Below are 53,513 nucleotides of genomic sequence, written 5' to 3' on the forward strand. Positions count from 1 at the left end.
CGGTGCCGACAGGCTAGGAAACGTGGTCATGCCACAAGGGTCAGACGTCGCGCACTACCCCGTCACTGACCCGGGCCGGGGCCGGTGACGGGGCCAGTTTAGCAGAGCGCAGATACAGAAGGGTCAGGACCCATTGATTTCAGCAGGTCGACACGATCTGCAGTTGCACCGGTTCGGTTCCGGTCTTGCGATAGCGATGCTCGGCAAGGAGACTGGATATGGCAGCGATGAGTTCAAGCGGGCCGCGGTTCGCATCTGGCTCACCATCGGCCTGACATCGCGTCAGGTTGCGTCCGATCTTTGGGTTGGACTGTCGACGCCTGGCAAATGGATCCGGGCGACTTATGCGCGAGAACGAACGGCTGCGCAAAGAGAACCGGGTATTCCGGGATTTGAGCCGGATCAGAAAACAGTCCAGGGAACTGTTTTCCCGGCGAAAGAGGGAAGTATTAAAAAAGGTGACTCAGTTCTTCGCGGCTCAAAAGCCGCGAGGTTTGAGTTTATTGCCACATATCGTGGCAGCCTTCCGCGCAGTCTCTTGTGGCGGTTGATGGGCGTGACAGACCGTGGGTTATGCGCTTGGCGGCATCGGCGGTCATCGCAACGCCAGCGACGAGACGTGGTGATCCTTGCTCATGTCCGCGACCAGCAATGCCTGAGCCTGAGCAGCTATGGCAGATCGCGCATGAAGGAGGAACTGAACGAACTGGGCTTGCGGGTGGGGCAACGTCGCATGGGCCGCCGAATGCGCCAGAACGGTATCTGGATTGTCCGCAGCCGCAAGTTCCAGCGCACCGGTGAGCGGGCCAGACCAGAAATGGGTCGGTGACATCACCGTCGCCATTGTCGCTTGGACCAATGACGCAACAGCGGCAACTCTGGGCGCGCGAGGACTGGGTCTATCTGGCAGCCATCACCGACCTGTTTTCAAGGCGTGTTATCGGACGGGCAATCAGCAGCCGGATAAAGCAGGACGTGGCGATCAGGGTGCTGAACATGGCAATCGCACTGCACGTGTCCGCCACTAGGTTGCATTCATATCACCGATCGCGGCTCGCAATACTGCGCTCACGAATACCAGGAGCTTCCGTGCAGCCATGGTTTCAAAGTGTCGGTGAGCGGCAAGGGTAATTGTTTTGACAACTGCGGCAGTCCAAAGCTTCTTCAACCCCCTGAAGGCCGGGCTGGTCTGGCGACGCGACTGGTACGACGTGATTTCGAGATCGCCCTCTTCGAATACATCAACGACTTCTACAACCCGCGCCGCAAACACTTGGCCTCGGGTTGGAAATCACCCGCGGCTTTCGGAGAAAAGGGCCGCATAACATGAGAATTTGGCCGGAAACGAAACCGGGATAGCTCCAATTTGGCCATCATTCTCCCATCCCATTCTCCGATTTTTGCGCAGAGGCTTCAGATGGGGGACTGTGACATTCTTGAACTGCCTATGTGAGACATTTGAGCTTTGTCGACACGCTCAACGAAGGGGCGAGAGGTTCAGCGCAGGGGTAGGGGCTTTGATCGCCGTATTGCTGCGCGCACAGCGTGCGTGGCCGTGGGGTTTCCGCGACGAACTTGTCCCATATGGCCTCCTTCCATTCCTTGGAAAGGACTGCGCCATCAGACTATGGGATCAAACACCTAGCAACCGTTCGTGCCTCGGAGCCCCGCTGGCCAATGGCCAGCGGGACGGAGGTTGGCAGCGAAGCGATCAGAAATGGACCGAACGCGCCATGCCGGGATTTTCCAGCGGTGGGGCGAATTTGGTCAACTCGATCCCTTCGACGGCGGCCTTGTATTCATCCGCACTGGGGGTGCGGCCAAGGATTGCCGAGAGAACCACGACAGGAGTCGAGGCGAGCAGGGATTCACCCTTCTTCTCGGCGGTGTCCTCAACGACACGGCCCTGGAACAGGCGGGTCGAGGTGGCCAGAACCGTATCGCCTTTTGCCGCTTTCTCCTGGTTGCCCATGCAGAGGTTGCAGCCGGGACGCTCGAGATAGAGGATGTTTTCGTACTCGGTGCGGGCCGCGTTCTTGGGCAGCAGGTCATCGAACTCGAAGCCCGAATATTTCTGCAGGATTTCCCAGTCACCCTCGGCCTTCAACTCGTCGATGATGTTGTAGGTCGGCGCGGCGACGACCAGCGGCGCCTTGAACTCGACCTTGCCCTGCGCTTTCTCAATCCGTTTCAGCATCTGCGCGACGATCTTGATGTCGCCTTTGTGCACCATGCAGGAGCCGACAAAGCCCAGATCGACCTTTTTCGTGCCACCGTAGTAGGAAACCGGGCGGATCGTGTCATGGGTGTAGCGCTTGGAGACATCGGCGTTGTTCACGTCGGGGTCCGCGATCATCGGCTCGTCGATCAGGTCCAGATCCACGACGACCTCGGCGAAGTATTTCGCGTTGGCATCGGGGGCCAGAGCGGGCTTTTCGCCCGAACGGATTTCCGCGATGCGCGCATTCGCCTTGGCGATCAGACCGGCCAGCGTGCCGGCGGCATTGTCCATGCCCTTGTCGATCATGATCTGGATGCGCGACTTGGCGATCTCCAGCGAGTCGATCAGGGTGTCGTCCTGCGAGATGCAGATCGACGCCTTGGCCTTCATCTCGGCGGTCCAGTCAGTGAAGGTGAAGGCTTGGTCGGCCAGCAGCGTGCCGATATGAACCTCGATCACGCGGCCTTGGAAGACGTTGTCGCCGCATTGCTTCAGCATCTGCGCCTGTGTCGCATGGACCACGTCGCGGAAGTCCATATGCGGCTGCATCGCGCCCTTGAAGGTCACTTTCACCGATTGCGGGATCGGCATGGTGGCCTCGCCCGTGGCCAGTGCCAGCGCAACCGTGCCCGAATCCGCGCCGAAGGCCACGCCTTTGGACATCCGGGTGTGGCTGTCGCCGCCGACGATGATCGCCCAGTCATCCACGGTGATGTCGTTCAGCACCTTGTGGATCACGTCCGTCATCGAATGATAGACGCCCTTCGGGTCGCGCGCCGTGATCACGCCGAAATTGTTCATGAACTTCATGAGTTTCGGAATGTTCGCTTGCGCCTTCTTGTCCCAGACCGAGGCGGTGTGGCAGCCCGACTGATAGGCCCCGTCAACGATCGGCGAGATGACGGTGGCCGCCATCGCCTCAAGCTCTTGTGCGGTCATCAGACCGGTCGTGTCCTGCGAGCCGACGATGTTGACGCGCACGCGCACATCCGAACCGGCATGCAGCGTCTTGCCGCCCAGAACGCCCACGGCGTTGCGGTTGAAGATCTTCTCGACCGCGGTCAGGCCCTGACCTTCGACCGAAAGTTCCTTGTTCGGGGCAAAGACCGGGGTCGGCTCAATGCCAAGGGTCTGGGCGGCGAAGGTCTGCAGCTTCTTGCCAAAGACGATGGCGTAGGAGCCACCGGCCTTCATGAACTCGACCTTCTGGGGGGTGAAGGCGGCAGCGATATCGACCAGTTCCTTGCCGGATTCGTCGCAAAGCTTCTTGTTCTTGGCGTCGATGGTCAGGACGGTGCCGGTCTCGACCGAGTATTTCTGTTCGAGGATCGGGTTGCCGTCATTGTTCAGGATCGGCTTGCCGTCTTCGTCGGTCTTCTTGACCCAGTTTTTCAGGTTCAGGCCGATGCCGCCGGTCACGTCGACCGTGGTGGCGAAAATCGGCGAGATGCCGTTGGTGCCCGCAACCACCGGCGCGATATTGACGAAGGGCACATAGGGGCTGGCCTGCTTGCCGGTCCAAAGCGCCACGTTGTTCACACCCGACATGCGCGATGAGCCGACGCCCATCGTGCCCTTCTCGGCGATCAGCATGACGCGCTTGTCAGGGTGCTGGGCCTGAAGCGCTTGAATCTCGGCCTGCGCCTCGGGCGAGATCATGCATTTGCCATGCAGCTCGCGGTCCGAACGCGAATGCGCTTGGTTGCCCGGCGAGAGCAGGTCGGTCGAGATGTCGCCTTCTGCGGCGATATAGGTCACGACCTTGACTTCGTCGTCGACCGCCGGGAGCTTGGTGAAGAACTCGGCCTTGGCATAGCTTTCAAGGACGTCAGTGGCGACGGAATTGCCGGCGTTATAAGCGTCGCCCAGACGAGCCATGTCGGCATCATAAAGGAAGACTTGGGTTTTCAGCACGTCGCCCGCCTGCGCGGCAATCGCGGCATCGCCACCAAGTGCCAGATCCAGCAGAACCTCGACCGACGGCCCGCCCTTCATGTGCGACAGCAGTTCAAAGGCGAATGCCGGAGTGATCTCGGCGACAGTCGCATCGCCCAGAATGATCCGTTTCAAGAGCTGTGCCTTGACGCCTGCCGCGCTGGTCGTGCCGGGCAGGGTATTGTAGATGAAGAATTGCAGGGAATCTTTGCGGTGCTCTCTTCCGGTGTCCTCGATCTGGGCGATCAGCTCGGCCACCAGTGCACCATCATCGATGGGCTTGGGATGCAGACCCTCACCTTTACGGGTTTCGATTTCGGTTAGGTAGTCGGTGTACAAGCTCATGACGATCCCTACGTAAAAGTGCCGGAAGAACTGACGCACAGGACCGCGTGATGGTCCGGTTAGCGGCGGCAGCTCAATTGTATGCGGCAGTATACCAATTCCGTTTTGGTCGCAAGCGGGTGCCCTTGTAGAACTAATCGATGTGAGGATTTGTCACGCGAACCCTGTGGGTTAGGAGCCCGGAAGGATTTCTGTTTGTTGATGAGCGACTTAAAGGCGGTCTGCTGAGGGTTCCGGATCGTGCGGCCTTGAGCGGGACTATCCCTGACGCATTTTTGTCAGCGGAATCGGACTGTAGCTCGCGCGTGAGGGGTTGGCAGCTTTTGCGGGGGCTGGAAAAGACTGCAGCATGTACCCGCAGGCGGTAGCTCGTGCCTCCGATCTGGGCGCTTCCCGTTCAAGCATGGCCTCCGCCGACGATACCGCAGGTTAGCCACCACATCATTGCGGTGCGTGACCACCGAAAAGCTGGCCCGTTCGTCCAGCGCCGCCTCGGCGATGCGAACCTTCTCAGCCGTGCTCCATGGATATGCGCAAGTGTCCGATCAGAACGGGTGGCGTAGCCCCGGAAGCTCAGCCTTAGTTCTACCGGTTGAGGCGCTAAGGGGGCGCTTATTGTTCTCGCTACGAATGCCCGCCTGACACAATTGAACGAACAAAGCCCGCAGCAGGAATGTTGCAAAGGTCTCTTGCGCCCGCCACATGATGTGCGATAAAGCCAAGCGCAGCAATACTTTGCCCGAGTGGCGGAATGGTAGACGCAGCGGATTCAAAATCCGCCGTAGCAATACATGTCGGTTCGAGTCCGACCTCGGGTACCATATCGCAAGCAAACACGCAGATGGAAATCTGCATGGCGCGTCGCAAGTCGCGCCTTTTGCATTCCGACCGAACCCGCGACAATCCGACCGCAGGCACCCGTATCCAGACGGACCCAGTCGTATCAGACAGTGAGACCCGAATGCAGAACGGCGAAAATTCAGGGGCTTCCGGGGTGGTGACCGCAGCACGGCTCTCGGTCGCGCCCATGATGGATTGTGGCGACAAGTAAAAAAATGAGCCATTGCACTTGGTTAGCAATGGCTCAATTAGCGTAAGCAAATTGTAAGCAATATTCTCAGCGTGATAGTGCCTTTGCTTCCTTGCGTGCCGCCGACGCTTTTGCGTCGATGAACTGGGCAAGATCAGTCAGATGGACCATCCTGGCGCCTTTCTGGCTGCTCTCCATTCGGACTAAAGGCAGCGCGATTTCGCCGCTTGCTATCTTCCGCAGGAAGACGGGCAGGGTCAGGGGTGCAAAGAAGTCGCGGCAAACTACATCGGCGCCGATCATAGCGCGCCCCTCGTACTGGGCCATGAGCAGCCAGATCGTACTGATGCCCTGATTCCCCATCAAGCAGCCCTCCTAATCTCTTCCGCGCAGGCCTTTGCCAGAGCGTCGCGGCATTCTGCGCAGCAATCGATCATCTCCGACCCGAAGGAATCGGTTTCGCCCAGGATGCGAGCGATGGCCGGACGGTCGGGGTGATCGTCGCACATTGTGCCGGGCGGAACGGGAGGGCGCGCGCCGGGCAGGGTGCTGATGGGTCCGGTAACATCAGCCATGACGCACCTTCGGCATCTCGTCCCAGGTGCGACCGTCCAGCAGGCGGCCAGCGGCCTTCTTGCCCACCTTCCGCATTGACCAACCGGCGCCGCCTTTGTCGTTGGCGTTGCCGGATCCAAAGGTTCCGTCCGGCCAGTAAGTGATATCGCCCGCCTGGAGGGGCAAAAGTTTTTCGGCCCATGCCCACTCACCCCATTGCTTGAAATGGAACGTCGCTCCCGCTGCCTGACACTGGTCGCGGAGCGACCGCGCCCAACCCGGGTGCATCGGCCGGGCTTCGGGCCCGCTTTCGCCGCCGACGATCACAAGATGGATCATCCCGCAGAGATCGACATAGGTTCGGTCACGATCAGTGAAACCCGGTCCATCCCAACTGCCGGCAGGCATCCAAAGCTTTCCGCGCAACGCGTCCTGATAGGTTGGCGCATTGCCTATGACCTCACCATAGGGCAGCGACGTCAGGTCGACCGGCGCAAGCAGCGGCTCCATGCTGAGGAACCGCACCTTGGCCGCAACCGCCAGCAACTTGGGAATATCGCGGTCGGCTTCGGCCTGGTTGACCACGGTGCAGCCCAGCCAGACATTCGAATAGAGCCGGTCGAAGTCGAACGGCACCGGCAGCATGTCGGCGATGTTGCCCGGCCGCTTGGTCAGCAGCATCCAGTCCAGATTCGGCGTTGCCTCGATAAGCCGCCAGAGGTCGGCCCGCCATTCTGGCAGGATCGAGGGATGATTGTCGAAAACGTCCGCGAGGCTGGCGCAGAACACGCGGTGCCGTTCGCCAGCTTTGGCAGCGGCCCGGTTCCAAGACAGCGGTTTACGCCAGTTTGCCGCGCTAGTCCGCGTCCGGGCGGAGTGCGTTCCCCAGCGGGTTTCGCTCTGCTGGAGCCCACGTGCATCCCATGCCTCGGCATAGCAATGGTCGCAGCCCGGTCCGACCTTCTGGCATCCGATCCACGGATTGAAGGTGTGGTGGGTCCATTCGATGTTACTGTTCTCAGCCATGGTGCGCCCCGCGGCTAAGCTCGGCATCGCGCAGCGTAGTGGCCTGATCGATCACATTGTCCGGCCACCCAAACTGCGGGTTCTGCAGCACAAGTCGCCAATCCAATGAACCCGAGGCGGGCATCGGCGACACTCTGGCTGGCGATAACCAGCTGGGGCTATCGCATTCGAAACCCTGCCACGCGACATAGGGACTAATATGGTGTGTAATGGGGCGGTCATTCATACCTCGCGTCCCTCTCTGCGCATTAGCATCGAGAAGAACTCGCGCCGTGCCGTTGCCTTGGGCTTGCCTTCCTGTTCTGCCAGCCGATCTGCTGCTTCGATAACGAGCCATGGGCGCTTGGCCCGCAGCACGTCGAGATAGAAGCCCCGATCACGGGAGTTCTCTGCGCACGCGGCCAGCCAAGGTGTGAGAAGGGTGTCGGTGAAATTCGCAACTGCCTCGGGATCATATTCCATCAGGGCAGCTAGACCGTTCGTCACAGCCTCGTGGTGGCCCGACTGGATGAGGTTTCGGATCAACCCGACGGCAAAGACCTGGCCAGCCCGCTTGTCATTCTTGGAGACGTTGTTGCGCGTCATCAATTCGCAGCCCGCAGCCGAAAGGGCATCGCGGCAAGCGACGGCCCATTCTTCGCCCGCAGTAAGCGCTGCGCGATAGACGACATGACCACTGACGCGGATCTGGCGGGTGTTGATCTCGATGAAGGCCAGCGCCTGTTCGTCAGGCGCAACAAGGGCCACCATGGCGGGGATCGCCTCGATTCCGCACAGGGCGGCGGCATGGGCGCGGTGCTGTCCGTCAATCACGGCGTAGTGCCCGCCCTCCACCGGCGCAACCAACACGGGCGAAAACCGTGACCAGCGGAATTCCCGCGCGATGCGCTTGATCGAGGCCCAGTTGTTCGTGCTGAGCGGACGTTGATAGCGGTCATCGATGACCAAGTCGCCGATCTTGACCCACATCAGCTGGGGCGCAGGTTGCGGGGTAAGTTCAAGCATTTCCATGCCTGCGACATCTATAGCGCGCAGGTCGGGGCGGATTGTTACGTTCATGAGAAGCGAACCCCCGTGATCCGTTCTGCGCCGGGGGCGTCAGCATCGCAGAAAACCCAAGTTTCTTCGTCAGACCCGTTCTGTATCCACATGGCCTGCACGGTGAAGTTATCGAGGTCGAGTTCGGTCTCCACGAAACCCTCATAGTAGGCCGCAGCGTCCGTGATGCGTTCGCGGGTGATGGTCGCTGGCGGCACATCCCCCCAGGCAAAACAAGCCCAGGGCTGGCCGTTGTCGTCAGTGAAGAATTCAAAGCGATGCGCCGTGTTCATGCGACTTCTCCAAACTTTTGGAATTCATTGCCCCAATTCGACCAGCCGGGGCGGCGCTGGCGGCTGAACAGTTCCAGCCGGCGGGCGTCAGGCATCAGCTTTTCAGCAGCTGCGAATGCTTCATCGGGCTTGCGGGAATGCTCGCGCAGCGGCCCCTCGATCACCGATCGGACAGAGCGGGTGGTCTTTGGCGCACCACGGGTGCCGATCAGGAAGGGCTCGCCCGCGCAACGCAGGATGTAACCGGTCCCGAAAGCCAGCTTGCCGCGCTTGGTTCGCTTGGCCCAATGCCCCGCGGTCTTGAAAGCGAAGCCCCATGCCTCGAGGACGTGGATCCCTTCACGCAGCATCGGGTTGGTGGCCCAGAGCCACAGGACAGCGTGATCAGCTGCCAGAACGCTGACCGGCATGGCCGCGATGACGGCAAGATCCATGCCGCCGTACTGCGCCTTGGCGTTCTTCTCTTCGCCCCGATCTGAGTAGTTGTCGAACGACCACGGCGGATCCGCCATGATCAGGTCGAAGCCACCGGCGGGACGCAGGTCATAGAAGGCTTGGATCAGCCCGGCCGTATTAGGAAAAGGCCCCCGGTCCGAGCAGAGACCGGGGGCAGTCATGCCCGGCAGGACAAGCGACTGTCTGGCGGGCGAATGGGTCATGAGAAAAGGACCGCGAGCATCGATCCAGCGGCGGCGATCACCATCAGAGCCAGGCACATTCCGGCACCGATAAGGATGGTCACCAGCCGATTCAGGACGCGCTTCTGGCGTGTCGTAAGGACGAGCACGTCCATTCCTTCGTCTGGCGACATGTCGTCGGCCGAGAGGTGGAAATCAGCTGCGGCGCGGCCCGAGGCGAAAGGGTGACGGTCCTGGTGCTCGCTGTTCAGTCGCGTCATCGCTTGTTCCCCCGGCCGGTTGCCGGGCGACGGCGCTGGATCACGGTGAAACCAAACGCGCTGGCCGCGACCTTGAAGGCCAGCAGTCGGACGCTGGCCGGGACAGCTGCTGCTTGCTCGGGATTGGCGATGATGTCGCGCGCGGCCTTGATCGCGACCTGGTCGAGAGGAAGGGAAGGGGTTCGCATGACGCGCTCCATCCAGTGCGTTTCGGATGGAAACAAAAATGAATGTCAGGAATATTCCTGTCAATCCTTAAAATTCTTGTTAGGAATTTTCATACTGCGACATCAGTCGGTGTGGGCGCGGGTCTGCATTGCCGAGATGCTGGGATTTCGGGCTGAGTTTACTGCTTGCTTTGGAGATCGCATTGGAAAACGTTGATAGGTTTGCCAAACTGTTGGCATCAATGACCGACCAGGAATTTGATCGATTGATTACTCTTTTGCTGAGCTCGGACCAGCTATCATCGCAGCCATGTCAAGCCAGCCTTGCTGGCGATCCGGAGGAAGGCCGCGAAATGCTTCGATCAGCGCCCGCTCGGCTGTTGTCCGATCGTCGGAAAGCAGGTCAGTAATCTCCACCTCGAGGGCGGTGGAGAGCTTGCGAAGGATGCGCAGCGTCACCCCATCGAAGCCGTTCTCGATCTTTGAGATCATCGACTGCTCGACTTTAGCCATTTCGGCCAGCTCTGCTTGACTGAGGCCGCGGTCGCGGCGAATGCGCTGAAGGTTCATGGGCGCATGATCCTTCTGTCCGCAAGGATAATCAAACCAGCCTCAGGAATAAAATGCTTGACGGGAATATTCCTGACAATCATATAATTTGGTATGGTCACACTCGATATCCATCTCCTGCAGTCTGGCGAGAAGCAGGCAGACTTCGCCCAGCGGGTTCAGGTCCGCCAAGGGACGATTTCGAAGCTGTGTCGGCGCCAGATGACTCCAAGTCTCAGGCTCGCGCAAAGAATTGAGCGAGCGACGGGTGGAAAAGTCCCTGTGTCGGTCTGGGTGTCGAGTGAAGCCATTGTTGCCGAACGTCCGGATATTCCGGCCCCAACCATCGAGCATCCCCATGTCCCAACCTCTTAATACCCCTGACTCGCGTCAGGCTGCCTCGGCACGAATTCAAATGTCCCGTGACAGGATTTTTGACGGTCGTGCCCGCACGGCTGCGGCAGCGCGCCGTGCCCATACCAGCCATGGCCCGGATCGCGACGCGTTCATGCGTCGTTGGTCGCTGCTGATGATCGCCAGCTTCGGGTCGCGCGAAGAGTGCGCTGTCCATTTCGGTGTGGCCTTTCAGACCGCCTGCAACTGGTTCGATGCGATCAACCGTCCCTATGGCGATGTCGTCGCCCATGCGGTCGAAACGCTGCCCCGATATTTCGAGATCATGCAGGTACGGTGATGGAATACGGGCTTTCAGGTTGCCCGGGGCGGGGATGGAGGAGGGGGCGCAGCACCTGTCCTCACGGAACCCGTCACGATCCTTGTTCGCCTCGGGCGGGAATGACCGGGATCGTGGAACCTGCGGCTGGCCCGGCCGAGAGCTGCTTCGGTAGCGGGGCGAAAATTTCATCAGCCTCATTCCTCCTCCCTAGAGGCTGATGAAGAGGGCGCGGCGGGCCCACCACGCCGCCGCGCCCATCCATTTCAACCAAGGGATCACAGCATGAATGTTCTGACTGAATATCGCGATGTGCACGCCATGCCGGTGAGTGGGGTGGTTTCGGTCCGCGCACGCTTTTCAATGCTCGCCGTCGCCTATGGCGCCAAAGCCGCTACCGTCGCTCCGGAGGCGATCGACCAGGCTGGTGCGTTGGTTTTTCAGACCTTCGGCCCCGATCACGACCTGACGCGCGAGATGGAGCACTTCATCGACACCGTCACCGAAGGCAATGGCCGTCCAGAACTTTGGAACGATGCCGGGGATCGATTGCTTCGCGCTGTCCATCGCACGACCTGGTGCGGCGCGCCGGCGAGGGTCGATGTCGATGGCTGAAGCGGCGCGCCTATCAGTCTACGATCAAACCCTGATCGCCGCCCTTGAGGTGCTGTCGCGTCCAGTGCTGGTCGACAGGTCCTATCTGGACGATGTGGTCGCGATTCTGCGCGATGTCGTGCGTTACGCCTCGCGCGAACAAGTTCGGCTGATGCCGTTGATCCAGGCCGCTGAGCAATTCCTGACCTACCGCCCCTTGCATCCTGGATATTACGGCGGTCTGCACGACCGAGCCTGTAAGGAGATGAACGCCTGGGACCGGCAGCGACTGGCTGATGGTTGGGATGCCATTCGAGGGCGTGCAGCATGAGTGTTGGCCTCACCTCGATCCAACGCATGGTTGTTGGGCATCTGGATAGCCTTGAACCCGCGTTTGGTCCCAAAGCAGATGTGACCATCGTCGAGGAGCTGTGCCGCGGCACCTCGATCTCGGCCATCGCCAAGCAGATTGGATGCTCCGCAGATGATGTGGTCGCACGTTGGCAGCAGATGCTGTTTCCCGCCATCACCACGGATCACGGCGCGCTGACGATCGATGGACGGCGTGACCTGATCATCGCGGTCCGGGCGCGAGAACAGCAAGTTATGCAGCCGTGGCAGGAGGCTAGTCTTTGATGATCGGCCTCTCCAGCTTGGTTATCAGATACTCAAGTGCCATCAGCTCGCGCGCGATGTCCTTGTCGGTCGGATCGCCCTCATCGCTAGCACTTTGCAAATGCCGCATGAACGACCTCTCTCGTTCAGCGGCATCGCGCATATCCTCGACGACAATTTCCCGCGTGCCTGGAAACATGTATTCAAGCGTGTCCACCAGCGTAAGGACTGCAATCTCCAGAGCGCTGGTCGCGCGTCTGTTGCGATGGTGCAGACCATTTAATGTGTCGAGGTCGTCAGCCATTTCCGCGGCTGCTTTGTCGCTCGCTTTCTCATCCATCCCGTCACGTCCTTTTTGTTGGCATAGGGTGGGTGCATCGTGAACCATGATCACCGTTTGACCGAGGCAAAAGCTCTGTTGATGGCAGATGTCGTTGCGCGGCTGGAACTGGCCGGGTTGGTCCGCGCCGGCGGTGAGCTGGTCGGGCCATGCCCGCAATGCGGTGGGCGGGACCGGTTCGGCATCAACCTGCAGACGGGGCAATTCCTGTGCCGCAAGGAATGTGGGCCGATCGCCAAGGGTGATCAGATCGCCTTGGTGCAGCATGTCATGGGTATGGATTTCCGGGCCGCACTGGAATGGCTGTGTGGCCCGGCCGAGGGCCTGACAGAGGCCGAGCGTATCGAGCGCCAGCGCAAGGCCGAGGACAATCGGCGCAGGCAAGACGGTATATCGCGTCAGCGGCGCGAGGATTCTATCCGCGCGGCACGCGAGATCTGGTTTGCCGCGCGCTCGGCCGAGGGCACTGCCGTTCGCCAATACCTGACTTTACGCGGAATCAGCCCGGACCTGTTCCCAACGCTGCCACAAACTGTCCGTTTCGACCCAACCGCCCGCTATACGATCCCTGCGGATCGTCCCGGCCAGTGGGATGTAATCCATGTTGGTCCCGCCATGATCTGCGCGGTGGTCGATGCCGCGGGTCGGGTCACAGCTGTCCACCGTACCTGGCTGGATCTGGACCAGCCCAAGGGCAAGCTGATCCTGCCGGACCCCCGCCAGAAGGGCGAGACCTTGCCGGCCAAGAAGGTGCTGGGATCGAAGAAGGGCGGTGCAATCCGCTTCATTACCCCCAGAGGCTGCGACACCATGATCATGGCCGAGGGGGTCGAGACGACCCTTTCCGCCCTGATCGCGGATGCGGCTCCGCAGGCCACCGCCTATTGGTGCGGCGTTGATCTGGGCAACATGGCCGGCCGCATGCAGCGTGGCCCCGGCCTGAAATTCGCCGGTCTTCCCGACCTGGACGATTCCGAAGCATGGCTGCCGCCCGAATGGGTCCGGCACCTGATCTTCGTCAAGGACGGCGACAGCGACCCCAAGCTGACGACCGCCAAGCTCAAGGCCGGCCTGCGCCGCGCCATGATCAAGCGACCCCGTTTGCGCGGGTCGATCGTCCATGCCGGGGAGGGCAGGGACCTCAACGATATCCTGATGGGACAGAAAGATGAGTAACGCGATTGAGGATTCTGCGCACCTCAAGACCCTTCTAAAGGCTGCCCGTGTCGCGCATCAGAGACTGGTATTCGCCGGCGACCACGCCAACGACCTCGGGTTGGCAAGCCGCGCATCGGCGGACTATGCCGCAGCCGAAAAGCTCGGGCAGGCCATTGCTCGCTTCGAAAGTTCCAAACCATGACCGATGATCGCGATGATAATGCCGTCGGGCAGGTCCGGGCGGTGATGCAGAATGCCGAGGATGTCGATCTGCCCGAGGGCATGGGTGATTTTCCCGATGACGATCCGGGCATCCCGGATGACTATGTTCCCCCGCCGCCCCCTCCCGAGGATCGCGGGCCCGACGATGACGAGCCCGAGCATCCGGTTTCGCAGGCATCACGACAGCCGCTGAACGACATCGGCAATGGGCACCGGTTCCGCATCCATTTTGGCGAGAACATCTTGTTCGTCTCGCAGGTCGGATGGTTCGTTTGGGACGGCGCGCGCTGGAAACGGGATCCAGAAATCAGCCGCGACTGTTCGCCCCTGATCCGGGGCAGGGCGCATGGCATGACTGACTTGATCGAACAGGAGGTCGATTTCCTGCAACCGTCCAAGCGCGATCGGCAGCTGCTGATCGAGGAGCGAAAGTTGCGGACCCGTCGCATTGAGATCGAGGCCATCGCCGACTTTGCCGGCAATGAAGAGCTGATATCCGAGTTGGGCGAGATCGGCGCAAGGCTGCGAGCGATCGATGGCGCGCTGAAGACGCATAAAAGCCTGATCGGGCGCCGCATGACCCACGCCAAGAACGCTGGCAACAGTGGCCCCATGTCCAACATGATTGCCGAGGCCCGCGTGATGCTGGCCCATGCGGTCGATGAGATGGACAAGGGCGATCTGGACGTGAACACGCTGTCGGGCGTGCTGCGTTTCACGCGCGTCGCCGGCGATCCCGCAAATGGCATGTCGCCGATGGCCGATGTCGAACTGGTCGCGCATGATCGAGGCCAGCTGCTGACCAAGGTCATGCAAGTGGTGTATGACCCGGATGCGAAATGTCCGCGGTTCGATGAATTCCTGAGCCAGATCCAGCCCAATATCGAGATGCGCAGATTCCTGCAGCGCTGGTTCGGCCTGTCCATGTCCGGTCTTGATATCCAGAAGCTGGCCTTCTTTCACGGCGGCGGCGCCAACGGCAAATCCGTCTTGGTCGATCTGATGGCGCAGATGATGGGCGACTATTCCGCCACCGCCAAGATTGAGAGTCTGACCGGCAAGAACAAGAAGAGCGGCTCGGACTCCCAGCCGGACCTGATCCCGCTGATCGGGGCGCGGCTGGTGCGCACCTCAGAACCAGAAGAGGGTGAGCGCCTGCAGGAGGGTCTGGTCAAGGCCCTGACCGGTGGCGAACCAATGATGGTCCGTGCGCTCTATACCGATATGATCACCTTCCAGCCGATCTTCAAACTGACCATCTCAGGCAACCACCTGCCGGATATCCGCGGCGGTGATGACGGGATCTGGCGCCGACTGATGCTGGTCACCTTCCCGGTCCAGATCGCGGAGAAGAAGCGGATCCCGAAAAAGGAACTGGACGATCTGCTGTGGCAGGAACGCTCCGGGATCCTCAACTGGCTGGTGCAGGGCCTGCTGGATTATCTGGAGGGCGGGCTGCGCGAGCCGGAAGAGGTCTCTGCGGCCACCGATGGCTATCGCAAAGACAGTGACCCGATCGGCACCTTCTTGGCGGATGCGACGGTCGTCACAGGCTACGAGCGCGACTTCATGACCGGCAAGGAACTGAACGAGGCGTTCAACTTCTGGATCGAGGAGCGTGGCGAGTCCCGATGGGGTCTTCGCACCGTATCTTTGCGAATGAAGGCGAAAGCGGATAGCTTCCGCCATCCCGACACGCAGAAGACCTTCGCGCATGGAAAGAGCGGGGTCACCGGCTATCGGGGCATCCGCCTCTCCGAGGAGTTCGCAGCCCGACAGCGCGCGGCCGAGGCTCAGAACAGCCAGAGCGGTTGGGTGCCGCGATGACCCCGCACCCCAATCACCCTCATCAATCGATCTGGCGGGCCTACGGGCCCGTCACGCGTATCTGGGCCATGGGTTCGATGTTGGGCCTGACGGGCGTGAGACGCCCAAGGGGTGGGCTTGAGACTTCTCCGGGGTCAGGGGGTGCTACATGCGCAACATCAACGGCTTAGACCTCGATTTTGGGCCTGACGGGCTCGACGGGCCGGAAAAATCGCCATGTACCCGCGCGCGTAATTCAGCGGGGTCTGGGGGAAAACTGCTCTTACGCAAAGGGTAAAAACTCAAGCCCTTCAAGCCCGTCAGACCCAAAAAAGTAGTCTAACCCATTGAATATCAACAAACGAATGAATGGGTTTCCTGTCTTTTCTCAAGCCCAACTCTCAATCCTTCAAGCCCGTCAAGCCCAAGTCAGAAACAGCGAACCCTACAGACAGTGAGATAAGTGAAATGAACCACAAAATGTTGATTTCGGCAGACAAGGTGGAACAAGGTAGGGCGTTGGTTTCGGCGGCCCAGGCGGCGCGGCAGGCGCGTCAAGCTGAGGAAGCGGCGCGGTTAGCCGAAATCCGCGATGCTGGCGCGATCCCCGAGGAATGCGGTCCTGACATTGCCCCGGCCCCGGCACGCGGTGGCTTCGTCCTTGAGCGCGTCCGCCATCTTGAGGGGGCAACGATCGACGATCTGGTCGAAACCAGCCGTGGCTATGTTCGCAAATCTCCGGTCCGTTGCGCCGACGCGTTCGATCTCATGATTGCCGCTGCGCTGCGAGGCAAGAGGGACATGCCTCTCTCGCCAGGCCAGATTGCTATGGGGCGCCGCTACGCAGCCCTGGTCGAAATTTCCGCAACGGATGGCACCAAGCTATCGTGTCTCGACAGTTCGGGAGGCGGCGGCGACAGCATGGACTGGATGGATCGCCATCTGGATATTGGTCGTGAACTCGATCTCTTGCGGGGGCGCATCGGGCATGGGGTTGCCATGGCTGTGCGCCGGGTGCGTCCGACAGCGCGGGGCGCTGAACAGCGCGGCCCGATCATGGATCGTGTATTGGTCGATATGGTCTGCCTCAAAGGCTGCACTTTGGATCAGGTGCTGATGAGCCATGGTTGGTCAGCGAAGGGTGATCACCGGAAAGCCGTCTCACACGCACTGGGCGAGACGCTAGACCGCATGATCGGCTATAGGATGCAAAAAACTTCTTGACTGCTTAGGTCCGTCTGTGAGACAGAATTCACTATTATCGAGAAGTGCGCCCGCAGGGATCAACCCTAGCGGGCGTTCTCATTTCGATCTCACAGCATGCCAATCGCATGAAGCGTGAGAATGACTGCGGTCGGCAGCCCGATCAAAATTGCCCTCATGATGGCCATCTCATCCTCCTCCGGCTCATCCACGAGAAGAACCAAGATGAAGTTGATCTGTTCCAACCGAGAGGGATCACATTTGGCACGGCTCAAGCAGCTCGCTCCGCGTGTCGGCTCGATGTCGTCCCGCGTCGCATCCATTGGCGCAGGCCCTGACCGCCTGAAGCGACGCGACCAGATCGTCCATTGGCGTAAGTGGTACAAGACAGCCGAATGGCAACGGCTGCGCTGGTCCTGCATCTCCGCCGCTCTGTTCACCTGCGTGCGGTGTCACCGTGTCGAAGATAGCCCCGCACTGGTGGCCGACCATATCGTGCCGCATCGGGGCGCGCGTGACCTGTTCTTTGACCCGGCCAACCTGCAATGCCTGTGCAAGGCATGCCACGACGGTGCCAAGCAGCGCGAGGAGCGGCAGGGTCGGTCGGATTGGCCCGTCTGACCCCGAAATAGGGGGGTGGGTCAAAGTCCGTGGCCCTTCCGGCCCTAGACCCGCGTCCCCCTCATCTGGAGATTTTTTTCTGATGGCAGAGGTTTTCGACCTGTTCGGAAACCCCGTTGAGGCGGGGACCGGCAAACCCGGGCGCCCCCGTAAAGAGGCGACGCCGGAAGATCGTAATAAAGTCAAACTATTGTTGGCGGTGGGCTGGAACAACGAGCGGATTGCCAGTGTCCTGCACATGTCGTTGCCGACTTTTCGGCGCAATTTTTTTCAGGAGCTGAAGTTCCGCGACGTGGCCCGCGACATGCTGGATGCAAGGCGCATCGAGCTGGCAATGAAAGCAGCCGGGTCTGGAAACGTCGGCGCCATGCGTCAGCTGGACCGTCTTCTCGATCGCTTCGATCAGATGGAAGCCGAGCGGACCTATGCCCGCAGCCGCAAGGACGAAGATAAAGACCTGACGAAGGAAAAGGTCGGCAAGAAGGTTCTAGACGACAAGATGGCGCTCGATGCCGACGCCGCGTTGATGGAAGAACTCGAACTGGAGACACGCCAGAATGTTCGACACTGAGGCGCTGCCGCGCTTCGCCTGCCCGGACTGGTGGGAGAAGCTGCAGGCAGGCCAGGTGCCGATGGCGGACATCCCCGTCAACCCGCGGAAAAAAGCCAAGCTGCTGGCCTTCTTCAACCGGCTTCGATTGCCGGATGTGCCGGGCAACCCGACCATGGCAGAGGCGTGCGGGGAATGGTTCAAGACCATCCTCGTGGTGTTCTTCGCCAGCGAAGACCCCGAGACTCATCGCGAGATCGTCTGGGAACTGCTTTGCATGGTCCCCAAGAAGAACTCGAAATCCACCTATGTGGCGGCGCTGGCTCTGACCGCGCTCTACATGGAGGAAGCCCCAAACCGGCAGATGCTGCTGGTTGGGCCGAGCCAGAACATCTCGGAGCGCCTGTTCTCGCAGGCGCAGGGGATGATCGATCTGGACGAGAAGCTGAAGCTGATCTTCAAGGTACAGGATCATCTGAAGACGATCACCCGGCGCAAGACTGGCACCGCCCTGGATGTGAAGACCTTCGATACCTCGATCGTGACCGGCGAAATCCCGGTCCTGACGATCATCGACGAGTTGCACGAGCTGGGCAAGAAGGCCAAAGCCGCGAAGGTGATGCAGCAGATCCGCGGCGGCGGCATCACCAAGGTGCGCGGCAAGGTGCTGATGATCACCACACAGTCGGACGAAATGCCGACGGGCATCTGGGAATCCGAACTGAAGAAGGCGCGGGCCATCCGCGACGGCAAGGCCGGGCCGTCACCGATCATGCTGCCAATCTTGTACGAATTCCCTGTGAAGTGTCAGTTGGAGGAGACGTTCTGGCGAAGCCGGGCGAACTGGCGGCTGGTGCTGCCGAACCTCGGCCTCTCGATCGACGCCGAAGCCCTTGAGGACGATTACGAGAATAACGGCAAGGTCTCGAAACAGGCCGAGCAGATCTGGGCAAGCCAGCATCTCAACATCGAGATCGGTGTTGGTCTCGGCGGTGATGCCTGGTCCGGTGCGGTGCATTGGGAAGGGGCGGGCAATCCGGGCCTGACGCTCGATCAGTTGCTCGACGAATGCGAGGTCTGCACGATCGGCGTGGACTGGGGCGGGGCCGATGACCTGGCCGCACTCGCGGTGATCGGCCGGCGGAAGGTCGACAAGGTCTGGCTCCTCTGGGTCAGGGCCTGGGCGCGAAAGACCGTCTTCAAGCAGCGCCCCAAGATTGCCGATGCGCTTCGCGGCTTCGAGGAGGATGGCGACCTTTCCGTCGTCGCAAGCCCCGAGCAGCAAGCGGCGGAAGCGGCCGCGATCTGCGCCATGGTGAAACAGAGCGGGAAGCTACCCGAATCCGGTGGCATCGGCCTCGATGTCGCGGGTGTGGCCCTGCTGCTCGATGCGCTGGAGGAACAGCAGATGTCATCTCCGCTGGTCCAGTCGGTCCGGCAGGGCTGGGCGCTGCAGCCCGCCGTGACAACCGTCGCCCTGAAACTGGAATCGCTCCGGCTGCTGCATGCTGATCAGTCGATCATGGCCTGGGCGGTCGGCAACGCCAAACAGGAGCTCAAGGGGAACAACTACATGGTGACGAAAGAGGTCTCGGGTGCCGGGAAGATCGATCCCCTGATGGCCGCCTTCGATGCCGCCATGCTCATGTTCAACAATCCACAGCCCTCGGGTTCGATCGAGGGCTTCTTGGCCAACCCCATCATGGTGATCTGACATGGATAGGCCGCAGGGCATCATCGACAGGTTTGGTCGGCCCATGGCGGCGCTGTCGGATCTGACCAAGGACCAGCGCCTGACCATTCAGGGCGGGGACCTTGGCTATTACGTGGCCAGCAACGCATCCGGCAAGGTCGTCACCTTGTCCGCCGCGCTGACCATTTCGGCGGTCTGGGCCTGTATCGTGCGTAGCGCCCAGGCGATGGCATCGCTGCCGCTGGACCTGTTTCGCAAAACCTCGACCGGGCGCCAGTCGCAGGATGGCGCGCTGGCCGACCTGCTCGGCCTCTCGCCCAACCTCGACCAGACGCCGGTTGAGTTCTGGGAGGGCATGTTTTCCTGGATGCTGACCAGCGGGAATGCCTATGCCGAGATCGACTGGATCAACGGGCGGCCGTCCTCGCTGATGCCCATCCCCTCGACCCACGTCACCCCGATCCGGAACAAGGTGAACAATCTCTTGTCCTACGAGGTGCGCGAGGTCGGTAGTTCGCGTGTCCGCACCGTCGCGCGCCAGGACATGTTCCATCTGAAGGGCTGGGGCTTCGGTGGGGACGAGGGCATGTCGCCGATCCGCTGGGGGACGCAATCCCTCGGCGCGGCAATGGCGGCGGATGAGGCTTCGGCCAAGATGTTCGGCTCGGGCATGCAGGCTTCGGGCGTTCTGAAGGCCAATCAGCAGATCAGAGACGGGCAGCGCGCCCAACTGCAGGAGCTGATGCAGCAATATGCCGGATCGAACCGGGCAGGAAAGATCATGATCCTGGAAGCGGGAATGGACTTCCAGCAGCTGACGCTGAACCCTGACGACGCCCAGATGCTGGAAACGCGCCGCTTCTCGATCGAGGAGGTTTGCCGGTGGTTTGGCGTGCCGCCGATCGTCATCGGTCACTCGGCAGAGGGCCAGACCATGTGGGGCACAGGGGTCGAGCAGATCTTCCTGTCCTGGATGCAACTGGGCATCAACCCGCTCCTGAAAAAGGTCGAGCAGCGGATCCGCAAACAGCTGATCCCGCTCCGCGATCAGCGCGACGTCTATGCCGAGTTCAACCGCGAAGCCATGCTGCAGATGGACAGCAAGGCCAAGGCCGAGTTCCTGCGCGCCATGACCACGAACGGGATCATGACCCGTGATGAGGCCCGCGACAAATTGAACCTGGAGCGCCGTGGCGGGGTCGCAGACGAGCTGATGGTGCAGACGGCGATGTCGCCGATCGATCTCCTCAACGAAAGGATCTGAAATGGCCAAGAACCATATGCCGGTCGCGCATTTCGGTGTGCGGCCAGATGACGTGCGCGCCGAATGCGCCCCGCCGAAGGCCTTCGACAAGTGGCAGCCAGAACTGCGCGCAAAGGCCGAGGCCTCAGGCGACGCCGGGCCATTTGTTATCGATGTGATGGATGTCATCGGCGAGAGCTGGGATGGGTATGGGATCACGGCGCGCCGCGTCGGAGCACTGCTGCGGAACGCAGGCGACCGGGCGATCGTGGTCAACATCAACAGCCCCGGTGGCGACGTGTTCGAGGGTTTGGCGATCTACAACCTGCTGCGAGGCCACGCGGGTGAGGTGACGGTGCGGGTGGTCGGCCTTGCAGCCTCGGCCGCCTCGGTGATCGCAATGGCGGGCGACCGTGTCGAAATCGCGCGCGCCGGTTTCCTGATGATCCACAACACCTGGGTCTTCGCTATCGGTGATCGTCACGACCTGACCACGGTCGCGGGGCAGCTCGGGGCGTTCGATGAGGTCATGGCGGAGCTCTATGCGCTGCGCACCAAGATGGACGTGGACGAGATCGGCAAGTTGATGGACCGCGAGACCTGGATCTCGGGCCGGGCCGCCATCGACCAGGGCTTTGCCGACGAACTGCTTTCCGCCGATGCGATCGAGGCGTCCGAAAGCGCCAAGGCCAAGGCCGGTGAGGTCAAGGCTGTCTCCGAATTTGCATTCATGGCCCGCAAGGCGGGCTATTCGCGCTCGCAGGCCAATGCCCTGCGCAACCGACTGACCAGCAAGCCGGGCGCTGCTGATGACGACATGCCGCGCGCTGTCGAGACCATGGCCAACCTGACCGGGTGGGCCAAATCCCTTACGGCCAACAAGGAGAACTGACATGGCCTTCGACATGGAACAGGCGTTCGGCGAGTTCAAAGCCGAATTCGACAAGGTCACCGACAAGATCAACAAGAGCGCCCAGTCCGCCCTGGACGAGGCGAAGCGGCTTGGCGGCCTGACCGATGATACCAAGGCGAGCGTGGACAAGGCGCTGGCCGAACAGGGTGAACTGAGGGGCCGTCTGGACGAAATCCAGGCCTCGGCTCGCGAGCTGGAGCAGCGGTTTGCCAGCGGCGCTCGGGGAGGCGCGGGCGCAGCGAAATCGCTCGGTCAGATGGTCATGGACGAGGCCACGGACAAGATCCGGGCATTGGCGAAGAGTGGCGTGCAAGGCGACCAGTCCCTGGGCGTTTTCAACGCGATCACCTCGCTGCCAGGTTCCGGCGGTCCGCTTCTGCCCGAACGCCGGGAAAGCGAGATCATTGCGCCGCCGGACAAGAAGCTGGTGGTGAAAGATCTGATCACCGTCGGACAGACCGACCAGCCGCTGATCAAGTTCTTCCGTGAGGTTTCCCGCACCGGTGCCGCTGGGATCGTGCCGGATAACGGCACCACCGTGAAGCCGCTGATCGACAAGACCTGGGGGTCGGAATCGGAGGAGGTTCGCACCATTGCCGGTCGAATGGAGATCCACAAGCATATGCTGGACGACATTCCGGCACTGCGGACCGACATCGATACGACGCTGACCTACGAGGTCAATAAGGTCGAGAACGCCCAGATCCTCGCGGGCGACGGTACCGGCGAGAACATGTCGGGCCTGATCACCAATGCCACGGCCTACGGCCAGACCGCCCGGGAGCCGGGTGCCGGTGCGACCATTCTGGACCGCCTGCGCCTGGCTATTCTTCAGGTTGCCGCCGCCGGTTATGTCGTCGACGCCAACGTCCTGAATATCTGGGACTGGGCCGCGGCCGAGATTCTGAAGGATACCACGGGCCGTTATATCTTTGGCAATCCTTTCAACGACACGGCGACCCCGCGTCTCTGGGGACGTCGCATCGTCGATACCGAAGATATGCCCGAGGGCGACTTCCTGACCGGCGCGTTCAAAATGGCCGCGACCTATTACGAACGCCAGGGGATCGAGATCCTGCTGTCGTCGGAGAACCGCGATAACTTCGACAAGAACATGCTGACTGTTCGCGGTGAAAAGCGCGGCGTGGTCGCGGTCAAGCGCCCGCTGGCGCTCTGCTACTACACCCCGACCCCCTGATGACCCTGCCGGGCGCGGCAGAGGTCGCGCCCGCTCCATCCCCGTACAGAAGGAATTCTGACATGCCGAAATTGAAAGCCCTCCGCGGCTCGATCGGGATCTATGGCCGGGTCAAGGCCAATGGCATCGTTGAGGTTGAGGAGAAGGACGCCGACAAACTGCTGAAAAGCAAGCGCTTCGTCCGGGCCACCGATGCGGATATCGCTGCAGCCGAAAAGGCTCAGCAGGACTTTCTGGCGGTGAACATGACCGGCGTCACGCCTGGGTTCGCGCCCGTGGCTGTACCCAAGGCCGCCGACCGCCTGCAGGCCATGATCGAAGGCGGTGCCATTTCCAAGGAAAAGGCGCAGGAACTGCTCGCGCTCCAGATCGATCTTTCCGACGACGAGGTGAAGGCTGGTCTTCAAAGCTGGATTGATGAGCGCCGCGCAGAAGTCATGGTTCTGCAGGCCGATTTGACCACCCGCGACGCGGAACTTAACGATCGGGAGAAGGCCCATGCCGAAGCGGTTGCTGCCCATGAAGCCGAAGTCCAGCGCGTGGCAGACCTGGTGGCAGATCTCGACAAGCGCGAGCAGGCGATCGCTCAGGCATCTCGCGCCGCACAGCCGCCCGCCGCCGATGCGAAGAGCGCGCCCGAGGCGGACCAGGCCAAGGAAGACCATAAGGGCAAGGCGGCAAAATGATCGTCGATCTGCTCGAGCTTAAAGGCCACCTGCGCGTCGATCCCGGGAACCATGACGAGGACGACGATATCGAGTCCTATGGTCTTGCGGCCGAGGTCCAGGTGCAGCATTGGCTCGGGCGGCCAATTTATGCCACTGCCGTGGAAATGCCCGCCAGCGGGTCGTCTCTCTTTGACCCGTATCAGATGGTGGCCGACCAGGCGGTGAAGGTGGCAATCAAGCAGCTGGTCGGGCGCTTCTATGGCCCGGATCGCGAAGCCGCCGGCAGCACGGCCGAGGATGCGGTCCTACCCGCCTCGGTGCGCTCGCTCCTCGCAGGGCATCGTGTCTTCCACAAGGTAATTGAAACGCCGTCGCCGTCGGTGGCGGAATGACGACGATTGGAGAGTTGAACAGGCGTGCCACCTTCCTGCGTCCCATCAAGGACCGCGATGCCGACGGCAAGGTCATCCAGTCCTACATCCCGGTATTCGAGGCGTGGGCGAATGTGCGCTGGCTACGCGGCGGCGAGAGCGTGATGCAGTCACGTCTGGCCAGCCGCAGCCCCGCGATCGTCACCATTCGCGCACATGTGGCGGCGCGGGAGGTCACCAGCGAATGGCGCGTCCAGATCGAGGGGCGCGCGTTCGAGATTAAGGAAGATCCGCGCGAGAGCGATGACCGGGCATTTCTCGAACTGCTGGTGGAGCGTATCGCATGAGGGCTGGCCGTACGCTCCGCCGCATCGTGATGGATCGGATCATCGCTCATGTGCCGGATCTCGGCGGTCGCGTCTTCGATATGGCGACAAAGGGTGTCGACCATCCTTATGCCACGCTCGGGCCGTCCTATTGGGTCGATGACAGCACCGAATGCATCGATGCGCGCGAAACCACCCTGCAGGTCGATCTCTGGCACGACTCCAGCAGCAAGGGCGAGCTGGAAGACCTGGTGGATGATGTGACTGCGGCATTGAAGGGGTGGGCTGATACCGTTTCGCTGACCATGCACCCGGTTGAGATTTCGCTGGTACAGATCATGGACGATCCGGACGGCGTGTCGGTCCATGGCGTCATCCAGATCGAGGCGATGGTGGAAGCCGATGGCAACCCTTAGTCCGCGCATCGTCGCGAAGCTTAAGCAGATCCCAGCGGTTGCCGTCGAGGCTGCGCGGCTTGCGATGGAAGAGGGCGCCGATCAGATTGTTGCCGACATGCGTGTCAATGCGCCGAAAGGGAAGACGCGCAAGCTAGTCAATAGCATCGGCTGGACATGGGGCGACCTGCCTCCCGGCACGTTCATGATTGATGAGATCAGGAGCGGGCGGAACCAAGGCGATCAATACGCGACGCTGCGGATCAAATTTTATGCTGGCGCGGGTGAGGGGTTCTATGCGCGTTTCCATGAGTTCGGGACCAAGGACGGCAAGACCCCGGCGCGACCGTTCTTTTACCCGGTCTGGAAGCAACACCGGGCCAAATACCGCGCATTGATCCGAAAGAGAGTGCGGGACGCGATCAAGGCGGCCTGGGCGAATGGCTAAGGCGATCTTCACCGGCGATTTCCACTACACCAGCATGACGCGCAACGCCGGCTGGTCGGCATATCCGTCGCCGGAAGTGCAGTATTTTCCGCGCGAATTCATCGACGCCGCCGTGAAAGCGGGCCGTGCGCAAGAGGTTTTGCCCTCCGTCCGCAAGGACCGGGCGGAAATGGCCAGCAAGGGCCGATAAATCGGGCGACTGAGTTTCAGGCCCTTCAACCTATCAGCCGCCACTTTTGGGGCGGCTTTTTTATGGAGAGAACCCAATGCCTGCTCCGATTACCGAGAAATTCGAGCAGATGACGCTCGAGATCACCGATGACGGCACTGCGTGGCGCAAGATCTGCGGCCTTGTCGGCGTCACCATCACCCGCACCGCGGCGTTTGACACGTCCGAGGTTCCGGCCGATTGCGATGACGAATCCCTTCCGCTGAAGGTCGAGCGCGCCATCCGCACGATCGAGGTTTCGGTCTCGGCCGAGGGCGTCTGGGCACAGCAGTCGCATGAGGACATCCAGGACTGGTTCTATTCCGGCCAAACCATGGATATCCGCGTCGGCCATCAGAACGCGGCGACCGGTGACACCCAATACGAAATGGGGCCAGCGCTGCTGACCACGCTGACGAACCAGCGCACCAAAGGCCAGAAGGTTTCGGCCTCGCTGGAAATCCAGTTCGACGGCACGCCGACCCGTGCGGCTAAGGCCGCCTGATGCAACCTGTCACAATCCGCTGGCCGGGCGGGGAACATGATTTCAGGCTCGGGATTGCCGAGCTTGAGGTCATCCAGCAGAAAACCGACTGTGGCCCGGAATACCTGCTGATGAAGATCAGCGCCGGGCGCTGGTCGCATGTCGATCTGATCGAGGTCATCCGCAACGGCCTGATTGGCGGCGGGATGGCGGCGGCGGAAGCGCTCAGCACAGTCCGCAATGCCTTCGAGCTGCATCCTATGATCCGGTTCAAGGTACCCGCCACCGCGATCTTGTCAGCCTGCCTCTACGGCCCTCCGGATGATCCGGTGGGGGAGGATATGCCGGTGGAGCCGACACCGGGGTCAGAAACAACGGCAAGTGGAAATTCAGCACCTATTACGGGTTAGGCGCGGCCATGGGGTTCTCCCCGGCGCAGGTCGGGCAAATGACCCCATGGGAGTTCATGGCCTGCCTTGAAGGGTTTGGCCGGGCCAACGGCTGGAAGCCGGGCGGCGGTGGCGGTGCGGCAGACGCCATCACCGATGAACAATTGGCGGCTTTGGGTATCGAGGGATTCTAATGGCGCAAGAGCCTGATCTTGTCATTTCCGCAGGGTTTTCCGACGCCCAGTTGGTCAAAGAGGCCAATAGAGTCGTCGAGATCTACCGCAAGAAAGGCGAGGAAGCCCAGAAAGCCTTCGTCGATGCGCAGGGCAAGGTCACCGACACCCAAGCCATGCGGGCGCATGTCAAGGAACTCGACAATCTGCAGAAGGCGTATGACCCGGTCTACCGTTCAGCGAAACAGTACGAGGCCGAAGTTGAGCGGTTGAACCGTGCGCTGAAGGTAGGGGCAGTCACGCAGGATCAGTATAACGAAAAGGTGTCGGAGGCTGCACGCAAGATGCAGGCTGCGGGTGCCAGCATCGAAACTGCAACCAAGCGCGGCAGTGGCGGTATCCAGAACTTCGCCTTTCAGGTCCAGGACTTTGCGGTCCAGGTATCGAACGGTACGGCGGCATCCACGGCCCTCGGCCAACAGCTTCCCCAGCTCCTCGGCGGATTCGGCGCGCTCGGCGCGGTTCTGGGCGCAGTGGTCGCGGTTGGCGTGCCTCTGGCCGCGTCGTTCTTCTCGGCGGGCGAGGAAGCTGTTGAGTTGGACAAGACGATCAAGGAATTGACTACCGGGTTAGAGGCATTGCGCGAAGCCCAGGCGAATGCCGCCATGCCAGTCGAGGCGCTGACCGAGAAATACGGAGCCCTGGCTGATGAAATGGCGCGGGTGTTCCAGAACCAGCTTGCGATTGCGGCGCAAGAACTGGACGCCATGGGCAGTTCGATCGAGAAGGCCATCGCCGCGACCGCCGATCTCGATGGCATGGTGCGGCAGTTCGATGCACTCAAAGAGGCCTCGGATCGTGGCGTCCTGACCTATGACGAATATCTCGGTGCGCTGCGCGATCTTGAACTGCAGTTTGGGTTCACTGCAGCACAGGCGCTCCAGTACGAGAACCTGATGGAGGCGGTCGCATCTGCTGATGGGCCCGAGCAGCAGGCACAGGCATGGCTGGCGGTAAATGACTGGATTGAGGCGAACCGCGACTCGCTGGCGGCACAGGGCGTCGCTGTCGATGACCTGATCAAGCAGACCAATGATCTGGCGGCAGGCTACGGCGATGCGCATGCGGCCGCCAGTGACATCGCGGCGGCTGCCGATGCCGGTGCTGTGGCTACCGACAACTGGGCGGCGGCGGCGGCTAATCTTGCTGCAAATCTGGAGGGTGCGGCCGGCGCTGCAGGTCGCGCGGCGGCGGCAGTTGGGGCTGCCATTGCCGCACAAAATCAGCAGGCCGGATTGGGCAGTGTTACAGGCCTTGATCCCTTCTCCGCTTCGTCAGGTCGGGCGCTGACGGCGGCGGCTGGCGGTAGCAATATTGCGCAGCAAGGCGAATTCGACCGGAATTGGCTGGTTCAGGTCGAGGCGCAGGAAAAGGCGCTGAAGGCCGCAGAACGGGCGTCTGGCCGCCGGAGTGGTGGTTCCGGTCGAAAGGGCCGCAAATCTGGTGGTGGGCGTGAGAAAGAGCCGACCGATATCTTCGAAAGCGCCGTGCAGGACATCGCGAACCTAGAACGCCAGATCACACTGATCGGCAAATCCACCGAGGAAACCGCACGGATGCGGGCACAATGGGAAATGCTCGATGCCGCGAAGAAGGCGGGCATTCCGGTTACGGACGAAGTCAACGCGCAGATCGAGGCCCAGGCTGCGCAGGTCGGGCAGATGACGCTCGCGTTGGAGCAGGCGGAGGTGGCCCAGCGGCAGTTTGACGACGCGATGGACGGGATTGCCGATGCTTTCACCAATGCCTTGGTCGAAGGTGAAAGCTTGCGCGAAGGGCTGGCCGATGTGTTCAAGGGCATCGCAGCCGATCTGCTCAAATCCGGCATTCGACAGGCGATGATGTCATCATTCGGTGGAATCGGCGGGTTTGGTGCGCTCTTCGGCGGTGGCGATCCTCTGGCATCAGCATTGAGCGGTGCTGGCCTCAGCCCAGTCCAGTCTTTCGATGGCGGCGGATTTACCGGCCATGGCGCGCGGTCAGGAGGGCTGGACGGGAAAGGTGGACGCCTTGCGGTCGTGCACCCAAACGAGACAATCCTCGACCATACCAAGGGGCAGGGGATGGGCGGCCTGACCGCTTCCTTCGCCCCGAGCATCCACCTGAACCCGGGCGTGACGCAGGCCGATTTGGCAATGGCGATGGCGGCGGCGCGGCGGGAATATGAGCAGAAGTTCCTGCCATTGCTGCGCAAAAACCTGCCCAAACATAAAGAGCGGTATGCCTGATGGTCGAGTTGATCGAATGGGACCACGACATCGTCCGCCATCTGGATGTGTCGTATTTCATCCAATGGACCAGCCGGGAGGCCGGGGCCAATCTGGCCGGGGTGTCGCAGATCCTGACGCCGATGATGGGCGTCTGGCGTGTGGATATCACCATGCCGCGTGAGTTCGACGGCACGCGGCTGAAGCAGTTCGAGGCGCTCGTCTCGCAGATGCGGGGGCGCTACAACGTCGCCAACTTGCCGGTCTGCGATCCTTATAAATACGACGCGGGCGTCAGCCCCCGTCAGTACCCTTTCGATGATGGTCAATGGTTCTCGGATGGCACGGGTTTTTCGGACGGCACCGGCGGTGTGCAACCGCTCATTCTGACCGCCGACGTCGCCATCGGTGCCAACCAGCTTTACCTCGATCTGACCAACCCGGTGCGTCCGGCTCCGCGGGTTGGCGATCACTTCAGCTCCGGTGGCTTTCTGTACCGGGTGGTTGCCCGCAACAGCGCGGGATGGGTCAAATTCGAGCCTTCCGCACGCGCCGCCATGGCCACCGGCAACGCCCCCAACTTCTCGGCACCGCGCTTCTATGGCCGCTTCATTGACGACAGCCAGGGCCAGCGCACGCGCGAGTTCCTGCGCTGGGGGTCCAGCATCACCCTGTCCTTCGTCGAAGCCTTCGATCGGAGCTTCACATGACGCCTGCGCTTGCCGCCTTCCTCGACACCGACCCGGAAGTGGTGCCGCTGGTCCGGCTGTTTCACCTGAACTTCGGCTCGGTCCAGTATTACCTGAACGAGACGGAAGTGCCGTTGACCTTCGACGGTCAGCTCTGGCAGCCATCCTATGGCTGGATCGGGGCCGATCCGATCTCGATCGAGGCCAGCCCGTTCGAAGCGAATGCGGCCTATTACACGGTCTGGAATGTCGGCACCAAGCAAGGCGCGGACCTGGCCTATGAGGCCCTGAACAATCCGGCCAGCTGGTCGGGCAAGAGCGTGCGCCAGCTTTGGGCGGTGCGCGGCTTTCCGAATGACGCCATCGTCATGCATGTCGGCCGCATCGTCGACGTGACCCCGCGCGAGAATGTCGGGCTGGCCGAGATCCGCATCCGGGCGGAGACGCTGGCGGCCTCGCGCAATTACACGCCGCTGGGCGAATACACGCCCCGCGACCAGGCACGGCGCTATCCCGGCGTGGTCGATCGTGGCCTCGATTATGTCGCCGCCATGCCCGGCAAGAAGATCAAGGGCTGGCTGCGCGGCTGATGCAGCAGCTTGATGATTACGTCCAGCGCACGGCCTTGCTGCCGTGGGAATGGGGCGTGCAGGACTGCACCATCTGGGTGGCGGACTGGTGCCTGCTGCGCTGGGGCTTCGATCCGGCGTGCCGGTTCCGGGGGCGTTACCGCAGTGCCGCCGGCGCCCATCACCTGACGGCTTGCGGGCTGGTGGTGCGGGTGGGGCCGGAGATCCCGCTGCCGCGCAAACCGGTCGCGGGCGACGGCGATCCGGGCGTCATCGACATCACCGGCCGCCAGGTTGCGGCCATCAGGTCGGGCAGCCACTGGCTGTTTCGGACCCCGCGCGGCGTCGGCATGGCGCGGCGCGACGCAATCGCAATTTGGGGTGAATGAATGCCACAGGTAGGAGCTTGGGTCGCGACGGCGCTGCTCGGGTCGGCGGCGGCAGCCGGTGCCGCCGGTGCCGTGGTCGCCGGGCTGGTCAACCTGGCGGTCAGCGCCGTGATCAGCATGGCGGTGGCCAAGATCAACGCGCCGAAGGGGCCTCGCCCCTCGGAGCTCACCACGGAGCTGAAGTCCAGCAACGCCAAGCGGATTCGACATCTGGGCCGGGTCCGGGCCAGCGGCACGGTGGTTTTCTACGAATGGGCGGATGTCGGCTTCACCCGGCGGCTGTTCAAGCTGATCGCGGTGGCGGATGGCGGCATGACCAATGTCGTGCGCTGGTATCTGGATGGCCAGCCGGTCAGTGTCGATGCCGATGGCTATGTGACCACGGCGCCGTGGAACAAGGGCAATATCCGCCTGCGCTACCGCAAGGGCTTGGTGAGCGATGAGTGGGACGGTGGGAACTGGGCAGAGATGCGCAGCGCCTTTCCGGGCTACTGGACCACCGATCACCGGCTGCGCGGCATCGGCACCCTTCTCGCCACCTTCGATGATGTGGACGGCGAGGACATTGCCGAGGTCTATTCCGGCGGCGAACCGGAAGTCTCGGCGCTGATCGACGGCGCCCCCTGCTACTGGATCCCGTCCGACGATTTTGCCCATAGCCGCAACCCGGCGCGCCAGCTTTGCGATGTGCTGGTCAATCCGACCTTCGGCCCGCTGGCGGCAGCCGATATCAATACTGGCTCTTTGGCCGGCGCGCGGGCGGTCGCGGTCGAGGAGATTGCCACGGCTGGCGGGACCCGCGAGCGCTACCAGTCTGGCATCAGCTTCGCGATGTCCGATCCGTTCAAGGATGTCGCCCAGAAACTGCTCGATGCCATGGGCGGTCGCGCCTGGATCGATACCGATGGCCGGCTGAAGGTCGAGGCAGGCGCATGGACCCCGCCGACGGTCACCATCCTTGAGCGCCACATTGTCGAGATGGAATACGGGGCAGGGACCGAACGCATCAAGCGCGTCACCAGCCTGCAGCCGACCTATGTCGCGCCCGAGGTGCGTTGGCAGGAAACCGTCGCCGATATCTGGGAGGATACCGACGCCATTGCCAAATGGGGCGAGGGCGAGCCCAAGGGCGTCGACCTGCTGGCCGTGCAGCATCACGGCCAGGCGCGGCATCTGTGCAAGCAGATGCTGGCCCGGATGAACCCGGCCCGGCGCATGACCCTGACCCTGCGCGCCTTTGGCTTGCGGCTGCTGGGGGAGCCGTGGGTGGCGGTGCATATCCCCCGCCTCGGGCTGAGCAATACCCCGTTCTGGGTCGATAGCTGGGGCTTTGACGGCACCAATGTCACGGTCGAACTGATCGAGGCCGATCCGGCGTCGTTCAGCTGGAGTGCGGCGCAGGATGGCGAGCCTCCGACCGAGGCGGAGGAATTCGACCGCGCCACCCTGACCTTCAGCACGACGGTCGACAGCCTGACCGTCGTCACCGACGACGGCGCGCCCTATCTCCGCGTCTCCGGGACCTATGCCGCCTCCTGGGGCTATATCGGCATGATCCAGTTCCGCCGCACCGGGTCGAGCGAATGGACCGATGGCATCCGCGAGACCGCCGCCAGCGGGCAATATCGCTACCGCACCCCGCCACTGGCCGATGGCGGCACCTATCAGCTCCGCAGCTATGTCGCGCCCGGCGGGCAGACCTGGAAGCAGAAATCCACCCCGGTCGTGGTCTCGGATATCGACATCGTCGCCAATGCGACCGCCCCCGATGCCCCGGTGGTGATCTCGGAGAGCGGCACATCCGGGGGCACGCTGTCGGTCACCTTCGGCCCCGATCTCGGGGTCAATTATCGCCGCACCGGGCTTTATCGCGGCCCGGTCGGCACCCCCTTTGGTTCGGCGGCTTTCGTCAAGTGGACCTACGCCACCTCGGCGGAAGTGACGATGACCGACGCCATTCCGGGCGGTGGCGCGCGCTACTGGCTGCAGTCCGAGAACCAATCTGGCGTCCCCTCGGCTGCGGCCTTGGTCGGCAATTTTTCCTAATCACGAGGGCAGTAATGTCATTCACCTCCGAATCGAACGCCGCATATGTGAATGGCGCGCCGGTGTCCAAGGCCAGCATCCGAACGCTCTGGGCTGCCGTTGATGGCATCGTCACCAACGGCGGCAAGGTGTTCTATACCCGTGCTGAAGCTGTATCATTCGGACAGGTCAATCTGCCCAGCATCATCAGCCGGATTCTGGTGGCCAACAGCGACTATCTTGAAGTGCGCGGGGCAGGTGCCACAGACGATCAGTTGTTCATCACTTTCCCCAATTGGGGGGTCTTGGCACGCTTCCCCCGGAAAGAGTTTATCGAGGCTATGAGCAGCGCAGGGGATACCCTATCGCTCAATACCTCAAGCTCAACCGCGCAGAACTTGGTTGCAACGATACCCTCTGCCCAAGCGCACATCTCAATGGGCAGTGTCGGGGTCAGGGTGGTTTTCGGATGGGTGACCTCAAACACGGGGGCCGATCCTACCATTACCATTGGCTCCGATGTTTGGACCATCAAAAGCCGTTCAGGGGCGGCTTTGGCGGCTGCTGATCTGGTGGGTGGGTCTCGATACACCGCTACCGTCGCGCATGTGGCCAACAAGCTTCTTCGGCTGGCCCCGGCGGTCCAGATTGCTGACATCAACGGCTTGGTAGCTTCGTTTGTCGCTCAGAACAACACAAGCGTTGCCGGAGATACCATTGCTCTGGTTAACGATACCACCAGTGCCAATGCGCTGACCTGCTCTATTCCAGCGGCCCAAGCACACATTCCATTCAACGTAACCAATCAGCGTAGCCAGGTGACTTGGCCAAACACGAATACATCCGCTGATCCGACGATCACTCTCGGCGGTCTAATTTACACCCTGAAGAACCGCGACGGAAATGCGCTCGCTGCTGGCGACCTGCAAGGGGGGCGGCGGCTCACCTTGGTCAATACCCATACCACCAACCGCATTCTGCGAGTGGTAGAGGCGTTGCAACAGGCCGATATCAACGGCCTCGCTCCGAAGCTCACGTCACTGACCAATGCCAGCAATCAGGGCGACACGGCCACGCTGCGAACCTCGGCGGGCGGCACGGCACAGGCCATCACATGCACGCTTGAAAGCGGCCAGTCCACAATGGCGTTTCAGCTATTCACGGCGTTTGAGTTCACCTGGACGACGACAAATACAGGCCCTGATCCGACGATCACGCTGGCGTCGCTGGCTTACACGATCAAGAACTGTGATGGTAACGCGCTGGCTGCCGGAGATCTAAAGGGCGGCGTCCGGTATCGGGCGTGGTTGTCGAACACATCGACCCGAGTTCTACGATTGATCGGCGTGACCAGTTTTGCCGATTTGAACGGCACGGTATCGTTCGGCATTGGGGAGGTCCTTGAGGACGGTTCTCGCGATCTGCTGACCATCACACAAGACGCGACCGAAAGCGGCACCCCCGAGACCCGCGCCCTGATCCGCGCCGAGGCTGATGGATTGAACCTGCGGGCATCGCTTGGAATGCTGCAAGACCTGTTCGACCGGGCGCGGCTGGCTGGGCTGCTGAACGGTGACAGCGGGTCGGAGTATTCCGCGGGGTTGGACTACCTGCCTGCAGCTGCCACGATGCTTGATCGTCGCGTTGCGGGTGTCACCCAAAAAGTAGGAGATGCCGGGATCGGCGCCGCGGCGCGATATACCGACACGGCCCACAATGGCGCTTGGTCATGGCTCTATGAACGTTGCTCTATAGTCATCGCTCTTGGTCAGTCCAACGGGCTACAGCCGATTATGCTTGGCCCGCTGGAATACAACACGGCCAAAACACCGGCACATGTGTTGATGCCGAACGATCAGTCCGGCACGGCTGGTCAGGGGGGCCTGCGGGGATGGGACGGGCTGGTTCCAACGGTCTCGTTCACGGCATTGGTTCCCGCCGTGTCGAACGGGGCGCAATCCAGTGCTGAAGCCTTCGCTTCAGCGGCCAATGCGCTTGATCCTCGTGGCGCGCAACTCTGGCTGGCCGGCAACGAAAGCGTCGGGGGCGCGGGCTTGCGAGGCACCACCGCATCCACTTGCATCTGGAAAACCACGACTGAGGTTCGTGCCAATGCCCGCACGAATACGATCAACAAGGTCACCCAGATGATCGCGCTTTCTCCGGTTCCGCCTTCGCAAATTGTGCTGATGCTTACCCACGGGGAAACCAACCGCCGCGATCCGATGGAGGAATACCGCGACGATCTGGTGGCCTACATGAACGATGTTGAGGCCGATCTGGCCTTTACCGGCTTGCCCATCTTGTGGCTGGTTGATCAGGTCGGGGGCAACAACACCGCAGGTGGCAACGACAACGGTAGCGACTGGCCGTCCAAGCGGGCGCTTTTCGAAGCTTGTGCTATCAAGAAGGCGGCGGAAAGCAACTGCATCATGATCGGCCCCCGTTATCACCTGAAAATGGGTACAGCCGCTGGTGGTGCGCCCGATACCATCCACCATGGTTATCATGAGCAAATCCGCCTGCGCGAGATGCACGCTGCGGCCTATGTCGCATGGGTGCGCGGGGTAGACTGGTATGCCGCCACGCCGGTATCGGCAGTGCGGACGGGCCAGACTGTCGTCGTCAGTTACGACAGCATCACGCCGCTGGTGATCGACCCCGATATGCTTGATTCGGGAGTTGCTGAGGTCAATCATGGGTTCTTCATCAACCAAGGCGCCGGAACCCTTATCACTTCGGTTGAGCAAGCAGGTCCTCGCAGCTTCCGCTTGACCCTTGATCGGGTGCCGCCCGCCGATGCCCGCGTGGCAATGACCTGGCGTCGTCCCGCGGTGGGCGAAGCTGATACCCGGTATACCGTAGGGGCTGGCTCTATCCGGGAAGCTTGGTCTCAGATGGGACCTATATCGGGCGATGCGATCTATCGTCCCATGATTTCCCTTCCTATTAACATCACCGTGGAGTGAACCATGCCAGTTCCAGTCGCCGCTCCGACAGGGGTAGACCTCTCGGGGGCTGCGCTTCCGGTCAGACTGACCATTCCCCAGAAACTCTCCGCCATCGCGGGCTTCGTTGGGGCTTGGTACACCCCAGAATACTCAGCGGGTTCTTGGCCCGCTAAGTATGGCGCGGGCATATCCACTGCGGTGAGTGCGGTAGTACCCGCGAAGGTATTCAAAAATATTGGAGGTGCATCAACCAGATGTGTGGGCATGACCGGGGTCAACACGTTGCAGGCGGCGGGGACGTTCACGAGCGGGATGAGCCTTTCGCTTGCCCTCAACCTGGTGATCGAGACGGGGGCGGCTCAATACCTGCTCGGCGGTGCCCCTGGCTGGAACCTGAACTGGCGCAATTCCGACAAGATGCTGCGGATCAACAGCACCGATCTGGCGGTTGTGAATAACGGCAACAGGATCATCATCATGTATCAAGGCGCATCGGAAATCGCCGTAGAGGTCGACAATATCATTGTCGGGACTGTGCCCATGGCGGGCGCACCGATCACGTCCCTTGCAATCGGCAACCGCCAAATCAGCGACCAGACTGGCGGGTTAGTCGGCGCGGTCTATCGCTATGCGCTCGCCACTGCGGATCTGCGCGGCACCGACGATGAGGGCCTGTTCCGCGAGATTATGACTAGTTTCTAGCGCTTTTTCGGCTGGATCGGGATGAGAATTTCCCGCGCGACGACAGCGGCGGCCCGCCATTGTTGGCGTTCCCCATCGCTGACCATCCCCCACGGCAACACAATCCCGCTGCTGTCCTGCTCCAATTTGCCGTGCGCTTCATAAAGACGTGCTGCAACAAAGTCGTTTTGGGAATCGGTGGTCATGACAGCTCCCAAATGCACCTGCAGATGATGTGGGCGAGTCGTCGGAAAACGCATTCTATTTGGCCTTCCCGAGGGGCGGCTTTTTTTGTGACCAACTCACGCGGAGACGTCATGACGCAAACCATCGAGAGCAAGGGACAGCGCATCGTCCCGACCCTCGGATTCTTCCTCGATCGCCTGTGGGTCTGGCTTACTGGCATTGCCTTTTGGCTAGTGGGCGCCGTGGTGCTGGCCGTTTTTACGCCGTTTTGGGACAACGCTCGGGCGGTCTGGGACAGCCCGGCGATGCTGAGCGCGCTGCAGAAGGATGTGCTTGCGCTGCGCACTGAGTTGGCGGCCGCGACAGGCGACAACCGGGTCATCCGCCAGCCGCCAGGCCTCAGCTATGTCACCGAGCCGGTGCGTATGGGTGAGCCGGTGATCCTCAACCTGGTGATCGAACGCACGGAACTGGGCGCGCAATGTCATTTCCTATCCGGCCAGTCGTTGTTCACCGAGGCGGGTGGGGTGATCACTCCCGGATCCGAGATGGAGCCGTCGCGCCAGATCAGCGAAGAGCTGACCCGGCTTCGGGTCAAGCTGATCCCGCCCGACACACTGCGACCGGGCCGGATCGAGCTCTATATTGCGTTGGAATACGATTGCGACGGCCGCAAGGTCTACGACCGTACTGACGTTGTAACTTATACGCTCTTGCCGCACACTTAGAAGGTTCAGAGGCGAGGAAGCGATCTGGTCTTGTCTCCTCGCGTCAACTTTTTTGCAGCAACACTACCAGCGTATCCTCGGATAAGTTAGAACGCGTATTCGATGTAGTGACGTGCTCATGAGTTAGGCGTTCCTGCGAACAAGGCAACGATAGTGGACTTGGAAGCAGTATGAAATTTTTCAATTTCAAGAAGCATGCTGGTATAAGGTTTCTTCACCCGCCGACAGATTTTTTATCTCCTCGCCCCTTGGGTAATGTGGTGGCGCATAACATTACCACAAACGAACGCAGAAGGATTCTCCTTGATACCCATATAAACGATTACTATTGGCATCGACGCATGTCATGTGGGTATCAGTTGAGTACCCTCTTGGCTGAGATATCTAACCCAGGTATAGAAAAGAAGTTTTTATCGTCGGATGGCCTAGTAGTCCTAAATGGCGCTGCCGGCGATAGGGCGAGAAATGCCTTAAAAAGGAAAGCTAACGACCCAGCGCTGATTGCAAATTACCTCAAAGACAATTGGATTGAATTGCAGGACCCGGTATCTGTGCCCGTATCCAGTGGCTTTCGTGGTGAGTGCGTTATTGAGGCCAAGAATTATTTTAACTTCTTTCACTTCATGACGGAGAGTTTGCATAAAGTTTCATCCCTGGATGGTATTGATGCATCAATTGATTCGGTTCGTTTCATTTCTAAATCTAAGGAAGTGAAGCCTTTCGTTGAGAGTTGGGTGCGTGAAGCCGGACTGAGTAATGATTTTCCTGTCAGTTTGACGGAAATAAAGCCGTCGGAAAGTTTTGGATCGAGTATTGTAACTCCTCTCTCTGCAAAGCACCTACTCTACCAGCTTTCTGGGTCACATCACGATGCGATCGAGGCAACAAAGCCAGCTGGCAGAACTTGGGATGGCTATGACGCCCGTCCTCACCCAGTAAAGATTTTGGCGACGAATTCTTTCGACGACACGCTCTACTCTTTCCGTAGAAGAATGATCGATCTGGCTATGCGGCATGTGGAACGGAAATGGTCTTCAAGAATTTATGCAATTCGCTCCAGTGCTTTGTTGCGCTCTAGAAAAATGGAAGGTGAGGAAGATCTGATTGTCGAACTCACCAAGAATGGTTTCGAAGTAGTTTGTTTCGAGAACATGTCTCCTTTGGAGCAAGTCAAGTGCGTGAGCGGCGCAAGGTGTGTGGTGATGCAGCACGGCGCCGGTATGTCTAATATGATCTTTGCCCGTGAGAACGCACACTTCTTTGAGATTGGAACTTACCAGACCGCTCTTGCACGGTGGGGAGACTTTATTTCTCTCAGTCATGTTTCTGGATGCAATTATCATCATATATTTTCCAATATGGACTTCGCTGACGATTTTGACCCTGTATTTGCGAGGGATGGCCTCATTGCGCCTAAACTTGACGGTGTTTCTATTGAGAGGATAGTCCATATTATTAAGTCCAGTTTGAGCGATAAGAGGTCTGGAATTCTTTTGGGCCTAGAGCGACATTTTAATTACTATGTTTCTCGGCGTGCCTACAGGCACGCGTTTCGACTGCTTGACGCTAACGCTTCTTTCTTCGATAATATTGGCGATTATTGGATGTTAAGAGGTAGATTAAATGAATTGTCATCACACACCGAAAGTTCTATAGATAATTTTTATCGTGCTTGGGATTTGTCGGGTAGTGAATCGGCGTGGGTTCAATTCATGAGGCTTTCGAGTGAGAGTGATCCGCGGAGGAAGTTGAGAAACTCATAGGTTTCCCAAGTTGAGGCGAGTCAGCTAACTCGATTTTTTCTTTCAGCTCGATCATCTTAGCATATTCACCTTGTTTCTAAACCACATCGGCCCCGCCAGCGTGCGGGGCTTCTCTATTGGGGTATTAGCTATCAATCATTATGATTGGTGGTAGCGATGCGGACAAAGCTGCCGCTCGCCGCAAGGTGCATGTAATGCAGGACGCGGACACACCCGGTTTTGCTGTAATTTGCATGAAGGGTTGTTACAGCCGTGTTTGCTCGAGGAAAGGCGACCTCACAATTGACAGCCAGCACAGCTTGGAAGATCATGCGCCAGCGTTTCAGAATGGACGACAGGGCCTGGCGCTTCGATTCATGCCTGCCGCAAAGAAACCGGCGCCGGGCCATGGGTCTAAAGAATGCCGAGGCGACGATACACTGGAGAGTGTAATGCCTTTCTTAGCTTTCCCAGCGCCATCAAATGGCGTCGATCTGGGGCTATTGGAAATCTATGATCGAGAAATCAAAGTCGCGTATCGCGGTGAGACTTATCTTGTGCGTGATAACGGCGCTGTGCATCGACGTCGAAGATCTCGGCAGAAAGTACGAGCACTTGATGAGGCTTGGAGCTTTGGCCGTCAGACCCTTTCGACGGGCTATCTGAACTTGGCAGGCGTGCCGGTGCATCGCATCGTATGCACTGCGTTCCAAGGCGATCCTCCATCGGACCAGCACGTCGTCGATCACATTGACACCAACCGAGCCAACAACCGGCCGGAGAACTTGCGTTGGGTGACACGGCTGGAGAACGTCTTGCTCAACCCGATTTCGGCACGACGCATCGAGCTAGTCTACGGGTCAATCGAAGCGTTCTTCGAGGATCCCGGGCGTCTTCAGAGCGACAAGCAATATCCTGACATATCGTGGATGCGAACTGTTTCAAAGGAGGAAGCGGCCAGCGCAAAGGGGCGCCTTGAAGCATGGGCCTTGAGCGGCGATGTACCTAGCGGTGGCGCGCTCGGTGAATGGCTCTATGGTACCCGTGAACGCGCTGATTTCGAACCGGAACCAGAGGAGTACGAGTCGCTTTCACCGTCTGTTGTACAGGTGCGTTGGAAAGTACCAACCGAGTTCCCGGAATGCCCTAAAGCTGTATCGGATGATGCGCTGGCCGAGTATGCGTCGGCTCTCTACTTTGGTCGTGTCTTCGCGTGCAACGACATCTATCAGAGCGTCGTGGTTCAGTGCGGCATGGCAGATGATGGCCTTGTTGTCCTTACCCATAATCCTAGCGAGAATGCGGCCAAATCATGGGCCGTGGCCCACGTAGCGATCTGCGGTGAGTTCTTTTACCATCGCAATGAGCACCAATACTTTTCGCTTCAGGGTGCGCTGAAAGCCTTCTGCGAGCTTACTGGCGACAGCTACGACGAATGTATTGACGACTACTGCTGATAACTCATTTGGGATAAGGGCTGCGCGAATTTGGCCCAGTCCTTCGAACCTCACTTCGCTGTCGAATGGTCTCTCAGGCTCAAGCTCAACTGTCAGAGACGACTGTCCGTTAAGGGCTCGAAGCGGCACGCGCGCGATGCGACCTGAAGCTTCCGGTCACTTGCAAGAGTTGCTCAAGCTGGGGCACAAGTGCAATCAATAGATGGATTGCACCGAGGACCGAGAGGCCAAGAATGCGAGCGAGTATAAAAAGCTTAGACATAGAGGGGCTTGATGATCCTGAAGCCTGGCCGGAAGATATAGAATACTTTGCCGCCTTGATCGTCATGACTATCGGTCCTGATTACGAAGACGCTGGCGAGTTTTTCAGTTGCACTGTGTGTTCACCGCTTTGGTTCGCTGAGAACGTGCTGAAAACTAAGCGGCTGGATCCCTCACATGAAGATATCCAGCACCCTCCAAAGTTCGGAAGGCACTATCTCTTCGCGACCAGGTTCAATGAAAAGTTGATCGTTGAAGCTGTGCGTCACTGGGTGACGAGCCAAGAAGGCGTAGACTGGCAAGATCTCGCTGTGCGCCTATCGCGTAATCTGGCTTGGGAGTTTGAAGACTACAGAGAATATGTAGAAGCGCCTCAGTAGGTAATCGATGTCGGGGACGGGCGCGACTTTCCACGTTGGGCTCGACGAGGCACGGCGCGATGCGGAAGAAGCGGCCGTTCGTCGCGAGGGTCTCGTCGGCAGCGGCCTCGTAAACAACTCTAACGAAGCTGTTGATTCGTCAGAGTTTCCGAGAGCCTAGTAGCCGATGGAAGGCCAACTCCAACTCCCCACGAATCTCGTAGAATTGGTCGGTACCAACGTTGCCAATTACAAAGCCGTCGTGAGGGTCGGCATGTCCCAGAACGCTGATGCCGACGACATACGAGTAAATGTCAAAGGTCATCTCCCTTATCTCTCGGTCAACCTCTGTGCCTGCAAAGAAGTTGATAGCAAGGCCGCTGTAAAGCCATTGCGATAGCGGCCCGGCCTCAAAGCCGACCCGGCGATAATGCCCGTCAAACTCGCCGAGCAGCGCAGCGATGGCCGAGGGTTCGCTTTCGACCTTCGCCTCCCTCAGATCCTGACCCGCGCCATCCATCACACAGACGCTCTTGGTGCGAACCGAAACATCCAAGCCGACAAACAGGTCCATGACAGTGCCTCCTGAATACATGAGCAGGAGTCTGCCCGGATAACCGCCGACTTGTCACCCCGCCGCGGAAAGCAGCGGGACGGCCCGCAAATCATCCCATCTTTTTCATGGAGAACCCATGCCTGCAAACCGCTTCAGCGCCTTCACCCATGGCACCAACGCCCCGGCACTCGGCGCCTTTGCCGTGACCCCCAGCGATAGCGCCGACCTGGCCGAAGCCATCCGCGCCGTGACCATCAATGTCGGCGGGACACTGTCATTCATCGGTCTGGACGGCGTGATCTACACCACTGCGGCGCTGCCCGCTGGCACCTATGCCATGAGTGCCGGTCGTATTCGTGCCACCGGCACCACGGCGACCGGTATTACGGGCTGGGTCTGATGTTTGTCGGGCTCGGACTGGGGCTGGGGGTCACACCGCCCAGCATGACTGCAGAGGTGCTCCCCACCATCACGGTCAGCGGCGGCCTTATCACATCCTTCTCGCGGGACGGCGTCGACTACAACCAGATCACGTTCCACCAATCGGGGTCATGGCTGGTTGAGGGCGTCGCCGCCCTTGCGGCCGAGATCGGCTGGAAGCGGGCTCTGGGCGCCGGGGCCGCCACCGGCGCCCGCAGCACCAACTCGATCTATCTGCCCGGACCGGGAGGGGCAGGCGGGTTGATTGATGATGACCCGATCGGGCCTCTTGTCGACGGAACCTATACCGTCGAAATCGGCGCGGCCGGGCCGGCGATTGCCACCGCCGTCAACATCGCCAATCAGGGCTCAGACAGCACCCTGTCGCATCCGGGTGGCCTTGTCGAAACGGCGACAGGCGGTGGATATGGCGCCATCTCCGGATCTTATGCCAACGCTGGTCCGGGCGGGTCTGGGGGCGGCGCACGGGCTCAGACCAACGCGACCGGGACCAATACGAACTTCGGCACCGGGGTTGATGGTCAGGGGTATCGCGGCGGCTCGGCGAATAGCAGCTCCACCGCGGGAAATGCCGCATCGGGAGGGTCCGGCGGTGCGGGTGGTCCGGGTGGAAACGCCGCCGCCGGGGTGGCCGGGGCCGCTGGCCTGGGCGTCGAGCTGGATTGGCTGGCGGTTCCAACCATCGTCTGCGCTGGTGAGCGTGGCATCTTGCTCTCGGAATCCGGCATCGCTTCTGAGGACAAGACTCTCGGCTCAGGCTCAAGGGGAGCGCTGAGCGCCAATGTCGGCAAGGCAGGTGACGGGTTCCTGTTTGTTCGGGTTCGCGCCGACCAGGTCACGGTGAGGATGGCCGCATGATCTATGTCGCGCACATTCAATTCGGGATCGTGGCGCAGGTCACCGTCGAGCCGGATGATTGCCCGCCCGCACCGGATCACGTCGTCATCGGTCCCGACAATATCGTCGGGGTCGGCTGGACTTGGGATGGCAGCGTGTTCGCACCGCCGAACCCACCCACCAACGAAATCCCCGAATAACCCTATCCGGCCCGCCTCGCGCGGGCCTTTTCATTTTCAGAGGACTGGAATGGATCGGATCATCATGCACTGGTCCGCCGGCACGCATGCCGTGTCGGCACTGGACCGCCAGCACTATCACTATGTCATCGACGGCTCCGGCATTGTCGTCGAAGGCGACCACGCCCCCGAGGACAATCTCGGTCCGTTGGTGTCGGGGCACTATGCGGCGCACACCCTCAATTGCAACACCGGCTCGATCGGGATCGCGCTGGCGGGTATGGCCCGTGCGGACGATAGGCCCTTCACGGCGGGGCCGTGGCCGATCACCGAGGTGCAGGTGGCGGCGCTGGTCCAGCTCTGCGCCGGGCTGTGCCGCCGTTACCAGATCCCGGTCAAGCGCGAGACTGTGATTTCACATGCCGAGGTCCAGCCGACGCTGAAGATCGCGCAGCGGGGCAAGTGGGACATCGCCTGGCTGCCCGGCATGACCAAGCCCGGCAATCCCGTCGAGGTCGGCGACATCATCCGGGCCCGGATCCGCGAGGCGATGGGGGTGGTCATCCCCTCTGGACCACTGAGCCCGGTGCCAGACGTTCCGCCGACCCTGCAGCGCGGTGACGTGGGCGAGCCGGTGCGCCGGGCCCAAGCCTTGCTGACCGCCAAGGGCTTCAACCTCGGACAGATCGACGGCGATTTCGGCCCGAAGACTCGCGCCGCCGCGGTCGCATTCCAGCGCGCCTCCAGATTGCGCGAGACCGGCAACATCGATGCGGCGACCTGGGCCGCCCTGCTTCTGAAAGGAAACTGATCATGATGCTTTTCTTCTTGCTGGCCCTTGTGGCCCTTGCGGCTATCGCGCTTTTGCTGTGGACCATCCGCGCGCCTCGCGTGTGGCCGCTGGCCATGATGATACTCGCCGTGGTGGCGATGCCCTTGCGGGCCTCGGCCGCGACGCTGGACACTTTCCTGACGGCGGCAACACCCGGCCTGCTCGAAATGATCGGGCTGGTGATCGCTGCCATCATCGCCTGGGGGACCAAGAAGGCGCGTGAGAAATGGGGGATCGAGATCGAGGCCAATTATCGCGAAGGGCTGCAATCCGCATTGCTGACCGGCGCGCGGCTGGCACTGGCCCGTCAGCTGACCGGTTCGGCGGCGATCCAGATCATTCTTGATCATGTGCGCGATGTCGGTGCACCGGATGCCGTCAGGCACTTCGACCTCGATGCCGGAACTCTGACCAACTTGGCCGAGGCAAAGCTCGAGCAGGTCAAGTTCCAAGCAACAAAAAATGGCTTGGAGTTGGCCAACACGATGAAAGATCGCGCATTTTAGTTTTGTGACCTGAGGTTGCCGCAGTATGATATGAACTGAAACTATCGTTCCGCACGTGGCGTCAGAGGTTTGGACGTGAGGGAGGTTTTTGGGGGCCTCACCTTCAGCTCACGAAAGCGAAAAAGGATACTGCAATAGCATCCTCGAGCTTGAGTATAGACGCCCCCCTTCCGCCACTTGCTACGCTACACTCGGTCCGGTGGAAGTAAGGTCCGAGCGAGATCATTCGCGAGCGCCGGTCTATTAGCTGTTCGCAAAGCAGATATTGCGCGCTCTCTCAGCGTATGGCTCGGATGTTGTGTCAGCTTGTGGACTAAGCCATCTAAGTATCGCCGGTACTGGCGAGCTGTACGGTATTGAGAATAAAATTTAGCGACCGACATATCTCCCGTTGCACAACTTTTTACAAAACCTGACAAAATTCCCACCTGTCGCATATATTGTGCAGTAAAGTGCCCTGAATATCTTGCTTTTAATAAGGTCACATTTGACCCTTCCAGTAACCCCGCGTGGCGTCGATCCTCCTCGAGAAGTGGGTCAAAAACAATCCAAGCATGCTTAGCACTTCGTAGTTCTGACCCCGCATCAGCGAATAATCCTGACCAGTCCGCTGCAGTTCCTGAAGGATATCTATTGTCCCAATCAATTTTCTCTGGATCTAGTGTGGCCTGAGGTGAGAATGCAATTACTGTGCATCCTGGCGAAATTGATGAGAAAGCACAGGCTGCATAAGCTCCCATAGATGTCCCAGAGAAGATTACCTGCTTGAACTTTTTGAAAAAGCCACGCTCCGCAAGATTATGTAACTCATCATGCAACCGGGGAATGCGATACCAGTTTGGCCGATAGCAAAGCACTCCCAAACTTGACCATTCCATCTTCTTGGCAAAAGCATAACCCCAAGGATCGCGATATTTTGTTGACGCCCGGACACTTGCTAAATTGTCGAAGCTTACATACAGAACTTTTCCACTTCTGTATGTGTGTTGAAGTGCGAATAGATCGTCAGAGATTAAGAATCCTCGGCGATTTTTAGTGGTTAGAAGGTCATTAAGCCATTGGGGGTCTTGTGATTCATGATTGAGCGCATTTTTCTCGGTATTTTTGTTATTCAAGCCAGCTATTTCCCTACTTTCATCCGTTAGAAAAGGGAAGTTCTTCTCAATGGAACGGTTAATTTCTTCGCTTGACATCATAACCATTCCACGGTGCTTTATAGTCGCCGCCGTAAACTGCGTATCGTTGGTCCCGTTATGCGTCACCAAAGAAAGCCGGTTTTCGATGACTACCGTTGGGAATCTCGTCGCCATGCCAAAGTGGCCGAATTCGTAAATGCTCTTGCTGGGATGTCGAATTGCGGCGCCGGCGCTCATGAATTCAACTGGCCAGTGATATACACCGTCCTGCTTGCCGCCGACAGAGCTGTACATGACTCCGCGAATACTTGCGACAAATACACCCTCGGCATTCATGCGTGTTGCGGTGAATTCGCGCATTGCTTCAATAAAATCGATGCATACGCAATCGTCATCATCTAAGCGAAACTGTAAAGTTTGTGAATACTTTATATTAAGTTCGCGAAATACAATTCGTTGCGCTTCATGTACGGATATGACTGGGAAGAAACGTAAAGTAACCTGCGGAATATTTTCGCATAGCGCTTTAAGTCTATCTTTAAATTCTGTCGGCATTAGGTCAGAGGAAAGGACCAAGAAGCGGAAGTTCTGGTCCGTTTGTGCCCGTAGCGATGCTAGAGTCAAAAGCTCGAAAGTTTTTAGTCTGGCCTCCATCCTGTCGCGAGAAAATAAATGTGCTGCGCGCTCGGTCAGAAGAATTTGGGCTTCTTCTTCTGACTTACCTTGGAATGCTTTCCAATCACCCTTTCCCAACAAGGAGAATCGGCATATGCCAACGATGTTCATCCTGACTTCCTGCGCATTACGTGTTGAGCTTAGGCAATAGATTCCAAATCCTATGGCGTCGTTTCGCTGGACGCAATCTGGTTCCCTGACCGTAAGTGTACGCTTGCGATCCTCTTCATTCCGGAAGGGTGGTTCGGCCGCTTTGCATGTCTGAAAGGACCACGGCTGCGGCCTGCCAACGGCGGTTTGGAACCGCTGGTGATTATAGAGTGCTGCTGCGTGCGCCATCGTTGCTAGAGAGCGGCGGAGCGATACCGCCCACTGATGGCGCGCGCGGCCTGAGACCCTGCCTCCGTGGCGAGAAGAAAGGCAATAATGTTTCAAGGACCTCCGCAGGCGTTCAGTGAAGACGTTGTCGATTCTGCAGCACTTGTCATTCGAGTTCGGGTCCCGATCCGCTTCACGAGACGGATGGCCTCCGGCTTGTTCGGTAAGCGTCAGGCCAGCACGTTGCAGGATATTCTTCTCTGTTTCGCCCGCCGGCTGGTGGTCGAAGGAGGAGCGCGAGATCGAGGAGCTGAGCGAATCGGAGCCCCGATCGACAACGTCGGAGGGTCCCGCTCAATCATCCCGGTCGGCATTGTCTCTCGGACCGATTGCGTTCCGATATCTCACCACTTGCCCGTCCACGGTTTGCGCGGTCAAGCCAAAAAAAATGTTGCCGACGGCATTCACCCGCGCTCTCCGGCCCGTGGAATTCAATGACTTCTTCCACTGGTGGTTCATCGACACGCCGACTTCGGCAGCCAGCTCCGGCTCGGTGTACACGCCCTTCACTGCTTCCAGCGGCATGCTCGCCGTGAAGTCGCGGCATCGTTTCTGAGCTTTAACATTTCTGCTCCCTGTACTAGTGGACCAGAACACGTCGGATCGTAGTTTCCGTCCCTGTCCGAGTTCCGGCGAGTAGCTCAGTTGGAGGCGTTGACTAGTGAAATGAAGGGAGCTTATTGCTAAGCTATGTGCCGCCAGTCGGCTTGATAGTAGCTACGTCTAGGATCCCCGAGTTATAGGTATTTCTTTGAAAAGACATCATGTTGAAGAATTAATGGCATCCCTTGATCAGCTTGTGCGCCAAGGCTGGGTGGAGATTAAACTTTGGCAGCTCTTGGAATGGTATGAAGTCGAAGAGCTGGGATCAGAAGTCTTCGGGGACGTTCAGGAACGATATTTCTCAATCGGCGGTGACGCCGACCTCCATGTATACGATTCCGGGAATTTCCTCTTGGTCAAAAACGATAGGCTGATGTCTTTGACAACGAAGCTATCTGAGTTGAGACGTGCACAGGACGACAGTGTTGTAGAATTTCCTACAAAAATGCCGACGCAGTAACCTTTGGGAGGAGAGAGGTTTCCGCAGATGCGCTTGCAGGGGGTTGGAGCGCATTGCGATCGTAATGCGGATGAGGATCGGCGTTGGCTCGGGTATTATGACGCTATTGCCTAGCAACGCCGCCTGATTTCCGGGTGATTGCATCGAGCCAACTCCAGCCCGCCCATTTGTCGCCGGTCGTTCTCAAATGCGTATACCGCTGCAAGCTTTGCCAGCTTCTGTGACCCGATACGCTCGCTGCCTGCGGGATCGTTCGACCCATCTCGAACTGACGTGAGACACCTTCGTGCCTCAGGTCGTGAAAGTTCAAATCTGCGATGCCTGTGACCTTGGTTGCCCGGGTAAAGTTGGTGCTGATGGACCGGTGATTGTAAGGGAAGATGCGCTCGCAGTCTCGGGTCATCATCGCATCTATGATCCGTTCGGCCTCGGGCGGTAGATCGACCCAGATATTGTTCCCATCCTTCTCGCCCGGATGCTTCATGTCGCGGACTAAGACGCGGCCCGGTTCGAGATCCTCCCAACGCAGGGACGTTATTTCCTCTTGGCGGCGGCTGGAGAAAAGGGCGAATGCGCAGATCATGTGCATCGGCATGGATCCACGCCGGCGGGCCTGCTCCTCAAAGTAAGCCATGATCCTGTCCATCTCGTCGATAGTCGGTCGCCGCTCGCGCTTCTTGGACTTTGCGGTCAGGCCGAGGCGTCGGCATACCGCCACGGCCGCGTCCATCTCAACGCTGTTGAGCTTCATATTCCATGCAGGCGCGGCGATTGCGAAGATAGCTGACAGGTGAGACAGATAGTTGGCCGCGGTCTGAGGCTGGCGACCGCCGGCGTTCAGGAACTGCGCGAACGCGACAATGTCTTTCGATGTTATCTGTTCGCATGACATCGCGGCGATGTCGTGGTTCTTGATCGCGGCAAGAACTTGCCCCTTTGTTTTTCCGATCTTCCTGGTGCTCGTCTTGAGATACTCATTTATTGCATCTGCGAGCGTGGCACCATTTCCCTTGATACGAGATAGCTGCTCAAATCCCCCGGGCTTCTTCAGCTCAGCTGCTTTGCGCTTTAGCCAAGCCTCAGCGGCGGGGCGACGGTCGAACGACGACGACGCTGAGGCTTTCTTGCCGTCTCGCATTATCCGGACCTGTGCGGTATACACGATACTGCCGTCTTTTAGCCGGCGTTCGGTTATGGTTCCCACGATTTGCTAAAGCCTCGCTCGATTCTTGCTAACGCTAAGCAAATCAGAAATATGAACCCACTAAAACCAGCAAAAACAGGACAGAACGGAAGGCTCAGGAAGTTGCTTAATCAGGCGGCGAAGATCGATTTAATCAAAGAAAACAACGCCGCGTTGCTTTCGGTCGCACCGATGATGGACTGGACCGACCGCAACTGCCGGATGGTCCATCGCATGCTGTCGCGCCGCGCGTTGCTTTATACCGAGATGGTGACGGCTCAGGCCATCATCCATGGTGAGCGGGGGCGGCTGTTGGATTACGACGCGGTCGAGCATCCCTTGGCGCTGCAACTGGGTGGGTCCGAACCGGCTCTGCTGGCCGAGGCCACGCGTATCGCCTCGGACTGGGGTTATGATGAGATCAACCTGAATGTCGGCTGTCCCAGCGACCGCGTGCAATCGGGTTGTTTCGGCGCGGTGCTGATGACCATGCCGCAACTGGTCGCGGATTGCGTGCAGGCGATGCAGAAGGTCAGCCCGGTCGAGATCACGGTGAAATGCCGCATCGGCGTCGACGATCAGAACCCCGAGGAAGTGCTGCCCGCCTTTATCGCGCTGATGCGTGACAGCGGTGTGCGCCGCCTGTCGATCCACGCCCGCAAGGCATGGCTGCAGGGTCTGTCCCCGCGTGAGAATCGCGAGATCCCGCCGCTGGACTATCCGCTGGTTCACCGCATGAAGGCGCAGTTCCCCGATCTGCATCTGTCGATCAATGGCGGCATCGCCTCGATGGATGAGGTGCGGGGCCATCTGCAGGTCATGGACGGCGCAATGGTCGGTCGCGCGGCCTATCACCAACCGTGGGACATTCTGGGGCAGGCGGACCTGTTATGGGGCGATGAGCCCACATTCACCAATCCCTTCGACGCAGCCATCGCCATGCGGCCGGTGATCGACGCGCATGTAACGAATGGCGGAAGGCTGCATCAGTTCGGGCGCCACATGCTGGGCATGTTCCATGGCCGCCCCGGCGCGCGGGGCTGGCGCAGGTTGCTGTCCGAGGGCGCGTCCAAGGCCACGGACCGGGCCTCGGCGCTGGCGGTCTATGATGCCGCGCTGGCCGAGGTAGCAGCCGGGGCCGAAGCGGCTTAAGCGCGCTCGGCGGCCTTGGCCGCGTCCCAAAGCGCGTCCATCTCGGCCAGATCGCTGTCCTCGGGGCGGCGGCCGTCGGCGGCAAGCGCCGCCTCGATCGAGCGGAAGCGACGGGTGAATTTGGCATTGGCCAGCCGCAGGGCCTCTTCGGGGTCGATGTTCAGATGCCGGGCCAGATTCGCCATGACGAACATCAGGTCGCCGAATTCCTCGGTCTGGTGGGCGTGGTCCATGCTGTCGCCCGCCTCGACCAGTTCGGTGGCCTCTTCCTGGATCTTGGCCAGAACGTCCTGCGGGCCCGGCCAGTCAAAGCCCACGCGGGCGGCACGGTTCTGCAGCTTGACCGCGCGGGTCAGCGCGGGCAGGCCAAGCGCCACGCCGTCCAAGACGCCTTTTTCGGCTTTCGCGGCGCGCTCTCGGGCCTTGATCTCCTCCCAATCCTTGATCTGTTGGGCGGCAGATTTGTCGCGGGATTCGTCGCCAAAGATATGCGGATGGCGGTCGATCATCTTGTCCGAGATGCTGGCCACCACGTCCGAAAATCCGAACATCCCGGCTTCCTCTGCCATCTGCGCATGGAAAACCACCTGCAGCAGCAGATCGCCCAACTCTCCGGGCAGCTCGTCCCAGGCTTCGCGGGCGATGGCATCGGCGACTTCATGGGCCTCTTCGATGGTATAGGGGGCGATGGTCGCGAAATTCTGTTCGATGTCCCACGGGCAGCCGGTCTGGGGATCGCGCAGCGCCGCCATGATCGCCAGAAGCCGGGGAATTCCGGTTTCATCCGCCAGTGTCGGGCGGTCGGCCAGCGCCGGGTGCAATGCTTGATCTGCCATGGTCGGCCCTTCCTGATCCTGCGTAATGCCGGGTTTTCTCTGACCTGCCACAGGTGCCTCGTCATGTCCACGCCGGGGCGGTCTGACAGATGGCGCAGATGTCATGCCGGGGTTTCTTGCCATCCCCCGGCCACGCGGCTACGGTGCGCGCCAATTCCGCCGGGGGGACCTCCCGGAGAACGCCTGTGAAAAAGGGATCAACCCATGTTCGTGACCCCCGCCTATGCCCAAGCCGCCGCTCCGTCGGGCGCTGCCAGCATCGCGTCCTTCCTGCCGCTGATCCTGATCTTCGTGATCATGTATTTCCTGATGATCCGCCCGCAGCAGAAGCGTCTTAAGGAACATCGCGCCATGGTCGAGGCGGTCAAAAAGGGCGACGAAGTCATCACCCAGGGCGGTCTGATCGGCAAGGTCACCGCAGTGCGCGACAACGAGCTGGAAGTCGAAATCGCGCCGGGCGTCAAGTCGCGCGTCGTGCGCTCGACCATCACCGGCGTCGTGAACAAGACCGCTTCGGTCGCCGCGAACAACTGAGTTACCTGCCCAGATGCTTCAGATCCCCGCCTGGAAACGTGTGCTGATCCTGGGGCTGATCGCCCTGGGTCTGCTCTATGCTGTGCCGAACCTGTTCTATAACCGGGTCGAGCAGCACAATGACGCCATTGCCAACATGGAAAGATCCGGCGTCGAGACGCCCGAGGATCTGGCTGCCAAGGCCGGTTGGCCGAACTGGATGCCCTCGGGACTGGTCAATCTTGGCCTCGACCTGCGTGGGGGTGCCCACCTTCTGGGTGAAGTCCATGTGGCGGATGTCTACAAGGCGCGGATGGACAGCCTGTGGCCGGAACTGCGCGACGCTCTGGTCGCGCAGCGTGAGACGATCGGCGCCGTGCGCCGTGTCACCGCGCCCGACGGCCAGCTGATCATCGAGATCGGCAATGCCGACCAGATCGCCAAGGCAGTGGAAATCGCCCGCGGCATGGCGACGCCCGTCACCTCGATCAGCGGCGCGGGCTCGACCGATCTGGACATCAAGGGCAGCGGCAACCGCCTGACGGTGCAACTGTCCGATGCCGAAAAGGCCGCGACCGACGACCGCACCGTTCAGCAATCGCTGGAAATCATCCGTCGCCGTATCGATGAGGTCGGCACGCGCGAACCCACGATCATGCGTCAGGGCGCGGACCGCATCCTGATTCAGGTTCCGGGGATCGGCTCGGCCGAGGAACTCAAGCAGCTGATCGGCACGACCGCCAAGCTGACCTTCAACCCGGTCGTCAGCCGCGGCACGGATGCCAATGCACGTCCGGCGGCGGGGCAGGTGGTTCTGCCCTCGCTGGATGAGCAGGGCATTTACTACACGCTGGAGCAGAATCCCGTCGTCACCGGCGAGGATCTGACCGATGCCCGCCCCAGCTTTGACCAGAACGGCCAGCCCTCGGTTGACTTCCGCTTCGGTCCGGCTGGTGCGAAACGCTTCGGGGCCTATACCTCGGCCAATATCGGCCAGCCCTTCGCCATCGTTCTGGACAATCAGGTGATTTCGGCACCGGTCATCCGGCAGGCGATCACCACCGGTTCGGGCCAGATCTCGGGCTCGATGGATGTCGAGGGTTCGACCCGTCTGGCCGTGCTGCTGCGCGCAGGCGCACTTCCGGCCGAGATGACCTTCCTTGAGGAACGGACCATCGGTCCGGAACTGGGGCAGGATTCGATCGATGCCGGACGGCTGTCCTCGATCATCGCCACTGGCGCGGTCGTGGCCTACATGATCGCAAGCTATGGGCTGTTCGGGGTCTTCGCCTCGGTCGCGGTGATCCTGAACGTCATCCTGATCCTGTCGATCATGTCGATGATGGGTGCGACGCTGACGCTGCCGGGCATTGCTGGGATCGTGCTGACCGTCGGTACCGCGGTCGACGCCAACGTCATCATCTACGAACGCATCCGCGAGGAACTGCGTCGCGGCAAGCGCGTGGCCAAGGCCATCGACGACGGCTTCAACGAGGCGATGTCGGCGATCATCGACGCCAACGTGACCTCGTTCATCGCGGCCATGGTGATGTTCTTCCTTGGCTCGGGGCCGGTGAAGGGCTTTGCGGTCACGCTGACCATCGGCCTTGTCACCTCGGTCTTCACGGCGATCTTCCTGACCCGCCTGCTGATCGTGTTCTGGCTTGACCTGCGCAAGCCGAAGCAACTTGTTCTGTAAGGGGGCGGCACAATGGCATTTCGTCTGAAACTGGTCCCTGATGAGACCCATATCAACTTCTTCCAATGGCAATGGCTGACCTTTGGGGTTTCGGCCTTTGCCATGGTCGCCTCGGTCGTTATCACGCTGGTGATGGGGCTGAACTTCGGCATCGACTTCAAGGGCGGCACCACCATCCGCACCGAGACGACGACCGCCTTCGAGGTTGGCGACTATCGGGAGGCGCTGAACAACCTGAACCTGGGCGACGTCTCGATCACCGAGGTCTTCGATCCCAGCTTTGGCGCAACCAAGCACGTGGCCATGGTTCGTATCGGCACGACCGAGGAAACCGGCTCGGTCACGCCTGAACAGCTGAACCAGGTCGAGGCCGCGCTGAAGACGGTCGATCCGAATGTCAGCTTTGCCTCGGTCGAATCGGTCGGCCCGAAGGTCTCGGGTGAGCTGATCCAGACCGCGGTCTATGCGGTGGTCGCGGCGTCGCTGGCGATCATGTTCTACATCTGGCTGCGCTTCGAATGGCAATTCGCCATCGGGGCCGTGGTCTCGATCCTGCATGATGTGCTGCTGACCGTTGGTCTGTTCTCGCTGTTCCAGCTGAAGTTCGACCTGACCACCATCGCGGCGCTGCTCACCACGCTGGGCTTCTCGGTCAACGATACGGTCGTGGTGTTCGACCGCCTTCGCGAGAACCTGATCAAGTACAAGACCATGCCCTTGATCGACGTGATGAACCTGACCTGCAACGAGACCCTGTCGCGGACCATCATGACGGCGGTGACGACGGGTATCGCGCTGACCGCCATGCTGATCTTTGGCGGCGATGTCGTGCGAGAATTCGTCATCGCCATGCTGTGGGGCGTGCTGGTCGGCTG

The 53,513-nt window shown here is 60.2% G+C and carries 62 protein-coding genes, 1 tRNA gene and 1 pseudogene (1 of these 64 running past the window's edge); 47 read left to right on the plus strand and 17 right to left on the minus strand.

The features are described 5' to 3' along the window. Nucleotides 1-196: 196 nt before the first annotated feature. Nucleotides 197-1,330 (plus strand): annotated as a pseudogene (locus GL300_RS19530) (IS3 family transposase). A gap of 381 nt (nt 1,331-1,711) precedes the next feature. Here the strand turns inward: GL300_RS19530 and GL300_RS19535 are convergent. Continuing rightward, complete coding sequence (locus GL300_RS19535; RefSeq protein WP_155041376.1) at nt 1,712-4,501, minus strand: bifunctional aconitate hydratase 2/2-methylisocitrate dehydratase; 2,790 nt, start codon at nt 4,499-4,501, stop codon at nt 1,712-1,714. Between the two features lie 737 nt (nt 4,502-5,238). On the opposite strand from GL300_RS19535, the gene GL300_RS19540 reads away from it, so the two are divergent. Beyond that, nucleotides 5,239-5,322, plus strand: a tRNA-Leu gene (locus tag GL300_RS19540). Between the two features lie 296 nt (nt 5,323-5,618). Here GL300_RS19540 and GL300_RS19545 read toward each other — a convergent pair. The 8 genes from GL300_RS19545 to GL300_RS19580 all read right to left on the minus strand — a co-directional run bounded on the left by GL300_RS19545 (nt 5,619) and on the right by GL300_RS19580 (nt 10,078). Next, on the minus strand, nt 5,619-5,894 hold the full coding sequence (locus GL300_RS19545) for a pyocin activator PrtN family protein (protein WP_155041469.1): 276 nt from the start codon (nt 5,892-5,894) through the stop codon (nt 5,619-5,621). Between the two features lie 204 nt (nt 5,895-6,098). After that, complete coding sequence (locus tag GL300_RS19550) at nt 6,099-7,112, minus strand: phage Gp37/Gp68 family protein (protein WP_155041377.1); 1,014 nt, start codon at nt 7,110-7,112, stop codon at nt 6,099-6,101. Nucleotides 7,113-7,334: 222 nt separating this feature from the next. Next, nucleotides 7,335-8,123 (minus strand): ParB N-terminal domain-containing protein, encoded by a 789-nt coding sequence (locus GL300_RS19555; RefSeq protein ID WP_170297735.1) that lies wholly within the window; start codon nt 8,121-8,123, stop codon nt 7,335-7,337. A gap of 44 nt (nt 8,124-8,167) precedes the next feature. Then, nucleotides 8,168-8,443 (minus strand): hypothetical protein, encoded by a 276-nt coding sequence (locus GL300_RS19560; protein ID WP_155041379.1) that lies wholly within the window; start codon nt 8,441-8,443, stop codon nt 8,168-8,170. Further along, on the minus strand, nt 8,440-9,102 hold the full coding sequence (locus GL300_RS19565; protein WP_246195261.1) for an MT-A70 family methyltransferase: 663 nt from the start codon (nt 9,100-9,102) through the stop codon (nt 8,440-8,442). Before GL300_RS19565 ends, GL300_RS19560 begins: the two co-directional genes overlap by 4 nt. Next, the gene (locus tag GL300_RS19570; protein WP_155041380.1) at nt 9,099-9,341 is read right to left on the minus strand and encodes a hypothetical protein; all 243 of its coding nucleotides are present in this window, start codon (nt 9,339-9,341) and stop codon (nt 9,099-9,101) included. The genes GL300_RS19565 and GL300_RS19570 overlap by 4 nt, the downstream gene beginning before the upstream one ends. Next, on the minus strand, nt 9,338-9,529 hold the full coding sequence (locus GL300_RS19575; protein WP_155041381.1) for a hypothetical protein: 192 nt from the start codon (nt 9,527-9,529) through the stop codon (nt 9,338-9,340). Before GL300_RS19575 ends, GL300_RS19570 begins: the two co-directional genes overlap by 4 nt. Nucleotides 9,530-9,778: 249 nt before the next feature. After that, the gene (locus tag GL300_RS19580) at nt 9,779-10,078 is read right to left on the minus strand and encodes a helix-turn-helix domain-containing protein (protein ID WP_155041382.1); all 300 of its coding nucleotides are present in this window, start codon (nt 10,076-10,078) and stop codon (nt 9,779-9,781) included. 93 nt (nt 10,079-10,171) lie between these two features. Here GL300_RS19580 and GL300_RS27485 point away from each other — a divergent pair, with 93 nt between their 5' ends. The 5 genes from GL300_RS27485 (at nt 10,172) to GL300_RS19605 (ending at nt 11,960) form a co-directional block, all read left to right on the plus strand. Beyond that, the gene (locus GL300_RS27485) at nt 10,172-10,432 is read left to right on the plus strand and encodes a helix-turn-helix domain-containing protein (protein WP_155041383.1); all 261 of its coding nucleotides are present in this window, start codon (nt 10,172-10,174) and stop codon (nt 10,430-10,432) included. A gap of 40 nt (nt 10,433-10,472) precedes the next feature. Then, nucleotides 10,473-10,751, plus strand: a complete 279-nt coding sequence (locus GL300_RS19590; protein ID WP_155041384.1) for a hypothetical protein — start codon at nt 10,473-10,475, stop codon at nt 10,749-10,751. Nucleotides 10,752-11,015: 264 nt separating this feature from the next. Then, nucleotides 11,016-11,345, plus strand: a complete 330-nt coding sequence (locus GL300_RS19595; RefSeq protein ID WP_155041385.1) for a hypothetical protein — start codon at nt 11,016-11,018, stop codon at nt 11,343-11,345. Further along, nucleotides 11,332-11,655: a hypothetical protein gene (locus tag GL300_RS19600; protein WP_246195262.1), complete on the plus strand. Its 324-nt coding sequence runs from the start codon at nt 11,332-11,334 to the stop codon at nt 11,653-11,655. Before GL300_RS19595 ends, GL300_RS19600 begins: the two co-directional genes overlap by 14 nt. Next, nucleotides 11,652-11,960: a hypothetical protein gene (locus GL300_RS19605; RefSeq protein ID WP_155041386.1), complete on the plus strand. Its 309-nt coding sequence runs from the start codon at nt 11,652-11,654 to the stop codon at nt 11,958-11,960. The genes GL300_RS19600 and GL300_RS19605 overlap by 4 nt, the downstream gene beginning before the upstream one ends. Here GL300_RS19605 and GL300_RS19610 read toward each other — a convergent pair. Beyond that, nucleotides 11,950-12,279: a hypothetical protein gene (locus tag GL300_RS19610; protein ID WP_155041387.1), complete on the minus strand. Its 330-nt coding sequence runs from the start codon at nt 12,277-12,279 to the stop codon at nt 11,950-11,952. The two genes, GL300_RS19605 and GL300_RS19610, sit on opposite strands and share 11 nt — an antisense overlap. 81 nt (nt 12,280-12,360) lie before the next feature. On the opposite strand from GL300_RS19610, the gene GL300_RS19615 reads away from it, so the two are divergent. From GL300_RS19615 to GL300_RS19630, 4 genes are all read left to right on the plus strand, one after another. Continuing rightward, nucleotides 12,361-13,455, plus strand: coding sequence for a DUF7146 domain-containing protein (locus GL300_RS19615; protein WP_155041388.1), 1,095 nt, complete (start codon nt 12,361-12,363; stop codon nt 13,453-13,455). Next, nucleotides 13,448-13,639 carry a hypothetical protein gene (locus GL300_RS19620; protein WP_155041389.1) on the plus strand — a complete coding sequence of 64 codons (192 nt, stop codon included), beginning with the start codon at nt 13,448-13,450 and terminating at the stop codon, nt 13,637-13,639. The genes GL300_RS19615 and GL300_RS19620 overlap by 8 nt, the downstream gene beginning before the upstream one ends. Continuing rightward, complete coding sequence (locus GL300_RS19625) at nt 13,636-15,486, plus strand: DNA primase family protein (protein WP_155041390.1); 1,851 nt, start codon at nt 13,636-13,638, stop codon at nt 15,484-15,486. Before GL300_RS19620 ends, GL300_RS19625 begins: the two co-directional genes overlap by 4 nt. A 348-nt stretch (nt 15,487-15,834) precedes the next feature. Continuing rightward, the gene (locus GL300_RS19630) at nt 15,835-16,689 is read left to right on the plus strand and encodes a hypothetical protein (protein ID WP_246195263.1); all 855 of its coding nucleotides are present in this window, start codon (nt 15,835-15,837) and stop codon (nt 16,687-16,689) included. 89 nt (nt 16,690-16,778) lie between these two features. Here the strand turns inward: GL300_RS19630 and GL300_RS27160 are convergent, their stop codons facing one another. After that, on the minus strand, nt 16,779-16,913 hold the full coding sequence (locus tag GL300_RS27160; protein WP_281353174.1) for a hypothetical protein: 135 nt from the start codon (nt 16,911-16,913) through the stop codon (nt 16,779-16,781). A gap of 16 nt (nt 16,914-16,929) precedes the next feature. Here GL300_RS27160 and GL300_RS19635 point away from each other — a divergent pair, with 16 nt between their 5' ends. The 22 genes from GL300_RS19635 (at nt 16,930) to GL300_RS19740 (ending at nt 35,940) form a co-directional block, all read left to right on the plus strand. Further along, complete coding sequence (locus GL300_RS19635) at nt 16,930-17,289, plus strand: HNH endonuclease (protein ID WP_246195264.1); 360 nt, start codon at nt 16,930-16,932, stop codon at nt 17,287-17,289. 82 nt (nt 17,290-17,371) lie between these two features. After that, complete coding sequence (locus tag GL300_RS19640; protein WP_155041391.1) at nt 17,372-17,860, plus strand: hypothetical protein; 489 nt, start codon at nt 17,372-17,374, stop codon at nt 17,858-17,860. Further along, complete coding sequence (locus tag GL300_RS19645) at nt 17,847-19,553, plus strand: terminase large subunit domain-containing protein (RefSeq protein WP_155041392.1); 1,707 nt, start codon at nt 17,847-17,849, stop codon at nt 19,551-19,553. Before GL300_RS19640 ends, GL300_RS19645 begins: the two co-directional genes overlap by 14 nt. 1 nt (nt 19,554) lies before the next feature. Next, nucleotides 19,555-20,796, plus strand: coding sequence for a phage portal protein (locus tag GL300_RS19650; protein WP_155041393.1), 1,242 nt, complete (start codon nt 19,555-19,557; stop codon nt 20,794-20,796). Between the two features lies 1 nt (nt 20,797). After that, complete coding sequence (locus tag GL300_RS19655) at nt 20,798-21,667, plus strand: head maturation protease, ClpP-related (RefSeq protein WP_155041394.1); 870 nt, start codon at nt 20,798-20,800, stop codon at nt 21,665-21,667. A 1-nt stretch (nt 21,668) separates the two neighbouring features. Beyond that, on the plus strand, nt 21,669-22,886 hold the full coding sequence (locus GL300_RS19660) for a phage major capsid protein (protein ID WP_155041395.1): 1,218 nt from the start codon (nt 21,669-21,671) through the stop codon (nt 22,884-22,886). A gap of 62 nt (nt 22,887-22,948) precedes the next feature. After that, nucleotides 22,949-23,572, plus strand: a complete 624-nt coding sequence (locus GL300_RS19665; RefSeq protein WP_155041396.1) for a hypothetical protein — start codon at nt 22,949-22,951, stop codon at nt 23,570-23,572. Beyond that, complete coding sequence (locus GL300_RS19670) at nt 23,569-23,946, plus strand: head-tail connector protein (RefSeq protein ID WP_155041397.1); 378 nt, start codon at nt 23,569-23,571, stop codon at nt 23,944-23,946. Before GL300_RS19665 ends, GL300_RS19670 begins: the two co-directional genes overlap by 4 nt. Further along, entirely contained in the window at nt 23,943-24,272 is a 330-nt protein-coding gene (locus tag GL300_RS19675; RefSeq protein WP_155041398.1) for a phage head closure protein, read from the plus strand. The genes GL300_RS19670 and GL300_RS19675 overlap by 4 nt, the downstream gene beginning before the upstream one ends. 29 nt (nt 24,273-24,301) lie before the next feature. Next, complete coding sequence (locus GL300_RS19680) at nt 24,302-24,667, plus strand: DUF3168 domain-containing protein (protein ID WP_246195265.1); 366 nt, start codon at nt 24,302-24,304, stop codon at nt 24,665-24,667. Further along, nucleotides 24,654-25,094: an HK97-gp10 family putative phage morphogenesis protein gene (locus GL300_RS19685; RefSeq protein ID WP_170297736.1), complete on the plus strand. Its 441-nt coding sequence runs from the start codon at nt 24,654-24,656 to the stop codon at nt 25,092-25,094. Before GL300_RS19680 ends, GL300_RS19685 begins: the two co-directional genes overlap by 14 nt. After that, nucleotides 25,087-25,284, plus strand: a complete 198-nt coding sequence (locus GL300_RS19690) for a hypothetical protein (protein ID WP_155041401.1) — start codon at nt 25,087-25,089, stop codon at nt 25,282-25,284. Before GL300_RS19685 ends, GL300_RS19690 begins: the two co-directional genes overlap by 8 nt. Nucleotides 25,285-25,360: 76 nt before the next feature. After that, nucleotides 25,361-25,807, plus strand: a complete 447-nt coding sequence (locus tag GL300_RS19695; RefSeq protein ID WP_155041402.1) for a phage tail tube protein — start codon at nt 25,361-25,363, stop codon at nt 25,805-25,807. Further along, nucleotides 25,807-26,196: a gene transfer agent family protein gene (locus tag GL300_RS19700; RefSeq protein WP_155041403.1), complete on the plus strand. Its 390-nt coding sequence runs from the start codon at nt 25,807-25,809 to the stop codon at nt 26,194-26,196. Before GL300_RS19695 ends, GL300_RS19700 begins: the two co-directional genes overlap by 1 nt. 8 nt (nt 26,197-26,204) lie before the next feature. Continuing rightward, on the plus strand, nt 26,205-26,369 hold the full coding sequence (locus GL300_RS19705; RefSeq protein ID WP_155041404.1) for a hypothetical protein: 165 nt from the start codon (nt 26,205-26,207) through the stop codon (nt 26,367-26,369). Then, entirely contained in the window at nt 26,369-28,636 is a 2,268-nt protein-coding gene (locus GL300_RS19710; RefSeq protein WP_155041405.1) for a hypothetical protein, read from the plus strand. Before GL300_RS19705 ends, GL300_RS19710 begins: the two co-directional genes overlap by 1 nt. After that, a complete protein-coding gene (locus GL300_RS19715; RefSeq protein WP_155041406.1) occupies nt 28,636-29,325 on the plus strand; it encodes a hypothetical protein in 690 nt (229 codons plus the stop codon). The genes GL300_RS19710 and GL300_RS19715 overlap by 1 nt, the downstream gene beginning before the upstream one ends. Continuing rightward, nucleotides 29,322-29,894 (plus strand): hypothetical protein, encoded by a 573-nt coding sequence (locus GL300_RS19720; RefSeq protein WP_155041407.1) that lies wholly within the window; start codon nt 29,322-29,324, stop codon nt 29,892-29,894. Before GL300_RS19715 ends, GL300_RS19720 begins: the two co-directional genes overlap by 4 nt. Next, on the plus strand, nt 29,894-30,262 hold the full coding sequence (locus tag GL300_RS19725) for a DUF6950 family protein (RefSeq protein ID WP_246195050.1): 369 nt from the start codon (nt 29,894-29,896) through the stop codon (nt 30,260-30,262). Before GL300_RS19720 ends, GL300_RS19725 begins: the two co-directional genes overlap by 1 nt. Next, a complete protein-coding gene (locus tag GL300_RS19730) occupies nt 30,263-32,308 on the plus strand; it encodes a phage tail protein (RefSeq protein WP_155041408.1) in 2,046 nt (681 codons plus the stop codon). Between the two features lie 14 nt (nt 32,309-32,322). After that, nucleotides 32,323-35,256, plus strand: a complete 2,934-nt coding sequence (locus tag GL300_RS19735; protein WP_155041409.1) for a hypothetical protein — start codon at nt 32,323-32,325, stop codon at nt 35,254-35,256. 246 nt (nt 35,257-35,502) lie between these two features. Next, entirely contained in the window at nt 35,503-35,940 is a 438-nt protein-coding gene (locus GL300_RS19740; protein WP_155041410.1) for a hypothetical protein, read from the plus strand. Here GL300_RS19740 and GL300_RS19745 read toward each other — a convergent pair. Next, on the minus strand, nt 35,937-36,125 hold the full coding sequence (locus tag GL300_RS19745) for a hypothetical protein (protein WP_155041411.1): 189 nt from the start codon (nt 36,123-36,125) through the stop codon (nt 35,937-35,939). The two genes, GL300_RS19740 and GL300_RS19745, sit on opposite strands and share 4 nt — an antisense overlap. A gap of 111 nt (nt 36,126-36,236) precedes the next feature. Here GL300_RS19745 and GL300_RS19750 point away from each other — a divergent pair, with 111 nt between their 5' ends. The 4 genes from GL300_RS19750 to GL300_RS19765 all read left to right on the plus strand — a co-directional run bounded on the left by GL300_RS19750 (nt 36,237) and on the right by GL300_RS19765 (nt 40,673). Beyond that, nucleotides 36,237-36,833 carry a hypothetical protein gene (locus GL300_RS19750; protein ID WP_155041412.1) on the plus strand — a complete coding sequence of 199 codons (597 nt, stop codon included), beginning with the start codon at nt 36,237-36,239 and terminating at the stop codon, nt 36,831-36,833. 170 nt (nt 36,834-37,003) lie between these two features. Continuing rightward, nucleotides 37,004-38,596, plus strand: a complete 1,593-nt coding sequence (locus GL300_RS19755) for a glycosyltransferase family 61 protein (protein WP_155041413.1) — start codon at nt 37,004-37,006, stop codon at nt 38,594-38,596. 194 nt (nt 38,597-38,790) lie between these two features. After that, nucleotides 38,791-40,032: an HNH endonuclease signature motif containing protein gene (locus GL300_RS19760; protein WP_170297737.1), complete on the plus strand. Its 1,242-nt coding sequence runs from the start codon at nt 38,791-38,793 to the stop codon at nt 40,030-40,032. Between the two features lie 233 nt (nt 40,033-40,265). Beyond that, complete coding sequence (locus GL300_RS19765; protein ID WP_155041415.1) at nt 40,266-40,673, plus strand: Imm8 family immunity protein; 408 nt, start codon at nt 40,266-40,268, stop codon at nt 40,671-40,673. 139 nt (nt 40,674-40,812) lie between these two features. Here GL300_RS19765 and GL300_RS19770 read toward each other — a convergent pair whose 3' ends face one another. Further along, nucleotides 40,813-41,226, minus strand: a complete 414-nt coding sequence (locus GL300_RS19770; RefSeq protein WP_155041416.1) for a hypothetical protein — start codon at nt 41,224-41,226, stop codon at nt 40,813-40,815. A 118-nt stretch (nt 41,227-41,344) separates the two neighbouring features. Between GL300_RS19770 and GL300_RS19775 the strand changes: the two genes are divergently transcribed. From GL300_RS19775 to GL300_RS19790, 5 genes are read left to right on the plus strand one after another with little or no spacing between them, the layout of a single operon-like run. After that, nucleotides 41,345-41,608 carry a spike base protein, RCAP_Rcc01079 family gene (locus tag GL300_RS19775; protein WP_155041417.1) on the plus strand — a complete coding sequence of 88 codons (264 nt, stop codon included), beginning with the start codon at nt 41,345-41,347 and terminating at the stop codon, nt 41,606-41,608. 56 nt (nt 41,609-41,664) lie between these two features. Beyond that, nucleotides 41,665-42,507 (plus strand): glycine-rich domain-containing protein, encoded by an 843-nt coding sequence (locus GL300_RS19780; protein ID WP_155041418.1) that lies wholly within the window; start codon nt 41,665-41,667, stop codon nt 42,505-42,507. Beyond that, complete coding sequence (locus tag GL300_RS26240) at nt 42,504-42,686, plus strand: hypothetical protein (RefSeq protein WP_170297738.1); 183 nt, start codon at nt 42,504-42,506, stop codon at nt 42,684-42,686. Before GL300_RS19780 ends, GL300_RS26240 begins: the two co-directional genes overlap by 4 nt. A gap of 49 nt (nt 42,687-42,735) precedes the next feature. Then, nucleotides 42,736-43,476: a peptidoglycan recognition protein family protein gene (locus GL300_RS19785; RefSeq protein WP_170297739.1), complete on the plus strand. Its 741-nt coding sequence runs from the start codon at nt 42,736-42,738 to the stop codon at nt 43,474-43,476. A 2-nt stretch (nt 43,477-43,478) separates the two neighbouring features. Beyond that, nucleotides 43,479-44,003 carry a hypothetical protein gene (locus GL300_RS19790; RefSeq protein ID WP_155041420.1) on the plus strand — a complete coding sequence of 175 codons (525 nt, stop codon included), beginning with the start codon at nt 43,479-43,481 and terminating at the stop codon, nt 44,001-44,003. A 185-nt stretch (nt 44,004-44,188) separates the two neighbouring features. On the opposite strand, the gene GL300_RS19795 is transcribed toward GL300_RS19790, so the two are convergent. Both GL300_RS19795 and GL300_RS19800 read right to left on the minus strand, forming a co-directional pair. Beyond that, nucleotides 44,189-45,925, minus strand: coding sequence for a glycosyltransferase (locus GL300_RS19795; protein WP_170297740.1), 1,737 nt, complete (start codon nt 45,923-45,925; stop codon nt 44,189-44,191). A 561-nt stretch (nt 45,926-46,486) separates the two neighbouring features. After that, a complete protein-coding gene (locus tag GL300_RS19800) occupies nt 46,487-46,717 on the minus strand; it encodes a hypothetical protein (protein ID WP_155041422.1) in 231 nt (76 codons plus the stop codon). A 253-nt stretch (nt 46,718-46,970) separates the two neighbouring features. On the opposite strand from GL300_RS19800, the gene GL300_RS19805 reads away from it, so the two are divergent. Beyond that, entirely contained in the window at nt 46,971-47,255 is a 285-nt protein-coding gene (locus tag GL300_RS19805; RefSeq protein WP_155041423.1) for a hypothetical protein, read from the plus strand. A 103-nt stretch (nt 47,256-47,358) separates the two neighbouring features. Here GL300_RS19805 and GL300_RS19810 read toward each other — a convergent pair whose 3' ends face one another. Next, a complete protein-coding gene (locus GL300_RS19810; RefSeq protein WP_155041424.1) occupies nt 47,359-48,393 on the minus strand; it encodes a tyrosine-type recombinase/integrase in 1,035 nt (344 codons plus the stop codon). A 198-nt stretch (nt 48,394-48,591) separates the two neighbouring features. Here GL300_RS19810 and dusA point away from each other — a divergent pair, with 198 nt between their 5' ends. Next, nucleotides 48,592-49,590, plus strand: a complete 999-nt coding sequence (dusA, locus tag GL300_RS19815) for a tRNA dihydrouridine(20/20a) synthase DusA (protein WP_425495927.1) — start codon at nt 48,592-48,594, stop codon at nt 49,588-49,590. On the opposite strand, the gene mazG is transcribed toward dusA, so the two are convergent. Further along, a complete protein-coding gene (gene mazG / locus GL300_RS19820; RefSeq protein ID WP_155041426.1) occupies nt 49,587-50,426 on the minus strand; it encodes a nucleoside triphosphate pyrophosphohydrolase in 840 nt (279 codons plus the stop codon). The genes dusA and mazG overlap by 4 nt on opposite strands. Before the next feature lie 204 nt (nt 50,427-50,630). Between mazG and yajC the strand changes: the two genes are divergently transcribed. The 3 genes in view from yajC to secF are tightly spaced (at most 13 nt apart) and all read left to right on the plus strand, a layout consistent with a single transcriptional unit that may run on beyond the window. Then, nucleotides 50,631-50,960, plus strand: a complete 330-nt coding sequence (yajC, locus tag GL300_RS19825; RefSeq protein ID WP_155041427.1) for a preprotein translocase subunit YajC — start codon at nt 50,631-50,633, stop codon at nt 50,958-50,960. A gap of 13 nt (nt 50,961-50,973) precedes the next feature. Next, the gene (gene secD / locus GL300_RS19830) at nt 50,974-52,638 is read left to right on the plus strand and encodes a protein translocase subunit SecD (RefSeq protein WP_155041428.1); all 1,665 of its coding nucleotides are present in this window, start codon (nt 50,974-50,976) and stop codon (nt 52,636-52,638) included. Between the two features lie 12 nt (nt 52,639-52,650). Next, nucleotides 52,651-53,513, plus strand: partial view of a protein translocase subunit SecF gene (secF, locus tag GL300_RS19835; protein WP_155041429.1) — the 5' portion only. 124 nt of this gene lie beyond the right edge of the window; 863 of the gene's 987 nt are visible here — the first part of the coding sequence; the start codon lies at nt 52,651-52,653; its stop codon lies off the right edge, out of view.

The sequence above is a fragment of the Paracoccus litorisediminis genome (genome assembly GCF_009711205.1).
Lineage (GTDB): Bacteria > Pseudomonadota > Alphaproteobacteria > Rhodobacterales > Rhodobacteraceae > Paracoccus > Paracoccus litorisediminis.

What these genes read in the sequence shown, in the direction of transcription:
- GL300_RS19570 (WP_155041380.1), bottom strand. Translation starts at nt 9,341, where the DNA reads ATGACGCGACTGAACAGCGAGCACCAGGACCGTCACCCTTTCGCCTCG.
- GL300_RS19580 (WP_155041382.1), bottom strand. Translation starts at nt 10,078, where the DNA reads ATGAACCTTCAGCGCATTCGCCGCGACCGCGGCCTCAGTCAAGCAGAG.
- GL300_RS19665 (WP_155041396.1), top strand. Translation starts at nt 22,949, where the DNA reads ATGCCGAAATTGAAAGCCCTCCGCGGCTCGATCGGGATCTATGGCCGG.
- GL300_RS19535 (WP_155041376.1), bottom strand. Translation starts at nt 4,501, where the DNA reads ATGAGCTTGTACACCGACTACCTAACCGAAATCGAAACCCGTAAAGGT.
- GL300_RS19720 (WP_155041407.1), top strand. Translation starts at nt 29,322, where the DNA reads ATGACGCCTGCGCTTGCCGCCTTCCTCGACACCGACCCGGAAGTGGTG.
- GL300_RS19595 (WP_155041385.1), top strand. Translation starts at nt 11,016, where the DNA reads ATGAATGTTCTGACTGAATATCGCGATGTGCACGCCATGCCGGTGAGT.
- GL300_RS19660 (WP_155041395.1), top strand. Translation starts at nt 21,669, where the DNA reads ATGGCCTTCGACATGGAACAGGCGTTCGGCGAGTTCAAAGCCGAATTC.
- GL300_RS26240 (WP_170297738.1), top strand. Translation starts at nt 42,504, where the DNA reads ATGATCTATGTCGCGCACATTCAATTCGGGATCGTGGCGCAGGTCACC.
- GL300_RS19715 (WP_155041406.1), top strand. Translation starts at nt 28,636, where the DNA reads ATGGTCGAGTTGATCGAATGGGACCACGACATCGTCCGCCATCTGGAT.
- GL300_RS19700 (WP_155041403.1), top strand. Translation starts at nt 25,807, where the DNA reads ATGCAACCTGTCACAATCCGCTGGCCGGGCGGGGAACATGATTTCAGG.
- yajC (WP_155041427.1), top strand. Translation starts at nt 50,631, where the DNA reads ATGTTCGTGACCCCCGCCTATGCCCAAGCCGCCGCTCCGTCGGGCGCT.
- GL300_RS19745 (WP_155041411.1), bottom strand. Translation starts at nt 36,125, where the DNA reads ATGACCACCGATTCCCAAAACGACTTTGTTGCAGCACGTCTTTATGAA.
- mazG (WP_155041426.1), bottom strand. Translation starts at nt 50,426, where the DNA reads ATGGCAGATCAAGCATTGCACCCGGCGCTGGCCGACCGCCCGACACTG.
- GL300_RS19690 (WP_155041401.1), top strand. Translation starts at nt 25,087, where the DNA reads ATGGCTAAGGCGATCTTCACCGGCGATTTCCACTACACCAGCATGACG.
- GL300_RS19790 (WP_155041420.1), top strand. Translation starts at nt 43,479, where the DNA reads ATGATGCTTTTCTTCTTGCTGGCCCTTGTGGCCCTTGCGGCTATCGCG.
- GL300_RS19775 (WP_155041417.1), top strand. Translation starts at nt 41,345, where the DNA reads ATGCCTGCAAACCGCTTCAGCGCCTTCACCCATGGCACCAACGCCCCG.
- GL300_RS19760 (WP_170297737.1), top strand. Translation starts at nt 38,791, where the DNA reads ATGCAGGACGCGGACACACCCGGTTTTGCTGTAATTTGCATGAAGGGT.
- GL300_RS19740 (WP_155041410.1), top strand. Translation starts at nt 35,503, where the DNA reads ATGACCGGGGTCAACACGTTGCAGGCGGCGGGGACGTTCACGAGCGGG.
- GL300_RS19695 (WP_155041402.1), top strand. Translation starts at nt 25,361, where the DNA reads ATGCCTGCTCCGATTACCGAGAAATTCGAGCAGATGACGCTCGAGATC.
- GL300_RS19670 (WP_155041397.1), top strand. Translation starts at nt 23,569, where the DNA reads ATGATCGTCGATCTGCTCGAGCTTAAAGGCCACCTGCGCGTCGATCCC.
- GL300_RS19640 (WP_155041391.1), top strand. Translation starts at nt 17,372, where the DNA reads ATGGCAGAGGTTTTCGACCTGTTCGGAAACCCCGTTGAGGCGGGGACC.
- GL300_RS19610 (WP_155041387.1), bottom strand. Translation starts at nt 12,279, where the DNA reads ATGGATGAGAAAGCGAGCGACAAAGCAGCCGCGGAAATGGCTGACGAC.
- GL300_RS19555 (WP_170297735.1), bottom strand. Translation starts at nt 8,123, where the DNA reads ATGGAAATGCTTGAACTTACCCCGCAACCTGCGCCCCAGCTGATGTGG.
- GL300_RS19645 (WP_155041392.1), top strand. Translation starts at nt 17,847, where the DNA reads ATGTTCGACACTGAGGCGCTGCCGCGCTTCGCCTGCCCGGACTGGTGG.
- GL300_RS19735 (WP_155041409.1), top strand. Translation starts at nt 32,323, where the DNA reads ATGTCATTCACCTCCGAATCGAACGCCGCATATGTGAATGGCGCGCCG.
- GL300_RS19575 (WP_155041381.1), bottom strand. Translation starts at nt 9,529, where the DNA reads ATGCGAACCCCTTCCCTTCCTCTCGACCAGGTCGCGATCAAGGCCGCG.
- GL300_RS19785 (WP_170297739.1), top strand. Translation starts at nt 42,736, where the DNA reads ATGGATCGGATCATCATGCACTGGTCCGCCGGCACGCATGCCGTGTCG.
- GL300_RS19620 (WP_155041389.1), top strand. Translation starts at nt 13,448, where the DNA reads ATGAGTAACGCGATTGAGGATTCTGCGCACCTCAAGACCCTTCTAAAG.
- GL300_RS19630 (WP_246195263.1), top strand. Translation starts at nt 15,835, where the DNA reads ATGGGTTTCCTGTCTTTTCTCAAGCCCAACTCTCAATCCTTCAAGCCC.
- GL300_RS19600 (WP_246195262.1), top strand. Translation starts at nt 11,332, where the DNA reads ATGTCGATGGCTGAAGCGGCGCGCCTATCAGTCTACGATCAAACCCTG.
- GL300_RS19765 (WP_155041415.1), top strand. Translation starts at nt 40,266, where the DNA reads ATGCGAGCGAGTATAAAAAGCTTAGACATAGAGGGGCTTGATGATCCT.
- GL300_RS19795 (WP_170297740.1), bottom strand. Translation starts at nt 45,925, where the DNA reads ATGAACATCGTTGGCATATGCCGATTCTCCTTGTTGGGAAAGGGTGAT.
- GL300_RS19770 (WP_155041416.1), bottom strand. Translation starts at nt 41,226, where the DNA reads ATGGACCTGTTTGTCGGCTTGGATGTTTCGGTTCGCACCAAGAGCGTC.
- GL300_RS19545 (WP_155041469.1), bottom strand. Translation starts at nt 5,894, where the DNA reads ATGGGGAATCAGGGCATCAGTACGATCTGGCTGCTCATGGCCCAGTAC.
- GL300_RS19685 (WP_170297736.1), top strand. Translation starts at nt 24,654, where the DNA reads ATGGCAACCCTTAGTCCGCGCATCGTCGCGAAGCTTAAGCAGATCCCA.
- GL300_RS19550 (WP_155041377.1), bottom strand. Translation starts at nt 7,112, where the DNA reads ATGGCTGAGAACAGTAACATCGAATGGACCCACCACACCTTCAATCCG.
- GL300_RS19590 (WP_155041384.1), top strand. Translation starts at nt 10,473, where the DNA reads ATGTCCCGTGACAGGATTTTTGACGGTCGTGCCCGCACGGCTGCGGCA.
- GL300_RS19800 (WP_155041422.1), bottom strand. Translation starts at nt 46,717, where the DNA reads ATGCCGCTGGAAGCAGTGAAGGGCGTGTACACCGAGCCGGAGCTGGCT.
- GL300_RS19725 (WP_246195050.1), top strand. Translation starts at nt 29,894, where the DNA reads ATGCAGCAGCTTGATGATTACGTCCAGCGCACGGCCTTGCTGCCGTGG.
- GL300_RS19615 (WP_155041388.1), top strand. Translation starts at nt 12,361, where the DNA reads ATGGCAGATGTCGTTGCGCGGCTGGAACTGGCCGGGTTGGTCCGCGCC.
- GL300_RS19805 (WP_155041423.1), top strand. Translation starts at nt 46,971, where the DNA reads ATGGCATCCCTTGATCAGCTTGTGCGCCAAGGCTGGGTGGAGATTAAA.
- GL300_RS19705 (WP_155041404.1), top strand. Translation starts at nt 26,205, where the DNA reads ATGGGGTTCTCCCCGGCGCAGGTCGGGCAAATGACCCCATGGGAGTTC.
- GL300_RS19710 (WP_155041405.1), top strand. Translation starts at nt 26,369, where the DNA reads ATGGCGCAAGAGCCTGATCTTGTCATTTCCGCAGGGTTTTCCGACGCC.
- secD (WP_155041428.1), top strand. Translation starts at nt 50,974, where the DNA reads ATGCTTCAGATCCCCGCCTGGAAACGTGTGCTGATCCTGGGGCTGATC.
- GL300_RS19565 (WP_246195261.1), bottom strand. Translation starts at nt 9,102, where the DNA reads ATGACCCATTCGCCCGCCAGACAGTCGCTTGTCCTGCCGGGCATGACT.
- GL300_RS19625 (WP_155041390.1), top strand. Translation starts at nt 13,636, where the DNA reads ATGACCGATGATCGCGATGATAATGCCGTCGGGCAGGTCCGGGCGGTG.
- GL300_RS19730 (WP_155041408.1), top strand. Translation starts at nt 30,263, where the DNA reads ATGCCACAGGTAGGAGCTTGGGTCGCGACGGCGCTGCTCGGGTCGGCG.
- GL300_RS19680 (WP_246195265.1), top strand. Translation starts at nt 24,302, where the DNA reads ATGGATCGGATCATCGCTCATGTGCCGGATCTCGGCGGTCGCGTCTTC.
- GL300_RS19605 (WP_155041386.1), top strand. Translation starts at nt 11,652, where the DNA reads ATGAGTGTTGGCCTCACCTCGATCCAACGCATGGTTGTTGGGCATCTG.
- GL300_RS19750 (WP_155041412.1), top strand. Translation starts at nt 36,237, where the DNA reads ATGACGCAAACCATCGAGAGCAAGGGACAGCGCATCGTCCCGACCCTC.
- GL300_RS19675 (WP_155041398.1), top strand. Translation starts at nt 23,943, where the DNA reads ATGACGACGATTGGAGAGTTGAACAGGCGTGCCACCTTCCTGCGTCCC.
- GL300_RS19560 (WP_155041379.1), bottom strand. Translation starts at nt 8,443, where the DNA reads ATGAACACGGCGCATCGCTTTGAATTCTTCACTGACGACAACGGCCAG.
- GL300_RS19655 (WP_155041394.1), top strand. Translation starts at nt 20,798, where the DNA reads ATGGCCAAGAACCATATGCCGGTCGCGCATTTCGGTGTGCGGCCAGAT.
- GL300_RS19755 (WP_155041413.1), top strand. Translation starts at nt 37,004, where the DNA reads ATGAAATTTTTCAATTTCAAGAAGCATGCTGGTATAAGGTTTCTTCAC.
- GL300_RS27485 (WP_155041383.1), top strand. Translation starts at nt 10,172, where the DNA reads ATGGTCACACTCGATATCCATCTCCTGCAGTCTGGCGAGAAGCAGGCA.
- GL300_RS19650 (WP_155041393.1), top strand. Translation starts at nt 19,555, where the DNA reads ATGGATAGGCCGCAGGGCATCATCGACAGGTTTGGTCGGCCCATGGCG.
- GL300_RS19810 (WP_155041424.1), bottom strand. Translation starts at nt 48,393, where the DNA reads ATGCGAGACGGCAAGAAAGCCTCAGCGTCGTCGTCGTTCGACCGTCGC.